This is a genomic window from Nocardia thraciensis, assembly GCF_054782435.1.
The window spans coordinates 341733-395831 of the sequence record NZ_BAAGSM010000010.1 but is presented as its reverse complement, the minus strand read 5'-3'; the positions used below and the strand labels follow the sequence as shown (position 1 = coordinate 395831).

Annotated in this window: 61 protein-coding genes (2 of these 61 running past the window's edge); 31 read left to right on the top strand and 30 right to left on the bottom strand. The window is 68.7% G+C overall.

Going from position 1 to position 54099, the window contains the following annotated elements:
* Positions 1-1102: the 3' portion of a catalase gene (locus ACYVLQ_RS05015; RefSeq protein ID WP_460696169.1), read on the top strand. 431 nt of this gene lie to the left of the window's left edge; 1102 of the gene's 1533 nt are visible here — the last part of the coding sequence; the start codon falls outside the window, past its left edge; its stop codon occupies positions 1100-1102.
* Between the two features lie 69 nt (positions 1103-1171).
* On the top strand, positions 1172-1333 hold the full coding sequence (locus ACYVLQ_RS05010; RefSeq protein ID WP_460696168.1) for a hypothetical protein: 162 nt from the start codon (positions 1172-1174) through the stop codon (positions 1331-1333).
* 18 nt (positions 1334-1351) lie between these two features.
* On the opposite strand, the gene ACYVLQ_RS05005 is transcribed toward ACYVLQ_RS05010, so the two are convergent.
* Both ACYVLQ_RS05005 and mca read right to left on the bottom strand, forming a co-directional pair.
* Positions 1352-1654 carry a hypothetical protein gene (locus ACYVLQ_RS05005; protein WP_460696167.1) on the bottom strand — a complete coding sequence of 101 codons (303 nt, stop codon included), beginning with the start codon at positions 1652-1654 and terminating at the stop codon, positions 1352-1354.
* Complete coding sequence (mca, locus tag ACYVLQ_RS05000) at positions 1651-2565, bottom strand: mycothiol conjugate amidase Mca (protein WP_460696166.1); 915 nt, start codon at positions 2563-2565, stop codon at positions 1651-1653. Before mca ends, ACYVLQ_RS05005 begins: the two co-directional genes overlap by 4 nt.
* Before the next feature lie 338 nt (positions 2566-2903).
* Between mca and ACYVLQ_RS04995 the strand changes: the two genes are divergently transcribed.
* Positions 2904-3338: a DUF4307 domain-containing protein gene (locus ACYVLQ_RS04995; protein ID WP_460696165.1), complete on the top strand. Its 435-nt coding sequence runs from the start codon at positions 2904-2906 to the stop codon at positions 3336-3338.
* 320 nt (positions 3339-3658) lie between these two features.
* Positions 3659-4153 carry a transcription elongation factor GreA gene (gene greA, locus ACYVLQ_RS04990; RefSeq protein ID WP_280268247.1) on the top strand — a complete coding sequence of 165 codons (495 nt, stop codon included), beginning with the start codon at positions 3659-3661 and terminating at the stop codon, positions 4151-4153.
* A 132-nt stretch (positions 4154-4285) separates the two neighbouring features.
* On the opposite strand, the gene ACYVLQ_RS04985 is transcribed toward greA, so the two are convergent.
* A complete protein-coding gene (locus ACYVLQ_RS04985) occupies positions 4286-5434 on the bottom strand; it encodes a cystathionine gamma-synthase (RefSeq protein ID WP_460696164.1) in 1149 nt (382 codons plus the stop codon).
* A gap of 70 nt (positions 5435-5504) precedes the next feature.
* Here ACYVLQ_RS04985 and ACYVLQ_RS04980 point away from each other — a divergent pair, with 70 nt between their 5' ends.
* Positions 5505-6668 carry an acyl-CoA dehydrogenase family protein gene (locus ACYVLQ_RS04980; RefSeq protein WP_460696163.1) on the top strand — a complete coding sequence of 388 codons (1164 nt, stop codon included), beginning with the start codon at positions 5505-5507 and terminating at the stop codon, positions 6666-6668.
* Positions 6669-6775: 107 nt separating this feature from the next.
* On the top strand, positions 6776-7123 hold the full coding sequence (locus ACYVLQ_RS04975; protein ID WP_460696162.1) for a DUF6401 family natural product biosynthesis protein: 348 nt from the start codon (positions 6776-6778) through the stop codon (positions 7121-7123).
* Between the two features lie 61 nt (positions 7124-7184).
* On the opposite strand, the gene ACYVLQ_RS04970 is transcribed toward ACYVLQ_RS04975, so the two are convergent.
* From ACYVLQ_RS04970 to ACYVLQ_RS04955, 4 genes are all read right to left on the bottom strand, one after another.
* Positions 7185-8081 (bottom strand): mechanosensitive ion channel family protein, encoded by an 897-nt coding sequence (locus tag ACYVLQ_RS04970; protein ID WP_460696161.1) that lies wholly within the window; start codon positions 8079-8081, stop codon positions 7185-7187.
* Between the two features lie 149 nt (positions 8082-8230).
* On the bottom strand, positions 8231-8836 hold the full coding sequence (locus ACYVLQ_RS04965) for a transglycosylase SLT domain-containing protein (protein ID WP_460696160.1): 606 nt from the start codon (positions 8834-8836) through the stop codon (positions 8231-8233).
* A gap of 494 nt (positions 8837-9330) precedes the next feature.
* Complete coding sequence (locus tag ACYVLQ_RS04960) at positions 9331-9927, bottom strand: AbrB family transcriptional regulator (protein WP_460696194.1); 597 nt, start codon at positions 9925-9927, stop codon at positions 9331-9333.
* Between the two features lie 497 nt (positions 9928-10424).
* Positions 10425-11819, bottom strand: coding sequence for a cystathionine beta-synthase (locus ACYVLQ_RS04955; RefSeq protein ID WP_460696159.1), 1395 nt, complete (start codon positions 11817-11819; stop codon positions 10425-10427).
* A gap of 235 nt (positions 11820-12054) precedes the next feature.
* On the opposite strand from ACYVLQ_RS04955, the gene ACYVLQ_RS04950 reads away from it, so the two are divergent.
* From ACYVLQ_RS04950 to ACYVLQ_RS04935, 4 genes are all read left to right on the top strand, one after another.
* Complete coding sequence (locus ACYVLQ_RS04950; RefSeq protein WP_460696193.1) at positions 12055-12534, top strand: hypothetical protein; 480 nt, start codon at positions 12055-12057, stop codon at positions 12532-12534.
* Positions 12535-12721: 187 nt separating this feature from the next.
* Positions 12722-13591 carry an SGNH/GDSL hydrolase family protein gene (locus ACYVLQ_RS04945; RefSeq protein ID WP_460696158.1) on the top strand — a complete coding sequence of 290 codons (870 nt, stop codon included), beginning with the start codon at positions 12722-12724 and terminating at the stop codon, positions 13589-13591.
* 73 nt (positions 13592-13664) lie between these two features.
* Complete coding sequence (locus ACYVLQ_RS04940; RefSeq protein WP_460696157.1) at positions 13665-14885, top strand: acetyl-CoA C-acetyltransferase; 1221 nt, start codon at positions 13665-13667, stop codon at positions 14883-14885.
* Positions 14886-14967: 82 nt separating this feature from the next.
* Positions 14968-15306 carry a DUF1330 domain-containing protein gene (locus ACYVLQ_RS04935; RefSeq protein ID WP_460696156.1) on the top strand — a complete coding sequence of 113 codons (339 nt, stop codon included), beginning with the start codon at positions 14968-14970 and terminating at the stop codon, positions 15304-15306.
* Between the two features lie 13 nt (positions 15307-15319).
* Here ACYVLQ_RS04935 and ACYVLQ_RS04930 read toward each other — a convergent pair whose 3' ends face one another.
* The gene (locus ACYVLQ_RS04930; protein WP_460696155.1) at positions 15320-15445 is read right to left on the bottom strand and encodes a hypothetical protein; all 126 of its coding nucleotides are present in this window, start codon (positions 15443-15445) and stop codon (positions 15320-15322) included.
* A gap of 39 nt (positions 15446-15484) precedes the next feature.
* Complete coding sequence (locus ACYVLQ_RS04925) at positions 15485-16345, bottom strand: Bax inhibitor-1/YccA family protein (protein WP_460696154.1); 861 nt, start codon at positions 16343-16345, stop codon at positions 15485-15487.
* Between the two features lie 283 nt (positions 16346-16628).
* Here ACYVLQ_RS04925 and ACYVLQ_RS04920 point away from each other — a divergent pair, with 283 nt between their 5' ends.
* The 3 genes from ACYVLQ_RS04920 (at position 16629) to ACYVLQ_RS04910 (ending at position 18892) form a co-directional block, all read left to right on the top strand.
* Positions 16629-17558 (top strand): hypothetical protein, encoded by a 930-nt coding sequence (locus ACYVLQ_RS04920; RefSeq protein WP_460696153.1) that lies wholly within the window; start codon positions 16629-16631, stop codon positions 17556-17558.
* 100 nt (positions 17559-17658) lie between these two features.
* A complete protein-coding gene (locus ACYVLQ_RS04915) occupies positions 17659-18135 on the top strand; it encodes a hypothetical protein (protein ID WP_460696152.1) in 477 nt (158 codons plus the stop codon).
* A gap of 52 nt (positions 18136-18187) precedes the next feature.
* Positions 18188-18892 (top strand): hypothetical protein, encoded by a 705-nt coding sequence (locus ACYVLQ_RS04910; protein WP_460696151.1) that lies wholly within the window; start codon positions 18188-18190, stop codon positions 18890-18892.
* A gap of 296 nt (positions 18893-19188) precedes the next feature.
* On the opposite strand, the gene ACYVLQ_RS04905 is transcribed toward ACYVLQ_RS04910, so the two are convergent.
* Entirely contained in the window at positions 19189-19554 is a 366-nt protein-coding gene (locus ACYVLQ_RS04905; RefSeq protein WP_460696150.1) for a DUF7882 family protein, read from the bottom strand.
* A 123-nt stretch (positions 19555-19677) separates the two neighbouring features.
* On the opposite strand from ACYVLQ_RS04905, the gene ACYVLQ_RS04900 reads away from it, so the two are divergent.
* Positions 19678-20214 carry an NUDIX domain-containing protein gene (locus ACYVLQ_RS04900; RefSeq protein WP_460696149.1) on the top strand — a complete coding sequence of 179 codons (537 nt, stop codon included), beginning with the start codon at positions 19678-19680 and terminating at the stop codon, positions 20212-20214.
* Here the strand turns inward: ACYVLQ_RS04900 and ACYVLQ_RS04895 are convergent.
* The gene (locus ACYVLQ_RS04895) at positions 20198-21562 is read right to left on the bottom strand and encodes a hypothetical protein (RefSeq protein WP_460696148.1); all 1365 of its coding nucleotides are present in this window, start codon (positions 21560-21562) and stop codon (positions 20198-20200) included. The two genes, ACYVLQ_RS04900 and ACYVLQ_RS04895, sit on opposite strands and share 17 nt — an antisense overlap.
* Positions 21563-21725: 163 nt before the next feature.
* Here ACYVLQ_RS04895 and ACYVLQ_RS04890 point away from each other — a divergent pair, with 163 nt between their 5' ends.
* The 6 genes from ACYVLQ_RS04890 (at position 21726) to ACYVLQ_RS04865 (ending at position 25169) form a co-directional block, all read left to right on the top strand.
* Positions 21726-22196: a hypothetical protein gene (locus ACYVLQ_RS04890; protein WP_460696147.1), complete on the top strand. Its 471-nt coding sequence runs from the start codon at positions 21726-21728 to the stop codon at positions 22194-22196.
* The gene (locus ACYVLQ_RS04885) at positions 22193-22486 is read left to right on the top strand and encodes a hypothetical protein (RefSeq protein ID WP_460696146.1); all 294 of its coding nucleotides are present in this window, start codon (positions 22193-22195) and stop codon (positions 22484-22486) included. Before ACYVLQ_RS04890 ends, ACYVLQ_RS04885 begins: the two co-directional genes overlap by 4 nt.
* Before the next feature lie 15 nt (positions 22487-22501).
* Positions 22502-22759 (top strand): hypothetical protein, encoded by a 258-nt coding sequence (locus tag ACYVLQ_RS04880; RefSeq protein ID WP_460696145.1) that lies wholly within the window; start codon positions 22502-22504, stop codon positions 22757-22759.
* Positions 22760-22771: 12 nt separating this feature from the next.
* Complete coding sequence (locus tag ACYVLQ_RS04875) at positions 22772-24151, top strand: hypothetical protein (protein WP_460696144.1); 1380 nt, start codon at positions 22772-22774, stop codon at positions 24149-24151.
* 7 nt (positions 24152-24158) lie between these two features.
* Entirely contained in the window at positions 24159-24728 is a 570-nt protein-coding gene (cyaB, locus tag ACYVLQ_RS04870; protein WP_460696143.1) for a class IV adenylate cyclase, read from the top strand.
* 117 nt (positions 24729-24845) lie between these two features.
* The gene (locus tag ACYVLQ_RS04865; protein WP_460696142.1) at positions 24846-25169 is read left to right on the top strand and encodes a hypothetical protein; all 324 of its coding nucleotides are present in this window, start codon (positions 24846-24848) and stop codon (positions 25167-25169) included.
* 83 nt (positions 25170-25252) lie between these two features.
* On the opposite strand, the gene ACYVLQ_RS04860 is transcribed toward ACYVLQ_RS04865, so the two are convergent.
* The 4 genes from ACYVLQ_RS04860 to ACYVLQ_RS04845 all read right to left on the bottom strand — a co-directional run bounded on the left by ACYVLQ_RS04860 (position 25253) and on the right by ACYVLQ_RS04845 (position 28253).
* Positions 25253-26536, bottom strand: coding sequence for a hypothetical protein (locus tag ACYVLQ_RS04860; RefSeq protein WP_460696141.1), 1284 nt, complete (start codon positions 26534-26536; stop codon positions 25253-25255).
* A gap of 10 nt (positions 26537-26546) precedes the next feature.
* Positions 26547-26702 (bottom strand): hypothetical protein, encoded by a 156-nt coding sequence (locus tag ACYVLQ_RS04855; RefSeq protein WP_460696140.1) that lies wholly within the window; start codon positions 26700-26702, stop codon positions 26547-26549.
* Positions 26680-26853, bottom strand: a complete 174-nt coding sequence (locus ACYVLQ_RS04850; RefSeq protein WP_460696139.1) for a hypothetical protein — start codon at positions 26851-26853, stop codon at positions 26680-26682. Before ACYVLQ_RS04850 ends, ACYVLQ_RS04855 begins: the two co-directional genes overlap by 23 nt.
* A gap of 248 nt (positions 26854-27101) precedes the next feature.
* On the bottom strand, positions 27102-28253 hold the full coding sequence (locus ACYVLQ_RS04845; protein WP_460696138.1) for a class I SAM-dependent methyltransferase: 1152 nt from the start codon (positions 28251-28253) through the stop codon (positions 27102-27104).
* A 72-nt stretch (positions 28254-28325) separates the two neighbouring features.
* On the opposite strand from ACYVLQ_RS04845, the gene ACYVLQ_RS04840 reads away from it, so the two are divergent.
* Positions 28326-28901 carry an AMIN-like domain-containing (lipo)protein gene (locus ACYVLQ_RS04840; RefSeq protein ID WP_460696137.1) on the top strand — a complete coding sequence of 192 codons (576 nt, stop codon included), beginning with the start codon at positions 28326-28328 and terminating at the stop codon, positions 28899-28901.
* A 72-nt stretch (positions 28902-28973) separates the two neighbouring features.
* Here ACYVLQ_RS04840 and ACYVLQ_RS04835 read toward each other — a convergent pair whose 3' ends face one another.
* From ACYVLQ_RS04835 to ACYVLQ_RS04825, 3 genes are all read right to left on the bottom strand, one after another.
* On the bottom strand, positions 28974-29291 hold the full coding sequence (locus ACYVLQ_RS04835) for a nuclear transport factor 2-like protein (RefSeq protein ID WP_460696136.1): 318 nt from the start codon (positions 29289-29291) through the stop codon (positions 28974-28976).
* Positions 29292-29384: 93 nt separating this feature from the next.
* A complete protein-coding gene (locus tag ACYVLQ_RS04830) occupies positions 29385-29552 on the bottom strand; it encodes a hypothetical protein (RefSeq protein WP_157124082.1) in 168 nt (55 codons plus the stop codon).
* Positions 29553-29615: 63 nt separating this feature from the next.
* A complete protein-coding gene (locus tag ACYVLQ_RS04825; RefSeq protein ID WP_460696192.1) occupies positions 29616-31067 on the bottom strand; it encodes an MDR family MFS transporter in 1452 nt (483 codons plus the stop codon).
* A 109-nt stretch (positions 31068-31176) separates the two neighbouring features.
* Between ACYVLQ_RS04825 and ACYVLQ_RS04820 the strand changes: the two genes are divergently transcribed.
* Together ACYVLQ_RS04820 and ACYVLQ_RS04815 are read left to right on the top strand one after the other, a co-directional pair.
* Positions 31177-32037 carry a hypothetical protein gene (locus ACYVLQ_RS04820; RefSeq protein ID WP_460696135.1) on the top strand — a complete coding sequence of 287 codons (861 nt, stop codon included), beginning with the start codon at positions 31177-31179 and terminating at the stop codon, positions 32035-32037.
* Positions 32038-32125: 88 nt separating this feature from the next.
* On the top strand, positions 32126-32758 hold the full coding sequence (locus tag ACYVLQ_RS04815) for a DUF305 domain-containing protein (protein ID WP_460696134.1): 633 nt from the start codon (positions 32126-32128) through the stop codon (positions 32756-32758).
* A 48-nt stretch (positions 32759-32806) separates the two neighbouring features.
* Here ACYVLQ_RS04815 and ACYVLQ_RS04810 read toward each other — a convergent pair whose 3' ends face one another.
* Positions 32807-33097 carry a hypothetical protein gene (locus ACYVLQ_RS04810; RefSeq protein ID WP_460696191.1) on the bottom strand — a complete coding sequence of 97 codons (291 nt, stop codon included), beginning with the start codon at positions 33095-33097 and terminating at the stop codon, positions 32807-32809.
* 293 nt (positions 33098-33390) lie between these two features.
* Positions 33391-35067: a DUF885 domain-containing protein gene (locus ACYVLQ_RS04805; protein ID WP_460696133.1), complete on the bottom strand. Its 1677-nt coding sequence runs from the start codon at positions 35065-35067 to the stop codon at positions 33391-33393.
* Between ACYVLQ_RS04805 and ACYVLQ_RS04800 the strand changes: the two genes are divergently transcribed.
* Together ACYVLQ_RS04800 and ACYVLQ_RS04795 are read left to right on the top strand one after the other, a co-directional pair.
* On the top strand, positions 35056-35355 hold the full coding sequence (locus ACYVLQ_RS04800) for a hypothetical protein (RefSeq protein ID WP_460696132.1): 300 nt from the start codon (positions 35056-35058) through the stop codon (positions 35353-35355). The genes ACYVLQ_RS04805 and ACYVLQ_RS04800 overlap by 12 nt on opposite strands.
* Before the next feature lie 149 nt (positions 35356-35504).
* Positions 35505-36707 (top strand): PucR family transcriptional regulator, encoded by a 1203-nt coding sequence (locus ACYVLQ_RS04795; protein ID WP_460696131.1) that lies wholly within the window; start codon positions 35505-35507, stop codon positions 36705-36707.
* 15 nt (positions 36708-36722) lie between these two features.
* On the opposite strand, the gene ACYVLQ_RS04790 is transcribed toward ACYVLQ_RS04795, so the two are convergent.
* From ACYVLQ_RS04790 to ACYVLQ_RS04770, 5 genes are all read right to left on the bottom strand, one after another.
* Positions 36723-37376 carry a TetR/AcrR family transcriptional regulator gene (locus tag ACYVLQ_RS04790; RefSeq protein WP_460696130.1) on the bottom strand — a complete coding sequence of 218 codons (654 nt, stop codon included), beginning with the start codon at positions 37374-37376 and terminating at the stop codon, positions 36723-36725.
* A 74-nt stretch (positions 37377-37450) separates the two neighbouring features.
* The gene (locus ACYVLQ_RS04785) at positions 37451-38167 is read right to left on the bottom strand and encodes a class I SAM-dependent methyltransferase (RefSeq protein ID WP_460696129.1); all 717 of its coding nucleotides are present in this window, start codon (positions 38165-38167) and stop codon (positions 37451-37453) included.
* Between the two features lie 153 nt (positions 38168-38320).
* Positions 38321-39820 (bottom strand): amino acid permease, encoded by a 1500-nt coding sequence (locus ACYVLQ_RS04780; RefSeq protein ID WP_460696190.1) that lies wholly within the window; start codon positions 39818-39820, stop codon positions 38321-38323.
* 151 nt (positions 39821-39971) lie between these two features.
* On the bottom strand, positions 39972-41069 hold the full coding sequence (locus ACYVLQ_RS04775) for a phosphotransferase enzyme family protein (protein ID WP_460696128.1): 1098 nt from the start codon (positions 41067-41069) through the stop codon (positions 39972-39974).
* Complete coding sequence (locus ACYVLQ_RS04770; RefSeq protein ID WP_460696127.1) at positions 41066-42412, bottom strand: purine-cytosine permease family protein; 1347 nt, start codon at positions 42410-42412, stop codon at positions 41066-41068. The genes ACYVLQ_RS04775 and ACYVLQ_RS04770 overlap by 4 nt, the downstream gene beginning before the upstream one ends.
* A 132-nt stretch (positions 42413-42544) precedes the next feature.
* Between ACYVLQ_RS04770 and ACYVLQ_RS04765 the strand changes: the two genes are divergently transcribed.
* Together ACYVLQ_RS04765 and ACYVLQ_RS04760 are read left to right on the top strand one after the other, a co-directional pair.
* A complete protein-coding gene (locus ACYVLQ_RS04765; protein ID WP_460696126.1) occupies positions 42545-43789 on the top strand; it encodes a glycosyltransferase 87 family protein in 1245 nt (414 codons plus the stop codon).
* A gap of 193 nt (positions 43790-43982) precedes the next feature.
* Complete coding sequence (locus ACYVLQ_RS04760; RefSeq protein WP_460696125.1) at positions 43983-44333, top strand: hypothetical protein; 351 nt, start codon at positions 43983-43985, stop codon at positions 44331-44333.
* Between the two features lie 368 nt (positions 44334-44701).
* On the opposite strand, the gene ACYVLQ_RS04755 is transcribed toward ACYVLQ_RS04760, so the two are convergent.
* Entirely contained in the window at positions 44702-45595 is an 894-nt protein-coding gene (locus ACYVLQ_RS04755; protein ID WP_460696124.1) for a helix-turn-helix domain-containing protein, read from the bottom strand.
* A 262-nt stretch (positions 45596-45857) separates the two neighbouring features.
* Between ACYVLQ_RS04755 and ACYVLQ_RS04750 the strand changes: the two genes are divergently transcribed.
* Together ACYVLQ_RS04750 and ACYVLQ_RS04745 are read left to right on the top strand one after the other, a co-directional pair.
* Positions 45858-46655: an SAM-dependent methyltransferase gene (locus tag ACYVLQ_RS04750; protein ID WP_460696123.1), complete on the top strand. Its 798-nt coding sequence runs from the start codon at positions 45858-45860 to the stop codon at positions 46653-46655.
* Positions 46656-47011: 356 nt separating this feature from the next.
* Positions 47012-48487, top strand: coding sequence for an MDR family MFS transporter (locus tag ACYVLQ_RS04745; RefSeq protein ID WP_460696122.1), 1476 nt, complete (start codon positions 47012-47014; stop codon positions 48485-48487).
* A gap of 69 nt (positions 48488-48556) precedes the next feature.
* Here the strand turns inward: ACYVLQ_RS04745 and ACYVLQ_RS04740 are convergent, their stop codons facing one another.
* On the bottom strand, positions 48557-49102 hold the full coding sequence (locus ACYVLQ_RS04740) for a DUF2165 domain-containing protein (RefSeq protein WP_460696121.1): 546 nt from the start codon (positions 49100-49102) through the stop codon (positions 48557-48559).
* Positions 49103-49300: 198 nt separating this feature from the next.
* Here ACYVLQ_RS04740 and ACYVLQ_RS04735 point away from each other — a divergent pair, with 198 nt between their 5' ends.
* Entirely contained in the window at positions 49301-50059 is a 759-nt protein-coding gene (locus ACYVLQ_RS04735; RefSeq protein WP_460696120.1) for a bestrophin-like domain, read from the top strand.
* 37 nt (positions 50060-50096) lie between these two features.
* On the opposite strand, the gene ACYVLQ_RS04730 is transcribed toward ACYVLQ_RS04735, so the two are convergent.
* A complete protein-coding gene (locus ACYVLQ_RS04730; protein ID WP_460696119.1) occupies positions 50097-50618 on the bottom strand; it encodes a hypothetical protein in 522 nt (173 codons plus the stop codon).
* Between the two features lie 234 nt (positions 50619-50852).
* Here ACYVLQ_RS04730 and ACYVLQ_RS04725 point away from each other — a divergent pair, with 234 nt between their 5' ends.
* A complete protein-coding gene (locus tag ACYVLQ_RS04725) occupies positions 50853-51524 on the top strand; it encodes a TetR/AcrR family transcriptional regulator (RefSeq protein ID WP_460696118.1) in 672 nt (223 codons plus the stop codon).
* Between the two features lie 8 nt (positions 51525-51532).
* Here ACYVLQ_RS04725 and ACYVLQ_RS04720 read toward each other — a convergent pair whose 3' ends face one another.
* Both ACYVLQ_RS04720 and ACYVLQ_RS04715 read right to left on the bottom strand, forming a co-directional pair.
* Complete coding sequence (locus tag ACYVLQ_RS04720) at positions 51533-53239, bottom strand: ABC transporter ATP-binding protein (protein ID WP_460696117.1); 1707 nt, start codon at positions 53237-53239, stop codon at positions 51533-51535.
* A protein-coding gene (locus ACYVLQ_RS04715) for an ABC transporter ATP-binding protein (RefSeq protein ID WP_460696116.1) crosses the window boundary here: on the bottom strand, positions 53236-54099 show its end. It continues 975 nt past the right edge of the window; only the last 864 of its 1839 coding nucleotides appear in the window; the start codon falls outside the window, past its right edge; it ends in the stop codon at positions 53236-53238. The genes ACYVLQ_RS04720 and ACYVLQ_RS04715 overlap by 4 nt, the downstream gene beginning before the upstream one ends.

Here is a 54099-nt window from a genome sequence, read left to right as displayed (position 1 = left end):
CCAGGATTTCATCCGCTCGCAGAAGCGCCGGGCGGACAACAACCTGCGCGACCACGATATGCAGTGGGACTTCTGGACCCTGTCGCCGGAATCCGCCCACCAGGTCACCTGGCTGATGGGCGATCGCGGAATCCCTCGGACCTGGCGGCACATGAACGGCTATTCCAGCCACACCTACATGTGGGTCAATCGGGACGGGGCGAAGTTCTGGGTGAAATACCACTTCAAGACCGACCAGGGCATCGAGTTCTTCACCCAGGACGAGGGCGACCAGATGGCCGCGATGGACACCGACTACCACACCCGCGACCTGTTCGAGGCCATCGAGGGCGGCAACTACCCCAGCTGGACGCTGAAGATGCAGATCATGCCGTTCGACGACGCCAAGACCTACCGGTACAACCCGTTCGACCTCACCAAGGTCTGGCCGCACGGGGACTATCCGCTGATCGAGGTGGGCCGCCTGACGCTGAACCGGAATCCGGCCGACTACCACACCGAGATCGAGCAGGCGGCGTTCGAGCCGAGCAACGCCGTGCCCGGCACCGGGCCCAGCCCGGACAAGATGCTGCTCGGCCGGTGGTTCTCCTACCCCGACGCGCACCGCTACCGCATCGGCGCCAATTACAAAGAGCTGCCGGTGAATTCACCGCACGCGGCGTCGCTGCACTCCTACACCAAGGACGGGCACATGCGGCACCACAATCCGGGCGACCCGGTGTACGTGCCGAATTCGAAGGGCGGCCCGCACGCCGATCCGGTGGAGGCCGGTCCGCAGGCCGGTTGGTACAGCGACGGCGAGATGGTGCACGCCGCCTACACCCGGCGGCGCGACGACGACGATTGGGGCCAGGCCGGGACCATGGTGCGCGAGGTGCTCGACGACGCCGCGCGGGAGCGGCTGGTGCACAACATCGTCGGCCACCTGCTCAACGGCGTGACCGAGCCGGTGCTGGCGCGCGCCTTCGAGTACTGGCGCAACGTCGACAAGGATCTGGGCGACCGCGTCGAGTCCGGCGTCCGGGCGAAGGCGGGCGAGAAGGACCCCAAGGCCGCCGAACAGGCCAATCCCGCCCGCTCCTCGGCCCAGTCCAAGGCCTAGCGGACGGGACGGCACAGCTGTGCCGAAACCGCAACGCACTGGTGTCCGTCCACGGGGTACTTCGCAAACATGAAGAACTCGACCTCGCTGGGATCCAGACCCGCGCGCCGCCCGTGGTATGCCGACCTGGAAGACGCCGAACGCCGCGGCGCCCACGGCAGTGCCGGTATCGGCTATTTCGACTGCGACTGCGACCTGTGCCGCCGCCGACATCACGACCCGCCGTTCTGAATCACCCGGTGTGGCGGGTCAGGACGTGCCCGGACTGTCCGGTTTCGTGACGCTCCGTGGCGTCGTGGCATCCTGGTCGGCGGTCTCCGGATCCGGCTGGACGGCGCCGTGTTCGGTCCCGTCGTCGGCCTCCTGATCGGGCTCGGGATGCTCCGGGGAGAATTCCGCGGGCAGCCGCTTGATGTGCTTGTTCATCGAGCGGACCAGCAGCACCGTGCCCGCCAGCAGCACGAGGATGATGACCAGCCCCATCGGGGACGCCTTGCCGAATTCGGGTCCGGTCGGGTTGGTGGCGGGCTGCGCGAGCAGGGTGAGGATCATCGCGCGGTGTCCCCGAGCGCGGTGCGCGCGTCCTCGGCCTCCCGGATGCCCGCGAACAGGTCGGTCTCCGGGATCTCGGTGCGCACCCGGGTCTGGACCAGCTCGAATTCCTCGGTCGGCCACAGCCGCTGCTGCATCTCCATCGGAATGGCGAAGAACGCGCCGTTCGGGTCGATCTGGGTGGCGTGCGCGCGCAGCGCGTCGTCGCGCTGCGGGAAGTACTTGGCGCACTCGATCTGCGAGGTCACCCGGCCCATGATGTCGCCGCGCTCGGCCGCCATCGAACGGAAGCGGTCCAGCCACTCCTGCATCGGGAACGGCTCGCCGATCCGCTCGTACTCGTCGGCGAACACCTCCATCCGCTGGATGCTGAAACCGTGGTCGTAGTACAGCTTCAGCGGCGTCCAGGGCTCACCGGCGTCGGGGAACCGCTCCGGATCCCCGGCCGCCTCGAAGGCGGCCACCGACACCTTGTGGCACATGATGTGGTCCGGGTGCGGATAGCCGCCGTTCTCGTCGTAGGTGGTCATGACGTGCGGCTTGAACTCACGCACCACCCGCACCAGCGCCTCGGTGGCCTCCTCGAGCGGCACCAGCGCGAAGCAGCCCTCGGGGAGCGGTGGCAGCGGATCGCCCTCGGGCAGACCGGAGTCCACGAAGCCCAGCCAGTGCTGCTGCACACCCAGCGCGCGGGCGGCCTCGGCCATCTCCTCGCGGCGCACCTCGTTGATGCGGTCGAGGATGCCGGGCACGTCCATCGCCGGATTGAGGATCGACCCGCGTTCGCCGCCGGTCAGGGTGACGACCAGCACGTCGTTGCCCTCGGCCGCGTACTTCGCGGTCGTCGCGGCGCCCTTGCTGGACTCGTCGTCGGGGTGGGCATGGACCGCCATGAGGCGAAGGCCACTCACGTCTCGTTCACCTCGTTGCTCACCGTCTTCACCTCATCGCTCTGTGCCGCGGGGGTCGAAGTCTCCACAGCGCGAGCGGGACCCCCCGTGGCCACGGAGGAGGTCGCACGACCACGACCCGCCCAGCACTCGCGCCGATCTACACCCCATATAGTTCCATCCGACCGTCATTTGTTCCGACCTACCCCCCTGCGGCACGAGGCCGGGCCGCCGTGTCAGCACGCGAGCCCGCCCGGCGCCGCCGATCGAACCCAGGAGCGACCACCGGTGAGCGAGCGGACATCGAAAACAGTCGGGCTCGCGCGCGCGTCGCGGCCGGGCACCGGCGAGGTGCGGCCGTGAACGGGTCACCGCCGGCAACCGACCGCGTGGCCGACCGCTATGGGACCCGCCCGCGCCGCAACCGGCCCTGGCTGCCCTACGCACTGGTCACGGCGGCGGTCCTGCTCGGCGTGGCCGTCGCCGTCGTGGCCTACCTGAAGTTCGGGCCGAAGGACATCGAACCCGAGCAGCTCGGCTACTCGGTCGTGAACGACTCCACCCTCGACATCCACTTCAAGGTGACCCGCGAACATCCCGACCGCCCGGTCGTCTGCTTCGTGCGCGCCATGGACTCCGACCAGGCCGAGGTCGGCCGCCGCGAGGTGTTGATTCCGGCCTCGACCAGCGGAACCGTCGAACTGAACGCGATCGTCCGCACGACCGGCCGCCCCGCCGCTGGCGACATTTACGGGTGCAGCGACAAGATTCCCGCATATTTACGGGCCGGGTGACCCTGACGCCGGATCCTCAATAATCCCGATCCGGGCGAAACGCCTCGCAATCATCGCTCCGACCTGCGTATTTGTAGTTCGTGCTAAAATGGCTCAACACACGGTTCCGAGGCTCGGAGCCGTGTTTGCTGCATTGGCGGCCAGCGCTGTCGGTTCTGGGCACCAGGGGTGCGCGCGGAACAGGGCCTGTCGGGGTTCGAGTACATCCCCCAGGGATCGCTCTAGCCGTCCACTGCTGCTGTGCGGGTCTCCGGGCGCGTGCAGTAGCGGATATCAGGGAATCCCGGCTCGCCGGGAACAACTACTAGGGAGTGATCGAGATGACTGAGACGAACGTGACCTGGCTGACACCGGAGTCGCACGAAAGGCTCAAGGGCGAACTCGACGCGCTCATTGCCAACCGTCCGGTCATCGCGGCCGAGATCAACGAACGGCGCGAAGAAGGCGACCTGAAGGAGAACGGCGGCTACCACGCGGCGCGCGAGGAGCAGGGCCAGCAGGAGGCGCGCATCCGCCAGCTGCAGGAACTGCTGAACAACGCCAAGGTGGGCGTGGCGCCGACCAAGTCCGGGGTCGCGCTGCCGGGATCGGTCGTCAAGGTCTATTACGACGGCGACGAGACCGACACCGAGACGTTCCTGATCGCGACCCGCGAGGAGGGCCTGGGCGGTACGGATCTCGAGACCTACTCGCCCAACTCGCCGCTGGGCGGCGCCCTCATCAACGCGAAGGTCGGCGAGACCCGCGAGTACACCCTGCCCAACGGCAACACCATGAAGGTGACGCTGGTCAGCGCGGAGCCGTACCACAGCTGATGTGACGTCGAGCCACTCGGCGGCAGCTTGCAGCACTGTCGTCGAAGGCTCCACGAGATCGACGCGCAGCGGCCGCGCCGGAGGTTTCCGGCGCGGCCGCTGTCGTGTATTCGGGGCTTGCGGAGTGGTGACTCAGCCCAGCGCCTGCTCGATATCGGCGAGCAGGTCGGCGATGTCCTCGATGCCTACCGACAGCCGCACCAGATCGGCCGGGACCTCGAGTTCGGAGCCCTCGGTGGAGGCGTGCGTCATCGCGCCCGGATGTTCGATCAGCGATTCCACCCCGCCCAGCGATTCGGCGAGGGTGAAGATCTTGGCCTTCGCGCAGAAGTCGTGCGCCGCCTGCCGTCCGCCGCGCAACCGAACCGAGATCATGCCGCCGAAGCGGCGCATCTGCTTCTGCGCCACCGCGTATCCGGGATGGTCGCCCAACCCCGGATAGATGACGCGTTCGATCGCCGGATGGGAGGCGAGGAATTCGGTGATGGTCTCGGCATTGTCGCAGTGCCGATCCATCCGCACCGCAAGGGTTTTCACGCCGCGCATGGTGAGGAAGGCGTCGGTCGGCCCCGGCACCGCGCCCGCCCCGTTCTGCAGGAAGCCCCAGGCCGCGTCCAACTCGGCGTCGTCGGTGACCAGCGCGCCGCCGACCACATCGGAGTGGCCGCCGAGATATTTGGTGGTCGAGTGCAGCACGATATCGGCGCCGAGCAGCAGCGGCTGCTGCAGGTACGGCGAGGCGAAGGTGTTGTCCACCACCAGCTTCGCGCCGCCGCCGTGCGCGACATCGGCCAGCGCGGCGATATCGCCGATATTCAGCAGCGGGTTGGTGGGCGTCTCGATCCAGACCAGTTTCGTGTTGGGCCGCATGGCATTTCGCACCGCGTCGGGATCCGACACCGGGGCCACCGAGTATTCGATGCCCCACTGCGTGAACACCTTGTCGATCAGCCGGAAGGTGCCGCCGTAGGCGTCGTTCGGGATGACCAGGTGGTCGCCGGGCCGCAGCGACGCCCGCAGCGCACAGTCGGTGGCCGCCATCCCGGAGGCGAAGGCGCGCCCGTACCGGCCCGACTCCAGCGCGGCCAGGTTGGCCTCCAGCGCGGTGCGGGTCGGATTGCCGGTCCGGGCGTACTCGTAGCCGCCGCGCAGCCCGCCCACCCCGTCCTGGGCGAAGGTCGAACTCGCGTAGATCGGCACATTCACCGCGCCGGTCTGCGGATCGGGATCGAATCCGGCGTGCACGGCCCGTGTGGAGAACCCCAGCTGATCGTCGGTCATGGGGCAAGCCTAGAAGGACGGCTTTCTCGCTCCCGACGCGGGAACCCCGTGGGCCGATACTGTGATTCCCATGGTCACCGTCGACGAGCTGTTCGCGATCGATTCCCTGTTGAGCGACACCGAGCGCCAGATACGACAGACAGTGCGGTCCTTCGGCGAGCAGCGGCTGCGGCCGCGGGTGGCCGACTGGTTCGAGCGCGGCGCCTTCCCGGCGCGCGAGCTGGCGCCCGAGCTGGGCAAGCTCGGCCTGCTGGGCATGCACCTCGACGGTTACGGCTGCGCGGGCACCTCGGCGACCGAATACGGCCTGGCGTGCCTGGAGCTGGAGGCGGTCGATTCCGGGGTCCGCAGCATGGTGTCGGTGCAGGGCTCGCTGGCGATGACCGCGATCCACAAATACGGCTCCGAGGAGTACAAGCAGCGCTGGCTGCCCGAGATGGCGAGCGGCCGGGTGCTCGGCTGCTTCGGGCTGACCGAGCCCGATTTCGGGTCCAATCCGGGCGGTATGCGCACCCGCGCCCGGCGCGACGGGACCGATTGGGTCCTCGACGGTTCGAAGATGTGGATCACCAACGGCTCGGTGGCCGATGTGGCGGTGGTCTGGGCGCGCGCGGAGGACGGCATCCGCGGCTTTCTGGTTCCGACGGACACCCCGGGGTTCACCGCCCGGGAAATGCACCGCAAGCTGTCGCTGCGGGCTTCGATCACCGCGGAACTGGATCTGGACGGCGTCCGGCTGCCCGACGATGCCGCGCTGCCGCGGGCGCGTGGGCTCGCCGCCCCGCTGGGCTGCCTGTCCGAGGCGCGCTTCGGCATCGTCTTCGGGGCGATGGGCGCCGCCCGCGACTGCCTGAGCGCGACCATCGACTACGCGCGCACCCGCGAGGTGTTCGACAAACCGCTGGCCGCCTACCAGCTGACCCAGGCCAAGCTGGCGGATATGGCCGTGGAGCTCGGCAAGGGCGAGCTGCTGGCGATCCATCTGGGCCGCCTGAAGGACCGCGGCGAGCTGCGGCCGGAGCAGGTGAGCGCGGGCAAACTGAACAGCACCCGGCAGGCGCTGGCCATCGCGCGCGAATGCCGCACCATTCTGGGCGCCAACGGAATCACCCTCGACTATCCGGTGCTGCGCCATGCCAACAATCTCGAGTCGGTGCTCACCTACGAGGGCACCGCGGAGGTGCATCAGCTCGTGCTCGGCGAGGCGCTCACCGGGGCCAAAGCCTTTCGCTGACAGCGGTTTCGCCGGGCGTCGAGTGCTGGACAATAACCGGTACCCGCCTGAACGCCGAGTGCTACATCACAGTGTTTCAAATGCTGCATGATTGCTAGCATGAGCGGGTGTTTTTGCTCGGCTCCGCGTTGCTCGAAGTGTCGGCGCGCAAGACCTTGAAACGCCTGCACTCCACGCACGGAGCCCCGGCGCTCGCCGCGGCGCGCGAGGCGCCCGCGATATCGGCGGCATTGGATCAGCACGCCGCGGCCGTCCGCGACATCCTGGATCTCGGTGTGGAGAATTCGGCGGCCGTCCCGTCCGGCGTGCTGCTCGCCGGATACGCCCGCGGCCTGGTGGAAAGCTCCGGCCGCGGTGCGGTGCGTGCGCCGCACGACCTCCCCGGCTGGATCGCCGCCGAGTGGTTGCCGCTGCGACTGGCGGCGGTCTGCGTGCTGGCCGGTTCGAAGGCATGAAAAGCCCGGGCGGCCACGGATTGCTCCGTGACCGCCCGGGATCGTGTTGTCGCCGCCGACCTCAGCGGGGCTGCTGCGGATCGCCGTACCCAGGCGCCTCGCCGTAGCCGGATCCGCCGTAGCTCGATCCGCCATAGCCGTGCTCGGAACCCGACTCCGGGCGATAGCTCGCACCGCTGGTCTGCGGTGTCCACCGATCACCGGGCTGCGGAGCACCCGCCCACTGCTGCCGATCGGCATCCTCGCGGCCGCGCTGGTACGCCTCGGCGTGACCGCGCAGCTGCGGCATCTCGCCCTCGACGGTGTCCAGCCAACCCTCCCAGCGCTGCTGCATGGGCCGGATCAGGCCGCCGCCGATGCCGACGACCAGGATGCCGCCGATGGTGGCCAGCACCGTGATCAGGATCGGCGTGGTCACCGAGGTGGCGACACCGATCTGATTGAGCGCGGCGATGATGCCGACGCCCCAGATGAACACCGCGGCCAGCCGCCCCAGCATGCGGCCGTAGGACAGCCCGCTGAGCATGTTGCCGATCAGATCGGTGACCACGCGGGCGATCGCACCCGCGACGCACACGATGACGATCGCGACCGCGGCCCGCGGCAGCCAGGACACGATGCCGTTGAGCATGGTGCTGACCGGATTCGGACCGAAGACGCCGAAGCCGATCTGCAGCGCGATCAGCAGGATCGCGTAGTAGACCAGCTTCGCCAGCAGAGCGGTGGCGTCGTATTTGCTGTTGGCCAGCATGTCCTTGATGCCACCGCGTTCGACCAGTCGGTCGAACCCGACCCGGCGCAACACCCGATCGGCGACCTTGGCGACCACCTTCGCGATGATCCAGCCGACGAGCATGATCGCCAGGAATCCGACGAATTTGGGCACGAACGTCGCGATCGAACTCCACGCGTTCGATATGCCCTGCTGAAAATCGATAGCCAGATTGGAGGTGTACACGACCGATCCCTTCGCTATCTCGCGTGTTCGAGCAGTTTGCCAGAACATTACAAGGGGGGACGTACCCTGCTGTGATCATTCGAATCAGCGGTTTGCAAACATTTTGCTGACGTCTCGATAACGAACGGGTCCGATACCGAGGCGGCGGATCAGTAGGCCGAGTTGACGTTGTCCATCGAGCCGTAGCGGTGAGCGGCGTAATTGCACGCGGCGGCGATGTTGGCGACCGGGTCCCAGACGTCGTACGGGGTGCCCTCCACGTGGTACGCCCGGAAGGTCGGGTCGATCACCTGCAACAGACCCTTGGACGGGATGCCCGCCGCGGCGTTGGAGTCGTAGAGGTTGATGGCCTGGGGATTACCCGTGGACTCGCGCATGATGTTGCGGAGAATGCCGTCGTAGCTGCCCGGAATGCCGCGAGCGGACATGATGTCGAGAGCCTCGCGAATCCAGCCGTCCAGGTTGTCGGGGTAGCTCGGGGCCGGGGGCGGCGGCGGGGCGACCGGCAGCGGCGCGGGCATGGGAGCCGGTGCGGCCTCGGGGGCCGGCGCCTGGGCGGCGGCCGGGGCCGCGGGAGCAGTGGTGCTATCGGCGGTCGCGGCGATCGTGGAGGCCAAAGCGGCGGGCCGCACATCGTCGCTCCCGTGCCCCACCGCGGAGGTGACGGCGGCGAAGGCGGCCAGCGCCAGGGTGGCGGATCCGGCGGTGCGTGCGACCGCCTTGGCTCTACTGCTCTCGATGGACTTCTTCGACATGCGCGGTTTTTCCTACTCTGGTGTCGGCCGTTGTGGGCCTGCACAGGCAGCACGGGGTCAGGGTGAGACCGTGACGGGTTCACCTGGGCGCTGCGGTGCTGTTGTGGAACTTGTTATGAGAGAAGGGGATTCGCAGTCCCCACTGACACGACTGAGCTCAGCGACGGCCGGGCGGACCGACGACGGCGCTGGATGCGCTCGCGGCCGCGGCGGCTACCGCTGCGATGCCCGCCGTACCTGGCGGCGCATCCGTCGCGGTCGTAATCCGCATGGGCGTTGACAACTCCTCGTGCTATCCGGGGTCGGGACAACCGACGAGGTCACAGGATGGTTGCGGTAGGTTAACGTAAACTGAACTCAAGATGAACAAACGGTGCGAACTTCTGGCAAACACTTAAAGTTCAATCTTCTACAACCCGCTGACCAGGACATTCACGCCTAAACGCAAGGTGCCGCGGGTCACAGAAAAAGTTGCCGTGTCGTGCTGGACAGCGTCAATTTGCCCGTATTTTGGGGGCTTCAGCGCGTCTGGGTAACGGTTCGTGATCATCGGCCGCCGTGGTCACCGATAGCCCCGGCCTGCGCCCGGAATCACTGGGTGGGGCCGTCGACCGCCTGGCCGCCGCGGCACGAAACGACGTCGTCCGCTGCGGGCTTCGACGGTGCAGCACTCGCATGATCAGCGGGAGCAGCAGGATCATCAGCAGCAGGCGCACGCTCTGCACCGTGGTGATCAGCGGCATGTTGGCGTTCATATCCTCGGCGGCGGCCAGGACCGCGTTGAGCCCGCCGGGAGTGGTGGCCAGGTAGAGATCGGACAGTTCCAGATCGACGAACAGCGCCAGACCGAGCGCGAGCGCCGCGACCACCGCGGACAGCGCGACCACCGCGGCCGTCATACCGGGCAGCAGCCGCGCCATCTCCACCACGACGGTGCGGGTGAAGCGGGTGCCGACCTCGAATCCGATCAGCACGAACAACAATTCCTTGAACAGATTGGTCGGCGCGTAGCCGTGGCTGACGCCCACCGCCGTCAGAGCCGCGGTGATCAGCAGCGGGCCCAGCAGCGCGCCCATCAGGACGCCCAGCATGGCCTGCACGCCGACCGCCACCTCTTTCGGCAGCGGCGGGCAGTCGCCCGGTGAGCGCGAGCGCCGCCCCGACCACGATCGCGACGATCATCTGCGGCGCCGGGAATCGGGTGCGATCGAGCACCTCCGCCACACCCAGCACGGCCGCCAGCAGAACCATCCATCCGAGCGCTTGCCACCGGGTCATGCCAGGCCATATTCGTCCCCACTGATGAACATGGGGTAACAGGTCAGTTATCCCTCACGACCAACGCGGTGATCCCGGCCTCATAGCGAATTCCCCTGCACTATAGGGAAATTCAAAGAAGGGTTACTACCCTCTGCGGGCTGACGCCCTCAATTTGCCAACAGGGCAACCTTGCAGCGTCAACCCTCGGCGATCCCGAGCGCGGACAACGCCCCGGCGCCCCAACTCACGCACCGCGCGCCTGCTCACGCACCCCCTGCAGCGCTTGCACGGGGTGCGTGAGCACGCGGGGGGTGCGTGGAGGGTGGGGTCAGCGCGCGGGGAGGCCCGAGCGGCTCAGGAAGCCGAGCAGGTCGTGGCGGGTGATGACGCCGATCGGCTTGCCGTCCTCGACCACCATCAGGGCGTCGGTGGATTCGAGGGATTTGGTCGCGGCCGAGACCGGCTCGCCGGAGCCGATCAGCGGGAACGACTCGCTCATATGCTTGGACACCGGGTCGGTGAGGTGGGCGCGGCCCTCGAAGACCGCCGAGAGCAGATCGCGCTCGGTGACGCTGCCGGCCACCTCGCCCGCCATCACCGGCGGCTCGGCGCCGACCACCGGCATCTGCGAGACGTCGTATTCGTGCAGGATCTCGATGGCGTCGCGCAGAGTCTCCTGCGGGTGGGTGTGCACCAGATCGGGCAGCGCGCCGGACTTGCCGCGCAGCACGTCGCCGACGGTGGGCTCGGTGGTGCTGCCGTCGAGGCGGGACCGCAGGAAGCCGTAGGAGCTCATCCACTGGTCGTTGAAGATCTTCGACAGATAGCCACGGCCGCCGTCGGGCAGCAGCACGACCACCACCGCGTTCGGATCCCGCTCGGCCACCCGCAGCGCCGCGACCACCGCCATGCCACAGGAGCCGCCGACCAGCAGGCCCTCCTCGCGGGCCAGGCGACGGGTCATGTCGAAGGAGTCGGCGTCGGAGACCGCGATGATCTCGTCGGGCACGGCCGGGTCGTAGGCGCTGGGCCAGAAGTCCTCGCCGACGCCCTCGACCAGATAGGGACGGCCGGAGCCGCCGGAGTACACCGAACCCTCCGGATCAGCGCCGACCACCTGCACCTTCCCGCCGGAGACCTCCTTGAGATAGCGCCCGGCGCCGGTGATGGTGCCGCCGGTGCCGACACCGGCGACGAAATGGGTGACGGTGCCGTCGGTATCGCTCCAGATCTCGGGACCGGTGGTCTCGTAATGGCTGTCGGGGCCGCCGGGGTTGGAGTACTGGTCGGGCTTCCACGCGCCGGGAATCTCGCGCACCAGGCGATCGGAGACGCTGTAGTAGCTGCCCGGATCCTCCGGCGGGACGGCGGTCGGGCACACCACGACCTCGGCGCCGTAGGCGCGCAACACGTTCCGCTTGTCCTCGCTCACCTTGTCCGGGCAGACGAAGACGCACTTGTACCCGCGCTGCTGGGCGACGAGCGCCAGGCCGACGCCGGTGTTGCCGGAGGTGGGTTCGACGATGGTGCCGCCGGGCTGCAGCAGGCCCTGCTCCTCGGCGGCATCGATCATCTTGACCGCGATGCGGTCCTTCGAGCTGCCGCCCGGATTCAGGTATTCGATCTTCGCCGCCACCAGGCCGGAGTTCGGGCCCACCACGGAGTTCAACCGCACGAGCGGGGTGTTGCCGATCAGATCGACGACGTGGTTCGCGATGCGCATAGGCCCATCGTTGCAGAATGTCGCGCCTCACCCGGCAACCGCCCCGGGTCAACGATCCCGGCCAAGAGCATGCCGGGAAATACGAGCGGGCATGCCTGGAGATACGAACGGGCATGCCTGGAGATACGAACGGGCATGCCGGGAAATATCAGCGGGCACACCGGAAATCTGAGCGGGCACACCGGTCAACACCGCGACGCCGCTGCGCTTTGCGCCTATGATCTGCCGGGTGAGGATGCCGAAGATCGCCCGCACCGCCGCCGCCGTGCTCGGAACCCTCGGGGTCGCGACGGCGATCGCGTCCGCCTCGGCGGACGCGCAGACCGTCGAATTCCCCCAGACGCCGAGCGTGTTCTACGGCGGCCTGTGCTGGGGCAACATTCGCACCTGGGCCGACACCAGCCCCGACTATCCCGGCCGGGCCATCATCAATGTCCAGTCGCTGGCCATCGCGGGCGTCGGATCCGGGCAGTATCCGTTCGCCCCGCTGTGCAATGTCGACACCACCGTCGCCTGGCGCAACACCACCACCGGCGCCGCGGGCGAGTACCGGCTGAACGTGGTGGCCGGTATCTACGGCAGCATCCTCTATGCCCAGTTCCAGGACACCGGCCCGGGCCACATCGAGGTCACGGTCTCCACCAGCAACTTCAACGTCCCGGCCAAGGGCGGCTTCGAGGTCCCCGGCCCGCCACCCCCGCCGCCGGGCGAATAAGCGCCGACTCCCCACGCACCCCGTGCGTGCTCCCGCACCCCCTGCACGCGTTGTGCGGGGTGCGTGAGCCGACGCGGGGTGCGTGAGTTCGTTCGGCCCCGATGACGGGTGCTCACATTCGCCGGATCCGGCACGATATAAGCAGACGAGATCGTGGTCGGAGGGTGGAGCGGAAAGGGGTCGACAGGTGGCGAGAACGTGGCGCACGTTCGCGGTGACCGGCGCCGCCACGGTGGCGGCTGGGTCGGGTGCGGGTACCGCGTGGTGGGCGGGCTATCGGCTGCTGATGCAGCAGGCGCAGGCGGCGCGGGCGGTGATCGGCCGCGACACCTCCAAGCCGCCGGAGGCCGACGGCGTCTATACCTCGGGCTGTCCGGCGCCCGAATCATGGCGCACCGGAACCCCTTTCGACCTACACCTGATGATCTTCGGTGACTCCACCGCGGCGGGCGTCGGCTGCGACAGCGCCGAGCAGGTGCCGGGTGTGCGGCTCGCCCGCGGCCTCGCCGAGGCGACCGGGCAGCGAATCCGGCTGAGCACCAAGGCCATCTCGGGCGCCACGTCCAAGGGGCTGGCCGGTCAGGTCGACGCGATGTTCGTCGCCGGGCCGCCGCCGGATGCCGCGGTGATCCTAGTCGGCGCCAACGACGTCACCAAGAAGCACTCCGTACTCCGCTCGGCGCAGCGGCTGCGGCGGGCGGCGCAGCGGCTGCATGAGGCGGGCAGCGTGGTGGTGGTCGGCACCTGCCCCGATCTGGGTTCGGTGGCCGCCATCCCGCAGCCGCTGCGGACCGTGGTGCACAGCTGGAGCGTGCGACTGGCGCGGGCCCAGGCCGCCGCGACCCGCGCGGTCGGCGGGTGTCCGGTGCCGATGGGCGATCTGCTCGGCCACGATTTCCGCAGCACACCCGAGGTGCTGTTCTCCGCCGACGGCTTCCATCCCTCCGCCGCCGGGTACGAGTTGGCCGCCGCCCACTTGCTCCCGGCGCTGCTGCGCGAGCTCGATGAGCGAGATACGGGCATACCGGATGTACCGAGCCCGATCGGGGCGACGTAGATTCGGAGGAGAATTCCGTATCTGTGTACCGAACGGCCGCTTGGTTGTTCGGCCGCCCAACGAAGGAGTCCTCATGCCAGAGGCCGTCATCGTTTCCGTTGCCCGCTCCCCGATCGGCCGTGCGGGCAAGGGCTCGCTCGTGGGCATGCGCCCGGACGACCTCGCCGCCCAGATGGTCCGCGCCGCGCTCGACAAGGTCCCGGCGCTGGCCGCCTCCGACATCGACGACCTGATGCTCGGCTGTGGGCAGCCCGGCGGCGAGGCCGGGTTCAACATGGCCAAAGTGGTGGCGACGCAGCTCGGCTACGACTTCCTGCCCGGCGTGACGCTCAACCGCTACTGCTCCTCATCGCTGCAGACCAGCCGAATGGCTTTCCACGCCATCAAGGTGGGCGAGGGCGATGTCTTCATCTCCGCCGGTGTCGAGACCGTCTCGCGTTTCCCGAAGGGCACGTCCGACGGCTGGCCGGACACCCACAACATCAAGTTCGCCGATGCCGAGGCACGCACGGCGAAACGCGCCGAGGGCGGCTCGGACGGCTGGGTCGACCCGCGCGAGAACGACCAACTACCCGACGTCTACATCGCGATGGGCCAGACCGCCGAGAACGTCGCCCAGTTCACCGGCATCTCCCGCGAGGACCAGGACCACTGGGGCGTGCGCTCGCAGAACCGCGCCGAGGAGGCCATCAAGTCCGGCTTCTTCGAGCGGGAGATCACCCCGGTGACGCTGCCCGATGGCAGCGTCGTCTCCACCGACGACGGCCCGCGGCCGGGCACCACCTACGAGAAGGTGTCGCAGCTCAAGCCGGTGTTCCGCCCCGACGGCACCATCACCGCCGGTAATGCCTGCCCGCTCAACGACGGCGCGGCGGCGCTGGTGATCATGAGCGACACCAAGGCGAAGGAGCTGGGTCTGACCCCGCTGGCGCGCATCGTGTCCACGGGCGTGTCCGGGCTGTCGCCGGAGATCATGGGCCTGGGTCCGATCGAGGCCGTGCGGCGGGCGCTGAAGCTGGCCGGTAAGACCATCGACGACCTCGACCTGTACGAGATCAACGAGGCGTTCGCGGTACAGGTGCTCGGCTCGGCGCGCGAGCTGAACATGGACCTGGACAAGCTGAACGTCTCCGGCGGCGCGATCGCCCTGGGCCACCCCTTCGGCATGACCGGCGCCCGCATCACCGCCACCCTGATCAACAACCTGCAGACCCACGACAAGCAATGGGGCCTGGAGACCATGTGCGTCGGCGGCGGCCAAGGCATGGCGATGATCATCGAGCGCCTCAGCTGACGCTGAGCCACAGAAGGTTCCGGGGGCCGTGCCCCCGGTCCCCGTAAGGTTCGCAAAGCCACCCGGATGCGAGGAGTCCGAGATGCCTGCCTATGCCATTGCTCATCTGCACAATGTCGACGTCAATGCCGAGATCGTCGAATACCTGCGGCGGATCGACGACACCCTGGCCCGGTTCGGTGGGAAATTCATCGTGCACGGCGGGCGCCAGATGGTCGCCGAGGGGCCTGCCGACGGCTCCGTGATCGTGATCGAATTCCCGGATTACGATGCGGCGCAAGCGTGGTACGCCTCGCCGGAGTACCAGGCCATCCTGCCGCTGCGCACGAACAACTCGGTCGGCGTGGCGGTCCTGGCCGACCACTGCGGTGACGATCACGTCGCCACGGATATCCTGCCGCCGAAGGTGCCGCGCGGCTGATCGCACACCAGGCTCACCGACCGGCCGATGCCAGGAAGTCCCGGACCAACGGACTCGCGACGGAACGGAACTCCTCGAAATAGGCGTGGCGGGCGCCGGGAATCATCCGCAGCCGGGCGTCCGGAAAACGGGTGGCCACCGAGGAATTCGGTGGCCACCCGCTCGATTACGCGGACCGCTAGTCGTTCTGCAGGTAACTCAGCAGCCGCAGGATCTCGAGGTACAGCCAGACCAGGGTGACGGTGAGGCCGAGGGCGACGCCCCAGGCGGCCTTCTCCGGCGCCTGGGCGCGGATCAGCTGGTCGGCGGCGTCGAAGTCGAGCAGGAAGCTGAACGCGGCGATGGCGATCACGACCAGGCTGAAGATGATCGAGATGGGGCCGCCGTCGCGCAGGCCGAAACCGCCCTCGGTGAAGAACGCGGCGATCATGTTGCCCACCATCAGCACCAGCACGCCGATCATGGCGCCGACGATCATGCGGGTGAAGCGCGGCGTCACCCGGATGGCGCCGGTCTTGTACACCACGAGCATGCCGAAGAACACGCCGAAGGTGCCGAGTACCGCCTGCGCGATCAGCCCGGAGCCGCCCACGCCGCCGAAGGCGACGTTGGTGAACATGAACGACAGCGCGCCCAGGAACATGCCCTCGAAGGCGGCGTAGCTCAGGACGATGGCCGGATTGTCCTGCTTGCGGCCGAAGGTGGCGACCAGCACCAGCACCAGGCCGACCAGGCCGCCGACGATCACGAACAGCGGCGCCAGCGCATGGTTGGCGGCGGTCAATCCGTAGGAGAGGATCGCCGCGAGCGTGACCACGCCGAGGGTGATGCCGGTCTTGGTGACGACGTCGTCGATGGTCATCGGACGGGCGGCGGCCTGGGTCGGCGGCTGATACTGCTGCTCGTAACCCTGCGGCTGCTGCCCGTACTGAGCGAATTGCCCGGCGCCCGCAGCCGCCGAACCGAACCCCGCGTATCCACCCTGCTGTTGCGGCAGGTTCTTGAAGATCGGGTTGCTGGAGGTGCGTGAAGCACTCATATCGCTAGCTCTCCTGTCATAGCTGCTCGTCACGGATGCTACCCGCACACCGTGCACCGGGCGGCTCTCCAATGAGGTCCGTTATGCCGTATTCAACGACCGGCCACCCTGCACGGGTTCCCGGCGCACAGCGATCACATACAGAATTTACGCTGCCGACAGGTGTTAGGGCCCTTCACGCCGCCGTTCGGCTCGGGCGAGGTGGCGAACGATGACGCTCAGCCTCGTACCCCAGCAGTCGCCCGGCGCCACGACATGCCGCTTTCGACTCTCTCGTGACCGGGTGTGCACAGCACCCGCCGAGCGCGGCGAGTTCTGCACCAACCCGAAGCACACGGCCCGCGCCCTGTATGAGCGTGAGCTGAAGTGGGCCCGCGACGATCGCGCGAAGGCCGACGAGGCCGCGGCGCCGCATCGTCCGGTCACGGATGGCACGAGCGAGCTCGCCGCGCTGCTCGTCCAGCTGCAGGAGACGGCCGGCCGAGTCGCTGCGCTCATGCAAGACGCGCAGACGCTCGCCGCGTCCATCACCGATCCCGACACGATCGCCCGCGAAATCGACGCGGTCACCCGCGCCGCCGAGATGCGAGTCGCCGAGGCCGATCTCGCGCGACGGACCGCCGAGCAGGCCGCCGAGACCGCTGCAGCGCAACGAGATCAGGCGATGAACCTCGCCGACGCGGCATCCGCCGCAGCCGAGGAAATGATCGCCGAGCGCGACGCCGCGGTGCGACGCGTCGATGAGATCGCTGCCGCCGCAGAGCAGCGCATCGCAGATCTCACCGCGAACGCCGAGCAGCGCATCGCCGACATCACCGCCGACGCCGAGCAGCGAGTCGCCAGAGCGAACAGGGAACGCGACGAATTGCGCGAGCAGGCCGAGCAGGCGATAGAGCGCATTCGCGAGAAGACCTCCGACGAGGTGGGGAAGATGCGCGAGAAGCACGACGCTGCCATAAGCGCGTGCGACCGGGCCGAGTCCGAACGTGCCGCCGCGCTCGCTCTCGCCGAGCAGACCAAGACGGACGCCGCCCGCCGAACCGACGAGCTGCAAGCCGCTCAGATGACCGCGCTCGAAAACCTGCACCAGCACTACGCCGCCGCCATGGCCGCCCAACGCGAAGACGCCGAGAAGATTCGAGCCGAACTGCGCGGCGACCTCGAATCCGCGCGGCGCGAAATCGCCGACCTACGAAAACGGGCGGGCCGATAGCCCGGGCGCGATCGCGCTCCCCCTATTCGCCGGTCCTGTCGATCGGATCCCAACGCACCGGCAATCCGCCTGTGCCCCTTCAGAGATGAGGTGCCCCGATATGTCCATGCCCAGCTACCCGCAGCAGATGCGACCGAGGAAGCGGCGCGTGTGGCCGTGGCTGCTGCTCGGTCTGCTCGTGCTGATGCTCGGTGGATGTCTCGCCGCAGTCGCGGTGGGCGTCGACACCGCGAACCGAGCTGCCAGCACCACCGCGGCGCGAACACCGTTCGCCCTGCCGGTCGTCCCCGCCCACTCCCCGACCACCACACCCGCCCCGCCACCGACACCGGCGGGCCCGGCCGCCGTGATCCGCAAGGACGGCACCTACGTGATCGGCGTCGACATCCAGCCCGGCACCTGGCGCACCGAGGGCGCGTCGTTCTGCTACTGGGAGCGCGTCAAGAACCTGTCCGGCGGCGTCGGCTCGATCCTCGACAACAGCGCCGCATCCGGGCAGCAGGTAGTCACAATTCTGCCCACCGACAAGGCATTCAAGAGCCGCGGCTGCGGCACCTGGACTCTCGTGCCGGATTAGCCGCCCGCCCGTCAAGTCCAATTTCTCACCAACACCCATCAGGAGTATTCCCATGTCCCGAATCCTTTGGGCCGCAGTCGCTCTGCTCACCTTCGCGGCCACCGCCGCAGGCTGGGCCGGGCAGGCACACGCCGCGCCGATCCCCGGCCTGACCGAGGGCCAGACGATCCAGATGCGCCTGGCGCTGGCGGGCGACGTCGGACGCAGCGAGACGGAGCTGCTGGCCACCGCGGCGGAAGCGTGCGCCACCCTGCGCGCTCAACCCGATACCACTGGCCGCGACGCCGCGCTCGAGCAGCTGGCGGCCCGCAGGTACTCCGAGGGCTTCTCCCGCGGCTACGCGCTCGGCGTCATGCTGGCCGTCACCTGCCCCGACACGGTTCCCGCTGCCACCGGCCACACCGTTACCGTCGCCCCCGGCACGCTGCCACTGCAGCCCGTCGCGTCGCCGATGGAGGACACGGCCGCCCTGCAAAGCTTCGGCGCGCAGTTCTCCGCCGCCAGCGCGGTCGGTGGGTTCGGCGGCACGGTGGTCGGCGCGATCATCGGCTGCGTCATCGGCGGTGTCGTGACGGCGCCGACCGTGGTGTTCGTCCCGGCGGGTTGCATCACAGGTGCGGTGCCCGGCGCCGGCATCGGCGGCATCCTCGGCACCATCGCCGTCGGCGGGCCCGCGCTGCTGGTCGCCGGTTCGGACCTGATCGCCACGCTCACCGCTGCACCCGGCACCACGAAGTGGGCTCGCCCCGCCAGCTGACTCTGCCGCCTCGTAGCCGCCCGGTCTTCCCCGCCGGGCGGCTTTCTGGTGCCGGGGAACCATCACCGATCGCCGCACGTCCGAGCAGGTATGACGCACTCGCGATCTCGGCGCGATGCTTCACCCCTCGCGCCCGCCCCCGACCGGATCCGCACCTACCACCGTTGCCACGGGGACCGCTACCGGCAGACGTACCTCGACGAGGCCGCAGCCTGGCGCGAATGGATCGGCAGCCGGGACGCTGGCGACGGGCCGGGATCCGGCGCTAGTGCCCGTATCAACCGGCCGTCAGGTGCTTAGGGTGTACTGTCGGCATCCTCCTCGTCGCCTTCCTCGAGCGGCTGCCAGTCCGGGTCGATCACCTCAAGGCGCTTGGTGGTCGAGTTCGTCCCCCGCGACAAGCCGAGCGGGATTGCCGATTCCTTAACCCAGTTGGCCACTGCCTCGCGGGAGTAGCGAATCGGCTGATCTTCGTCGTAGTTCAGCAGGATCGGAATCGACGGATGTAGCCACACCGCGTTGCCGTCCCATTCCAACCAGAAGCCTTCGCCCCGGCTGAACCTCTCCTCCATAACCCGCTGGAGAACGACAAGAGCGTCGTTCTCGATGCCGTCGAACTTCACGCTGTTCGAGCCGTTCGGGTTGTACTGCAACTGTGCCACGGAGCCTCACTCGCCTTTGAAGGAACGTTACGAGGAGACAGCGCCCGTGGACGCCGAAGCGTTACGTGCCCCCCGCAAGGCCCGACAGTCACCGCGTTCATCCGGCCGCGATACCGTCGAACGGTGAAGCGCACCCAGTGGAAGATCCACGGCGAGAAGCTGGTCGACGAGAACCGTCACATCCGGTTGTCGACGGTCGACGTCGAGCTGCCCGACGGCGTGAAGTTCACCCAGTATGTGGCCCGCATGCCGCACTGCGCGATGACGTTGGTACTCAACGAGAACCGGGAGGCGCTGCTCATGTATCGCCATCGGTTCATCATCGACAAATGGGTGTGGGAACTGCCCGGCGGCTACGTCGACGGCGCCGAGGACGTTGCTGCAGCGGCGGCGCGTGAGGTGGAGGAAGAGACCGGATGGCGACCTCGGACGATGGAGCACCTCGTCACCTATCAGCCCGCAATCGGCACGCTTGACCAGCCGCAAGAGATCTACCTCGCGCGCGGCGCCGACCTCACCGATAGCGCGCTAGATATCAACGAGGCCGAGGAACTCGGTTGGTTCCCGCTGCCTGAAGCCGTGAAGATGATCGACCGCGGCGAAATCGTCGGCGCCGCAACGGTCGTCGCGCTGTACCGGGCGCTCAGTCTCGACGTGTAGTCAGCTCGCGTACCTGCTGCCGGAAGTCGGCAACCTCGGGCGTCGACACGTACGGGTCGAGCCGCTTGCGGAGGTCACGCAGATAGGCGTAGCTGCGGCGCGACGATAGCCCGGCGGCGATGTCGAGGGCCTGGCGGCCGATGCTCACCGCTTCGAGCGGATCGTCTGCCGCCCGCGCGGCGGCGAGCAACGACAGGTTGAACGCGCGCCCCCGCAAGTATCCGTCCGACATGTCGAGGGACTGCTCAGCGAATCGTGCGGTGCGCACGTCGTCGCCGAGGTCTCGGAAGCAATGCGCCACCTTTGCGGACATGTAGGCGCCGTCGAAGTACGTCAGCCACTCCGGACGATCGGAGGATTCAGCCTTGGAGAACGCGCGCTCGGCGGCGTTGAGCGCCAGCGCGCACGACGAATCGTCTTGGCGCGCCGCATGCCCGTGCGCCTCGACCATGTGGCATTCGGACTCAAGGGCGGCCAATCCCGCGCTGCGTGCGGAAATCTGAGCGGCCCGGGCGAGGTCGACCGCGTCGCCGGGGCGGCCGACGTAGGTTGCCTGGTGGCTCATAGCGGCGAGGATCTCGGCGCCGAGGCCTGGGTCGCCGGCCGCACGGGCGAGCCTCAACGCCTGAATCAGGTACCGCTGCGCGAGCCCGTGCTCCTCCTGGTCGTATGCGGCCCATCCGGCGAGCTTCGTCAATTCCGCACTGGCAGCGAACAGTTGTCGCCCGACGGCCTCGGCGTAGTTGCCGCGCAGCAACGGGCCGACCGAGCTGTGCAGGTATTGCACGATCGTCGGCCGCACTCGACCACCGCCGACCTTGTTGTCGAGGTCCCGGAATGCGGCGGTCATGGTGCGCAGGGAATCGACATCGCCCTGCCCGACTCGGCGGCTTCCCGCCGAGACCGGGTGTTCCGGTCCGGGCAGGGTCAGCCAGCGCATCGACGCGGCGGGGTAGACCGCCACAGCATACGAAGCACCTAGCAGGAATCTCCTGCGTTCCACGTCACTCCTCCACAGCGCGGTTACGGACGCCGTCGCCTCGGTCAAGCTCAGCGAGAACTCGAGGCCGAGCTCGACCGGTTCCGGCCCGCCGGTCATCCCGCAATCCTCTGGGGTGATCTTGCGTCCGAGCGTCTCGGTGAACACTGCCGCGATCAGTTCCGGTGCAGGCGAATTCGGCTGCTCTCCGGCCAGCCAGCGCCCTACCGACCGGTGGTCGTAGCCCAGCTCCAAGCCGATCGCGTATCCGCGATCGACCACTCGCCGGGCGAGCCCCCCTCGGCTGATGCCGGACTCCTCGAGCAAGTCGTCCAGGTCCCGATTTGGTTGTTTGGGCTGGCGTCCCATAGCCGGAGTGTGGCACGCGCAACATTGCTGCGCCACATCACGGCCGTTTCTCACACCCCCTGTGCACACCCCCACCCCACCTGCACACCCCCACCCCACCTGCACACATTCGCCTGACTGCACACGTTACGGGCGCGCCCGCTCCCGGGTTCTCCTGAAAGTCATGGACGTGGCGCAGGTTCTTCGCGAAGCGGTCACGGAGATGACGCGCCGCATTTGCCAGCGCGCCGACAACATCGAACAGGACACGGAGCACAGGGAAATGGAGCCAGACACAGCGGAGCGGGGACGTCTTGCGATTCGTTGCATCCGCCCGGATTTGACCAACGATCGCGACGGCGACGAGCTGCGAGCGACACAGGTTGGTGTACGGCTGGGGTACGCCGTCGACGAGGCGGTCGTCGTACTCGACCCATCGTGCGAGGGGCCGCTCGTCACGGTCGTGAATGCGCTGGCCCGCACTGGGGCTGACGCGGTGATCGTCCCCGATCTACTGCACGTCATCGGCATCGACAGCGCGATCCGGCTGCGGGTGGACCTCATCACGGCTGACGACGGGGCAGTGCTCGAACGCCAGATCTCGAGCGTCGAGTGCCGCGGCCTTGGAATCGTGGCGAGTCCAGAACCGGCATGAGCACCTTGGCGGGCTGGTGGATGCTCGTCGGGCTCGTCCTCGTGTTCGGCGGCGTGGTCCTGGTGTTCGTGCGCCAGGAGCTCGACGACACCGAAGCCAGCGAGGAACCGACTCAGATTCTGGTGTGGACGCACACCGCACCGGCGCGGCCGTTCACTATCACGCAAGCACATCGGGTGATGCAGCTCCACAAGGCCTGCCGCCGCGAAGACTGCCCGCGCAAGCGAGCGGCATATCAGACGCTCCTCGACGCCCGGCGACTGAAACCGGATTCGGGACGCACGTATTGAAAGGACTGCACCACAGTGGATTCAGACGACGAGGAAGTCGACTACGGCGACGAGACACCGCAGCAGCACTACTACGCACAGATGCGTTATTGCGAGCGACATCCGGACGAGTACCCGGGGCTGCTGGAAAGACTCATCGCCGCCGGGCCACCGCCGCCGATGGAGCGAGACGGGTACTGGGGACAGATCGCGTACTACCGGCATCACGCCGTCACCGATCCGGATGCGGCGCAGCGGCTCGCCGAACTCGAGGCCGAGGGCCCGCCGAACTGAATAGGGGAAGCCGTGATCGGCACAGCCAATCGCTTTGCGCACGAACAGAAAACGGCCGCCGGATATCTCGATGTCGCGGCCAACGACCACGGCGACGAGAAGGGGTTGCTCGTACACCGGGCCCTGCGCCGAGTCCGGTCGGACGAGGCGCACGTCGTCGAGATCGGCCCAGGCGGCGGCTCGGCGGTCGACTTCCTGGCGTCCCGGCTCACCGCGGAACCGCAGCCGATTCGGTTGACGTTACTCGAGGCTCCGGGCGTGACCTCGCAGTCGCTCACGGCAGCGATCGACCGGTTCAACACGGTCGGATCGTGTGTGCTCGTGCACGGGTGGGCGCAGGATATCGCCGACGTTCTGCGCGAGCCGGTCGACATCATCAGCGCGTCGGCGCTGATGCACGAGATCTATTCGTACGGAGGCGCATACGGTGGCCTGCATACGATGATGCGGATCCTGCCGACGGTGATCCAGCGGTACGGGTATTTCGTCTACCGCGACGTGTACGCCGTCGACGCGGCGAGCTTGCACGAGCGGGTGGTGCAGTCCTACAGCGGGCAGGCGTGGCTGCAGTTCCTGCGCATGTTCCTGCCGCACTATCTGCGCGAGGGCACGCACCCGTACCACCACCACGACGACGAGGTCCTCGCGCGGCAGAATTCCCGCATCGTCCCGGTCACCGAGCTGGACACCCGGGTGTGCGCGGTCATCGAGGCACCCGTCGGGGTGTTCCGGGAGGTGCAGCGCCACTACCTCACCTTCCGCGATCACGTCTGGCGCTCCGGGGTTCTCGGCTTCCGGCCCGTCCTCGACGGACCACTGTCCGACGATTGGATCGACTTCCGCTCCGGACACAAGCGCGTGCACTACACGCTCACCGAACCGGACTGGATGCCGGCCGCGCAGAAGGCGAACCTTCTCGCCGTGAGCGAGCCACTGGGCGACCACCACGTGATCGACGGCGATATCTTCGACGCCGTGTCCGACGTCGCGCTGATGGCGTTCATGGCCGCAGCCGACAGCGGCGACGAGGACTGCGCGCGAACCTGGCAGGCGTGGCTCACCCGGGAGGGCCGCGAGACCTATGCGTATCTGACCGTCGACGAGCTGCTCGCCGCCTTCGCGGTGAACTCGATCGAGGCGGCAGCCGATCAGGACACGGTGCTGATGCCGGTGCACGACGCGGACGTATTCACCCGAGACCGCCGCTACTACAACCGATTCCTGAGCAAGCGCCTGTCCAACGCGCTCACCGATGCGAAGCAGCTGGTGCTGTTCCAGAACATCCCCGTATCCGACACCAACGCCGTGCAGAGGGCGCTCGGAACTCTGCAGAGCATCTGCTCGAAACCCAACCTCGCCCGCCTGCATACCGCGATCCACTGGAGAGGATAATTTCCGCATGCAACTGATCGAGGTCGAACGCAAACGCGAACTCCCCGACAGCAACACCCTCCGCGACCGGCTCGTTGAGCTCGGCTACCGCGAGAGCAGACAGGTCACCGAGACCGATATCTACTACAGCCGACCCGACGTCGATTTCATGGAAACCGTTGAATGCCTACGCATCCGACGGCGAGACGATTTCGCCGAGGTCACCTACAAACCCGCGTCGACCACCGCCACCCACAGCGACCGCGACGTGATCGCCAAGCACGAAACCAACGTCCACCTGTCCGGCGCCGACCAGGCCGACCACGCGATCGCGCTGCTCGACGCCATCGGCATGATCGAACTCGTGCGTGTCGAGAAGGCACGCACCCTCTATCGGCACCCCGACCATGATGAGGCACTGGTCGTCATCGACACCGTCACCGGCGCAGGGGAATTCGTCGAGACCGAGGTCACCGCTTTCGACAGCGACGACGCTACCGCCCGCCTCGAGACGATCGAGCACGAACTCGGGATCGACGATTACCCGATCGTGCGACTGCCGTACCGGGATCTGGTGATGGCGGCCGCTACATCCTGAAATGACGAAACGCGCCCCGGTCCGCAACGGCCGGGGCGCTGTCTGTTTCGGGACCTTGGTCCCTGGTGGAATCTGTTCGCGGCGTGGATGATGCCGGGCGTCAGCTCCTGTCGGGGGGTGCTGCAATCGTTCCGTCAACACACCAGGAGCATCATGCGTGCATTCCTTGCGGCCGTCCTCGGGGCCGCCGCTCTCCTCGTTTCGCCTGCCGTCGCCACCGCCGATCAGGATCCGGGCGCAGCGTTCCTCGAAGGCTTCGCCAAGGCATTCGGCAGCTCGGGCGGAGGCGGCCAGTCGCGGCCCGGGCACGAGTCGCGGATATACCCCGACGGCCCGTCGTGCTACGCCGACGCCGCGCGGATCCGCCGGCCGGGCGTCACTGCCGAATGCAACCCGCTTGGCGGCAATTCCGGCCGGTATCAGCTGATCGTGGTGGGCTGACCGCGAACGCAGAAACCCGCCCCGCCGAGCTCTGTTCGGCGGGGCGGGTTCTGGTTTGCGCCGTCGTGCACGGCGTCGTGAGCTTACGGGTTGGTCGCACGCACGTAGCTTGAGGTATTGGTGTTGGCGGCCGGGTTGCCGGTCCCGAAGTCCTTGAGGGCTTCCAGCCGGATGACATCGTTCGCCGCGACGGTTTGGTTCGCAGCCGTCACGGTGGCCGTGGCCGTGCCGCTTGCGGGAACGCTGACGGCGCTACCGACTGCGATCTCGGTTCCGTTCTTCAGCAGCCGCATCGTGACCGAGCGCGCGAAGCTGCTGCCGGTCCACACCACGCTGGCGGCGATGGTCTTCCCGGTGCCGGCGGACTGGATCACCAGCTCGTCGTTGCTGACGGTGCTGCCCGGATAGTTCGTGGTGTCGGCTGCCCAGCCGGTGACCTTGGTGTAGCTGGTCGCGCTGAGGGTGAATGCGCCGTTCTTGGTCATGCCGCTGGGCGCGAACGTCGTAACCGCCGGTGCCGGAGCGGATGCCGACGCTGCGGCGGCGACAGCGGCAACGGTCGCGTCCGCTTGCACCGCGGGCGCGGGCGCCGTCGCCGACGCGGCCGCCGCGACTCCGGTGACGGTGGAGCCCGCGGACACGGCGGGCGTGCACGCGGTGGCGGATCCGATTGCCGGGACAGCGACGACAGCGACGCCGACCGCTGGCACGCCTGCGGCGGCCGCGGCGGTAGCCGGTGGCGGCGTGACGGTCGCGGTCGCCGAGACTGCTGGAGGTGCGGCGAAGCCCGTAGCGGTCATGGCCGGAGCGAGCATCGCGATCTCGTAGGCGGGGGTGGGTGCTGCGGCCGATGCCGCAGCTGCGGCGGCCGCGACGGTTGACGAGGCCGATACATGCGGAGCGGGAAGAGCGGCGATCGCCGTCATGGCGGGCGGGTTGGCGGCTACTCCGACCACGGGTGGCGGCATCATCGCCGCGGCAGCTGCGGCGGGTGGGCTGACCACCTCGGCGTCGATGAACAGGGGTGGGAGAGCTGCGGCGGTCGCGGTGGCGGGTACGGCCGACACGACGACGGGCCGGTCCGGGGTGCGCATCTGCGCGGTGGCGATGGCACGTGGCACCGACACCGTGACGTCGACGCGCACGGTCGGCGGGTGCATCTGCGCGGTGGCTACCGCGGTCGCCGCGCCGAATCCCGGCGTGACCGCCGGGGCCGGCATGGCGGCCGATGCCACCGCGGCGACAGTCCCGACCACGCCCGCCGCGATATCGGACCAGACGAGCCGCTCGCCGAGATACATGCGGGTGATGCGCTCCTCGCCGAGATAGAGGCGCTGGATCGGCTGTCCGCGCGAGAAGATTCCCATGCCTCGGGATTCAGGCCGCGCTGATGGTGAGGATCCCGGCCGCGTCCCACACGATCGAGAAGGTGCCCGCGGTAGTGCTGACGTCCTGGCCGAAGTCGACATACCCGAGCAGGGGCTTCGTGGCCGCGGTGGCGGGGGAATCGTCATAGACCTCGCTTGGGGCCAACGGCGGTCAAGTCGTTGTCACAGTAGCGCACCGGAGTCCAGCCGCGCGGCTCGATGATCTTCGCAATGATCTCGTCCCACTGCCGGGAGATCGCCAGTTCGTCGTCCTCGTCGTCCTCGGACTGGCGTAGGTAGACACCGCAGCGGATCACGGTCGCACCCCTTATCGCAGCGAATGCGGCCGTTCTCTAGACACCGGCCACGGGTGCGGCTAGTCTACCGAAACGAGTGCTCCACTCAACACCAGATTGCTTGAGGTGCGCACCGTTCTCGTGCCTTTCCGAAGGTCGCGGTCCACGACTCTCGTGGCCGTTTCGAGTATCCAACGTGCCGCGGCAGGATCAAGTTCCCGAACCGGGCGAAAATCCGGACAAACGGGACTCTACCGTTCGAGGAGAACCTACTCCTGCCGTACGTCGCGCAGACCACGCATCGACCGCGTCACCGTGAACTTGCGGTTTCGGGCCACCACGTCGGTCTTGCCGACCAGCCGTTCCATGACCCCACGATAGTTCAGATGTGAGTTGTATACCGTCCACAGCTCGCCGCCGGGCCGCAACACCCGCCCCGTCTCGGCGAACATCTTGATCGCCGAGCCGGTGTGCACCGCCGCACCCACGTGGAAAGGGGGGTTGCACACCACCAGGTCCGCGCTGTGCTCGGCCACCCCCGCCATCGCGTCGTCGCGCAGCACCGTCACCCGATCGGCCACGCCGTTCGCCGCCACCGTGGCCCGCGCCGAGGCGACCGCGGCCGCCGACTGGTCGGTGCCGACCACGCTGACCTGTGGGCGCGCCTTGGCCAGCGCGACCGCCAGAATGCCGGTGCCGCAGCCCAGATCGATGGCATCGCGCGCATCGGGCTTCATCCGTCGGACGTGCTCGAGCAGGAAGCGGGTGCCGATGTCCAGGCGCGGGCCCGAAAACGCCGCGCCGTGGGCGACGACCTCGAGCCCCAACTCGTCGAGCCGGCTGTGGACGGGATAGCGCGGGTCGCCGAGCGGTTTCGGCCGCTGCGCCAGCAGGATTCGCGACTTCTGCCGCCCCCGGCTGGCGCGCACCGCGGCGAACGACTCGCTCAGCACGTCGTTCATGGCCGGTGTCAGGTATTTGTCGCGGCCACCGGCGAACACCTCGACCTCGGGGTCGGCGTAACGGGCGACGGCGTCGGCGATCTCGGCCAGCCCGGACAGCGCGCGGGGCAGCCGGAGCAGCACCACGCGCACGTCCTCGAGCAGCCGCCGCCCCAGGGCGTGTGCGCTGTAGCGGTCGGCCAGTCCGAGGGCGCGCGCGTTGTTGGCCAGCGCGAGTTCCCCGGTGAGCAGGTCCTGGTGCACGCGGACCCCGGTCAGCTCGTGGGTCGCGATGGCGCCCAGCGTGAGCGCGCCGTACCCGTCGTCGATCACCGCCACGCGCTCGCCCTCGACGGCGGCGAGGGAATCGGCGGCAACATCGAGGATCAGCCGGTCGGCGGCGTCTACCGCGTAGAGGTTCACCGCTTCCACGTCGGGGTATCGCCGCAACCGGCTCAATACGTCGTCGACCTCCTGCACGCCTATAGTGTGCTAGATCGTTGCCGTGTCGTCGCGCCGACCCCGGTGGTATTACCGAATACCATCGGCCCCATGCGTAACAGGCTGGCGTTGACAGTGGTGGCGGGACTCGCGCTGCTGGCGGGTTGCTCCGACGGTTCGTCCGATACGCCGGGGCCACCGCCCGCGGCCACATCGGTCACGCCGACGAGCGGGACCGAGTCCCCGCCGACGGCCGCGGCGCCGCAGGAGGGCAAGGCCTCCGCCGACGCCCGCCTCACCGTCACCGGCGTGCGCATCGGCCACCACGAGGGTTTCGATCGGGTGGTCTACGAACTCGGCGGCACCGGTACGCCGGGATGGCGGGTGCGGTACACCGATCGAGCGGTGCAGGACGGCAGCGGACGGCCGGTCGATGTGGCCGGGCGATCCATCCTCGAGGTGCAGATCCTGGGCTCGGCGTATCCGTGGGACAGCGGCGTCACCGCGTACGAGGGTCCGGACCCGGCGACCGACCCCGAGGCCCCCGGCATCGCGGGCGTCTACCGCACCCAGGTCTACGAGGGCACCACCCAGTCGTTCATCGGCGTGAATGCCGACAGTCCCGCCTTCTCGGTCAACGCCCTACAGAATCCGGCCCGTCTGGTAATCGACGTCGCCACGAACTGACGCCCACACCATCCCCGGCACGAACCGCACGCGAAGACGCCCACACCATCCCCGGCACGCTTTTGGCCGGGGTCAGGCCTGGCCGGTCTCGAAGCGGGAGACCTTGTCGCCCGCGATGGTGAAGCGCCAGGCGGTGCGCATGGAGCCCCAGCGGTCGTTGGCGTAGTCGGCGACGAAGGAACGACCGCCGTCGGCGATGGTGGCCGGGTCGACGGTCATCCGGCCGTTGGTGTCGAAAGCCTCGCCCCGCACCCACTGCCGCAGGTCGCGGTCGCTGCCGTCGTCGGACATGGTCGCGTCGTCGGTGAGCAGGTCGTAGAAGGAGGCGCTGTCGCCAGCGTTGAGCGTGTCCACGAACTTCGCCACCACGGGATCGAGTTGGTCGGCCATACTGACGCCCCTTTCGGGTCGGGTACCGCACGATCGAGTCATAGCTAATCTACAGCAACACGCTTCGCGCGTCCGTTGGTCGGGCCGGGGCGGTCACTCGCCGGATTCGTCGCGCGGCGCTGGCTCGGATCGCGGATTCAGCCGGATCACGCCGCGGTCGAGGTCGAGGTCGCCGACCTCGAACGACTGGCCGCTGCCCGCCTCGTCGTCGCTCTCCTTGCGCAGCCTCCCGCCGTGCAGGAGTTCACCGAACTGTCCCATGCGGCCCACCCTACGCCCCGTCTCCGACATCCGCGGGTCCACGAACACCCCGCCCTCGAATCGTCAATCCCGCCTGACCGCCACGCTTTCCGGCGCGACCGGCACCGAGCGCGCGGGTCGGCCGCGGGGCAGCGCCGCGGCGGCCACCACCATGACCACCGCCATCGCGGAGACTCCGAGGAACACCAGGTGGATCGCCGACGACAGCACCTCCGGCGCGGGATGCTCGGCCTCGCCCACCCGCATGTTGACCAGCGCGCCGAACACCGCGACGCCCACGGCGCTGCCGATCGAGCGCGCGAACATATTGGTGCCGGTCACCACACCGCGCTCGCTCCATTCCGCGCTGGTCTGAGCGGCGATCAGGGTCGGGGCCGCGACCCAGCCCAATCCGGCGCCGACGACGAAACAGCTCAGCGCGATCTGCCACAGCCCGGAGCCGCTGCCGAGCAGCAGGGTCGACAGCGCCCCGAGCGCGGCCAGCGAGCTGCCGATCAGCGCGGTGCGGCGAAAACCGATGCGCAGGTACAGCTTTCCGGCCAGTGACGCGGTCAGCGGCCAGCCCAGCGTGAGCGCGCCGACGGTGAGACCGGCGACGAGCGCGCCGACGCCGAGCACCCCTTGCGCGAAAGTCGGTACGTACGAGGTCAATCCGAGCATCACCGCGCCGATCAGCAGCGACGCCAGGCTGCTGGTCACCACGATGCGGCGGGTGAACACCCACAGCGGCAGAATCGGATTCGAGGCCCGGTGCTCGACGAATCCGAAAAGCGCCAGCAGGACCGCGCCGCCCGCGAATACCGCGATGCTGATCGGCGAGTTCCACTCCCACGAGTGCCCGCCCTCCAGCAGTCCCAGGATGACCGCGCCCGCGCCCACGGCCAGCAGCGCGGCGCCGAGATAGTCGACGCGGTGCCGCTGCCGGGGCGCGGTCTCCCGGAACGACCGCAGCAGCACCCAGGCCGCCAGCGCCGCGAGCGGCAGGTTGATCAGGAAGATCCACCGCCAGCTGACGTAGTCGGAGAACAGCCCGCCCAGCAGCGGCCCGAGCACCGACGAGGCGGCCCACACGCTGGCCAGGTAGCCCTGTACGGTGGCACGCTCCTCGAGGGTGTAGATATCGCCCGCGATGGTCATCGACATCGGCTGCACCGCGCCCGCCCCGATGCCCTGGACGGCGCGAAAGACGATGAGCGCGAGCATGTTCGAGGCGAGCCCGCACAGCAGCGAACCGAGCGCGAAGACAGCGATTCCGAACAGCATCACGGGCTTGCGGCCGAAGGTGTCGGCGATCTTGCCGTAGATCGGGACGGTGACGGCCTGTGCCAGCAGATAGATCGAGAACAGCCAGGGAAACTGTGCGAAGCCGCCGAGGTTGTCGGTGATGGTGAGCACGGCGGTGGCGATGATCGTCGAGTCCAGCGCCACCAGCGAGGTGGACAGCATCAGGGCCGCCAGGATGGCGCCGCGCTCGGAGCGGAGGCCGATGGAGGGTTTTCTGGCGGCGGCTGTCACGGGCACCCTCTCTCATTAGCTCGGCTCAACAACTGAGTCGAACACCCTGACAGCGTGGGTATTCCATACCGCAAGGGGGTATCGCGAGACGAGGCCCTAGAATGGCAGCGTGGTCGACCAGCCCAGTTCCGGCCGGGCCGACGGTGATGCGGCGACGGGCCGCGCCTCGGCCCCACGGCGCGTGCCCGGATACATCCGTGCGCTCGGCGTGCTGGTGCTACTGGCGGCCGTCGCCGTGATGCACGCGGTCGTATTCGCCGGTGGGCATGCCCGGGCATCCGGACATGCGCACGCCGCCGAGCCGACGACGGCCGCGAGTAGTCCCACGGCCTCCGACCATGCGGCCGCCACGCCGAGCGCCATCGGCAGTGGGCACTCGGAGACGGCACACCCGTCGGACGACCAGATGCCCGACGCGTTGATTCGGACCGCCGCCTCCCACTCCCCCGAGACCGCTCGAGCCCAGGGAGCACCGACGACGGTGGCCGGTGGCGCCATGCTCGCCGGTCCGGAGTCCGGTCGGACCGCGCCGCTCGCGACCGACTCCCCGGCGGCCAGGTTCCACTCGGTAGCCGCGCCCGCACACCACTCGGCGACCTTCGAACGCTCGACGGCAGCCGTCGCGGGTTCGCCGGGTGGCTCGATCACCGCCGTGGACGGGGCGACAGCGGCTCCGAGGGACAGCGGGCCGGGGGATTCCGCGGCGGCGCCTCCAGCCGAGCATGCTGCCGCGCCGTCCGGCGCCGGGGCGGACTGCGAGGGCTGCGGTGGGGTGCACGGCGGGATGCACGCCTGCGTTTTCGTGCTGGCGGCGCTCGTGCTGGCGCTTGGGCTGGCGGTGTTGGCGTGGATCGGGTTCGGCGGTCGCGATGCCGGGCAGCGGGCGGCGCGGCCGCGGGCGTTCCGGCGGGCCAGACCGCCGCCCTGGACGGTGCTCTCCCTCTCGGAATTGGCGATTCTGCGGATCTGATGGGCCACCGCGGCGTGGAAACCCCACGCGGACGCGGGATTTCACATGCCCAGGACAGAGTCCGATCGCACAACCGAGGAGCACAGCCATGTTCACTACACGCACCCGAATCGCCCTGACCGGCACCGCAATCGCCGCCGCCCTGCTCGTCGCTGGCTGTGGCAGCGACGAGCCCGAAACCCCCGCGCCGACGTCGGGCACACCGGCGGCCGGCATGTCCGATATGCACCACGACGGAGCGTCCAGCGCCGCGGACCAGCCCACCCGCACCGACTTCAACGACGCCGACGTGTCGTTCCTACAGATGATGTATCCGCATCACGCGCAGGCGGTCGATATGGCGAAACTGGTACCGAGCCGCTCCCGGAATCCGCAGCTGATCACGCTGGCGGCGAAAGTGGAGCAGGCGCAGGCGCCGGAGATGCAGCAGTTCACCGACCTGTTGCGCAGCTTCGGCAAGCCCGCGCCCGCCGCGACGGGCCACGCCATGCCGGGCATGATGTCGCAGGATCAGATGACCGGCCTACAGCACGCCACCGGCGCCGAGTTCGACCGGATGTGGATGCAGATGATGATCGCCCACCACGAGGGCGCGATCGATATGGCGAATACGGAACTGGCGCAGGGCGCCAATCCCGACGCGAAACGCCTGGCCCAGAGCATCGTCACCGCTCAGCAGGCGGAGATCCAGCAGATGCGGGGCATGCTGGCCCAGGGCTGAGTATGGGCGGGTGTGCCGGACTCCGGCACACCCGCACGGGGGGCGGGCTCAGGCGCCGATGACGGCGTTCATGATGGTGCCGGCGCTGGTGGCAACGCCGCCGCCGATCATGGCGCCCGCGATCATCTTCGGCGATTCCAGGCCGCCGCCGCTCCACTTCTCCCAGGCGAACCTGCCACCGCCGTAGGTGACGGCCATGACGCCGGACAGTAGAACGAACCAGGTGAAATACCGGACCAGCTTCATCAGCTTGTCGGCCACCGGTGGAGTCTCCGGGGTGGGGTTGCCGACCTGAGCCAGCACCGTGCTGTACATATCGTGTGCCGCGGCGAGAACCATGCTCACGTTCGTTGTCCTCTCGGATGCTGAGGTTTTGCCGTTGTGAAGCAGTCCGCCCGGTTGACGCGGTGGGCGGCGAGAGCATGCAGGTGTAACTCGTCGAACAACATCAATTGAACCGCATCGGCGCCCCCTGCCGGAAGCGGACACACCACTTGCGGCAGAGCTGATCACGCGACCGAAAACCTTGCGCCCGTTTATGGACGATTCTTCGGATGCGTGTTTACCGGAGGCGCCGGTATGCGACCGCACACCGCGCGCCCTCGGAAACGAGACGGCTATCCAAAAGGTTGCTACAGCGTGGCCGCCAGCTCCCGCAGCACCGGCAGGCTCACCGATCCGGCGCCCAGCACGACATCGTGAAAGGCCTTGATATCGAAGCTATCCCCGAGCCGATCGGCGGCCAGTTCGCGCTGGCGGCGGATCTCCAGCTGACCGACCTTGTAGGCGACGGCCTGCCCCGGGATGGCGATGTAGCGGTCGACCTCGACGATGATCTCCGAGACCGCGACGGGGGCGTTGGCGACCATGAAGTCGACCGCCTGCTGACGGCTCCAGCCCTTGGCGTGCAGCCCGGTGTCGACCACCAGTCGGCACGAGCGCCAGGAATCGGCGGCCAGCATCCCGATGCGGGCCAGATCGTCGTCGTACAAACCCATCTCGTCGGCGAGACGCTCGGTGTAGAGCGCCCAGCCCTCCACGAATGCGGTGTTGGAGAACGACTGTCGCTGGAATCGCGGCAGGTGATCGAGTTCGTTGGCGATGGTCAGCTGCAGGTGATGGCCCGGGATGGCCTCGTGGTAGGCCACCGCCGCGGTCTCGAATCGGCTGCGGCCCTTCGGGTCGTGCTGATTGACGAAGTAGGTCCCGGGGCGTGAGCCGTCGGAGGCCGGTGGGAAGTAGTACGCCGCAGGCGCATCCGCGGCCAGGAACTCGGGAACCGGGACGATATCGCAGGATTCGCGCGGCAGCCGCCCGAACCAGTGGGGCATCTCGGCGATCGCGGCACCCAGGCAGCGCTGGGCATCGGCCATGATCTCGTCCCCGGTGGCGTAGCGCAGGGCGGTGTCCTCGCGCAGCCGGGCGAAAATGTCGGCCGGATCGGTGGTGCCGAACAGGCGGCCGCCCACCTCGGCATATTCCTCGCCCAGGCGCTCGATCTCGGTCAGGCCCAGCTCGTGGATCTCGCCGGCCCCCAGGTCGGGCAGCGTGGTGTGATGCTGGAGCAGGCGCCGGTAGATGTCCTCGCCGTCCGTGCCCAGCCAGCACAGGCCGGGCCGGTCGTCGAGGCGGGCGGCCGGGAGCAGCTCGTCGGCCAGGACGTCGCGGTAGCTCCGGAACGCCGGGCGGATCACGTCCCGCGCCACCTCGGAAAGCGTGGCGCGCCAGTCCTTTTCGCCGTCCCAGTCCGAGGGTCCCGCGAACGTGACGAACGGGTCGCTCGCGAGATCCGAGGCCAGGTAGCCGTCGAGCTGGTTGAGCGAGCGTTCGATCGCGATCCGCGCCGGGGTGCGCCCGGCCTCCAGCCCGTTCCGAAACCGCTGCACCGCCTGGTCGAGCAGTGTGCCGAACTGCCGGTAGCGCTGCACGAGCGCCACCGCGTTCTCCGGCTGTGGGGCGTTGACCTGCGGCGCCAGCGTGAGCATCCCGGCATGCACGCCGTCCATCTGATCGGACGCCAGCTCCGTCGGCCGCCACGCCACATGGTCGATCCCGGATTCCAGCTCGTGGCGCAGCAGGCTGCGGGTGACCCGGTCCTCGGAGGTCAGCCGCTCGGGGTCGAGCGCCGCGACCCGCCAGAGCAGCCGCTCCCACACCGTCCGCAGCCGCCGCTCGGCCTCCTCCGACAGGTCCTCGATGCGATCGTCGAAACGCCTGTCCCCCAGCAGCGTCGCCGAGCTCGGAGACGACTCCAGGACGCTGTCCCAGTACTGTTCGGCCAGCTCGATCAGTTCGTCGTGGGCATCCATGTCGACCATCATGCCGCGCCCGGCGGCTCCCGCCACGCCATTCGCGGCGGTCAGGCGATCTCATTCCAGGGCAGCAGGGTGCTGCGCGCCAGCGGCGGCCCCGTGCGGTTCGACGATCTGCGCCGCCGCCTCGACGGCATCACGCGGAACGAGACCATCACCGCGCGAACGGAATTCGATGAGCGTCAGGAGGCGGCCCCACACCCGTATGAACCCCGCCCTGCCGGAACAGCGGGGATGGGGCGGGCCGTGAGCATGCGGACGGTGAGGGCGGCGAAGCGGTGGTAGGAGCCCAGCGGGGCGAAGGTCAGCGCCGAAAGTGCGCGGGCCACGGGAACTTTCGAGGTCGGCAGTTGCGCCGACGGGGGTGCCGTCGCTAGGGTTGGCCGCCAAAAGGAACGGTGTAGTTCCTTGAATCCCCCAGCGCGGAGCCCTGTATGAGCGGACGCACACCTCACGATCTGCGAAATCTGTCCCGGCAACTCGTCGGCCACTTCGCAACCCACGTGGCGCCGTGCGCCACGCTGCCCGGCGACGCCCTGCACGGCGACATCACCACGGTCACCCGGGTCTGCTTGGAACTGACCATCGACCTGCTAGAGGGCCGCGAGCCCGACGACAAGGTCGCGCGACTACAGCGAGCCGCCGCCGACTGGGCCCGCGAGGGCATCCCGATCGACACCGTGCACCACGCCGTGCACGAGGGCTTCCGGCTGGCGTTCGACCTGCTGCTGACCCGCACCGACCCCAGCGAACGGCCCGACGATCCCGCGCAGCTGCTGCTGCGCATCCTCGACACCATCACCCCGGCCGTGGCCCTCGCCTACGTCCGCGAGCACCAGGCCGCGGTCACCGAGCACCACACCGCGGTGCACACGCTGGTCTCGGCGCTGCTGGCGGGTCATCCCACCTCCACCATGGCTCGCGAGAGCGGCATCGAGATCGCGCCCGCCTACGCCGTTGTGGCCCTGCACATTCCGCGCCACCGGGACGAGACGCATCCGAACGTCGACCCGAAAGTCGTTGCCCGGCGCAAGCTCCGGCGCCTGCAGGCCGAGCTGGCCACCCGGTGCTCCGGCCGGGCGCTGTCGCTGCTCAGCGTCGACGGGGGGACCGTCCTGATCCCCGAGGACCTGATACCCGAGGACACCGTCACCGACGGCCGACTCGACGAACTGGTGCTGGGCCTGTCCGCCGCCGGTCAGGTTCCCGTCACCGCCACGGTGATACCCGCTGCGACGGAACAGGTTCCCGATGCCGCGGACCGGGCGCACGAACTGCTGGACATGGTGCTGCGGCTGGGGAGCATACCGGGCCTGTACCGCTTCGCCGACCTGGCGATGGAGTATCAGCTCACCCGCCCGGGGCCCGGACTCGATCGGCTCGGCGCGCTGCTCGACCCGCTCGACACCTATCCGGATCTACTGGACACGCTGCGTCGGCACCTGTCGACGGGGCTGTCCCGGCAGCGCACCGCCCGGCAGTTGCAGGTGCACACCAATACCGTCGACTACCGGCTCAAGCGCATCGGCCAGCTCACCGGCCTGGACCCGGCGCAGCCCAGCGGGCTGTGGTACCTGCGGGCCGCCCTGATCGCGCGCACCTACCGAGATGCCGGGCCCGGCTTGGCCGTTCGCTGATCGGACAGCGGCCGATCAGCGGCGCGCGCCGCACAGCGCCACCGCGGTGCGCGTGAACAGCGGCGCAAGCTCGGGCAGGGCCGCGGCGCCGCGCTCGTGCAGGCAGTCGCGGATCCGGTCGTCGATGCCGCCGAGCAGCATGTCGACCAGCTGCGCGTCGGGCTCGGCGACCAATTCCCCACGCCCGACCCCCAATCGGGCCACCTCCAGGATGTACTCGACGAACAGCCGGTGCACCCGCGCGCGATGCGGGACCAGCGGCCCGCCCGCCACCAGCGTCTCGATGTACAGGGCCCGGGTGGCCTCCGGCTGCGCGGCCAACACGGCCAGATAGATCTCGAACAGGGTGCGCACCCGCTCGTGAAAAGTCACCGAGGCGGATGTCCCCACCGCGTCGCGCAATCGGCGCAAACCCATGTCGACGCCGAAATCGTAAGCGGCGGCGAAGCATTCGTCCTTTCCGGCGAACATCGCGTAGAAGGTGCGCCGCGCCACCTGCGCCCGGGTCACGATATCGGCGACCGTGGTGGCGGTGTATCCGAGTTCGCCCACCGCCACCAGGGCCGCCCCGCACAGCCGCCGGTACTGCGAGGACTGCACCTCGGCCCGAGTCAACCGATGGCGGCCCCGCGGTAACGGGCCGGTCAGGCCCTCGGTCTGCGCACTCATGCACCCAGAATATTGAGCCCGCGCCAGGTTCTCTCCATGGCCGCCGAACCGAACGGACCGTTCGTTCGCCGCGCTCAGGTGCGCGTGGCCTCCAGCACCCACGTCGGCAGCCGCAGCGCACCCGTCTCGTCTCGCTCGGGCTCCATGCCCTGCTCCCGGACCATGCGCAAGACCGGCTCCGGCATCTCGGCGACGGTGATCCGGTCCGGCCGCAGCGTGGTCAGGGTCCAGTCCGGAGCCGAGAACGACTCGCGCAGTTCGTCTTCGGCGATCGGGTAGGGGGCGCACGTGCCGAGCCCGCCGTCGGCCGGGAAGCAGAACTGGATCAGCCGCCCGCCGGACCGCGTCACCCGCGCGAGGGCGGACACATGCGCACGGCGCCGCGCGGGATCGAGGCAGTGCAGCAGCGAGCCGCTGACCACGGTGTCGAAACGGTCGTCGTAGCCGGTCAATTCGGTGGCGTCGGCCACCGCGAACTCGACCTGCACGCCGCGCGCCGCCGCCCGGGAGCGAGCCAGCTCGATGGCGGTCGGCGCGGCATCAAGCCCGGTGACCCGGTAGCCATGCGCGGCGAGGTACACCGCCGTATCGCCGGGGCCGCACCCGATATCGAGCACATCGCCGGAGATGCGCCCGGCCGCCTCGAGTTCCACCAGCAGCGGTTGAGGTTCGCCCGTATCCCAGGGCGCCTTCTCGAGCACGACGCCCTCCCCGAGGGTGCCGTCGCGGTAGAGCTGTTCGAAATCGATTGTCGTGGGGTCGATGTGCGGTGCTGCGTCACTGTCGGTCATCAGATCCGTCCCTGCTCTCGACGATTCGGGGGGTCAACGCATCCAGCTTCCACAGTCTAACGCCAATCGGAGGAAGTATCTCCGTTTCACTCCGCGGGGTACGGCTCGAGACTCGCCGGTCGATGCCCGGGCGGGCACCGACCGGCGGCTCCGTTATTTCGCGCCGGTGCGGAGCACCGATTTCCTCGCGCCGTAGGTGAAGTAGAGGACCAGGCCGATGGCCATCCAGACCAGGAAGCGGAGCCAGGTCTCCACCGACAGGTTCAGCATCAGCCACAGGCACGACAGCACCGCGAGGATCGGGATCAGCGGAACCAGCGGAACCCGGAAACCGCGGGGCAATTCCGGGCGGGTGCGGCGGAGGATGAGCACGCCGACCGACACCAGCACGAACGCGAACAGCGTGCCGATGTTGACCATCTCCTCCAGCGTGCCGAACTCCACGAATCCCGCCAGCAGCGCGCACACGATGCCGACGATGACCGTGATCCGCACCGGCGTGCCGTGCCGCCCGGTATGGGCCAGCTTGCGCGGCAGCAGTCCGTCGCGCGACATCGCGAACAGCACCCGGGTCTGGCCCAGGAACATCACCATCACCACGGTGGTCAGCCCGGCCAGGGCGCCGATGGAGATGATGTTCTTGGCCCAGTCCACTCCGTGCAGCGCGAACGCGGTGGCGAGTGTGGCGTCCTTCCCGGCCAGGTCGGTGTAGGGCACCATGCCCGTCAGCACCAGCGACACCACCACGTACAGCACGGTGACGATGATCAGCGAGCCGAAGATCCCGCGCGGCACATTGCGCTGCGGATTCTTGGTTTCCTCCGCGGTTGTCGCGACCACGTCGAACCCGATGAACGCGAAGAACACCAGGCTGGCCGCGGCCAGCAGCCCGTACCAGCCGAAGGTGCTGTTGCCCGCGCCGGTCAGGAACGAGAACAGCGACTGGTGCACACCGCTGCCCGCGTCACTCGGCTCCGACGGCGGAATGAACGGCCTCAGGTTGGATGCCTTGAAGTACGTCAGGCCGACGATCACCACCAGCGCGATCACCGCCAGCTTGATCGCGACCGCGACCGCCGACACCCGCGACGACACCTTGGTGCCGATCACCAGCAGCACGGTCAGCACCGCGATCAGCAGCACCGCGCCCCAGTCGAAGCTCACCGAGCCGAAGTGCGCGATCGGCGTGATCCCGCCCGGTATCTGGCCCAGGTACTGCGACCAGCCCTTGGCGACCACCGACGCGGCCAGCGCGAACTCCAGGATGAGATCCCAGCCGATGATCCAGGCGGCGAATTCCCCGAAGGTGGCGTACGAAAAGGTGTACGCGCTGCCCGCCACCGGCACCGTCGATGCGAATTCCGCATAACACAGAGCGGTGAGCCCGCAGGCGATAGCGGCGAAGACGAACGCCAGCGACACCGACGGCCCGGCCACGTTTCCGGCCGTTCTCGCCGTCAGGGTGAAGATGCCCGCGCCGACCACCACGGCGACGCCAAAAATTGTCAGATCCCAAGCCGTGAGCTCCCGGCGCAGTCGTGCGCCCGGTTCATCCGTATCGCGGATGGACTGCTCGACACTTTTGGTGCGAAACAACCCACTCCACCGGCTCGCCGACGCAGAGTTTGTTACCTGCTGTTCTGGCTCCGGTATAGCCAAGTCCTTCTCCTCTGTCCGCAGCGCCGCACGGGACACCGCGCTTTCAGACGTGCTGGCAAAATCTAACAGCACGCGGTGTGATCTGCGTCTCGGGTACCCGACTCGAGACCAATATGATGCCGCCCGCATGCCGGCACGACGAGGTTCACTCCGCGCACAGGTACGACAGCAGGTCCAGGAAGTCCCGGCCCGCGGCGGAACCCGCCCACCGGACGTGGCCGAGAAGGTACTCGCGGTAGGCGATTTCGGCGTTCTCGTGGTTGGGCCGCGGGAGGACGGTCAGGAAGTAGTCGATCTCGGACAGCTCGTAGTCGACGTGCACCAGCGGGAACAGCGCGGGCAGGGCGCGGCGCTCGGCCGCCGTGAGCGGCCGCGACTCGCGGTAGGCGCGCAGGAACGCGGCCAGCTGATCGGCGTGGATGTGCGCGGGCCCGCCGCCGCGCAGCGAGAGCCAGTCGACGGCGAACCGCTCGATCGCGGTGGCCAGGTCGAAGACGGCGGCGGTGCGGTTGGCCAGGCCGAAATCGATGACCGCCGTGACCTCGTCGCCGGTCCAGAGCAGATTCGTGCCGTGCCAGTCGTTGTGGGTCCACAGCGGTGACAGCTCGGCGACGTCGACGTGCAGAGGGCCGGCCCCGCCCCGCACCGAGCCCTCCCGGTCGACCTCTTCCCGCCATTCGTGGGCGGCAAGGAAGTCACCGACCGCAGGCCATTCGACGCAGCGCCGTTCGATCGTCGCCACGAGGTCGGTGCACATCCCGGCTTGCAATGGCCGTGGCGGCCGGACCGGGGCATCGTAACCTTCGGCGGCGCGATGCAGGCGCGCCAGCATCCTGCCCGCGGCGGCCGCCTGCGTCACCGAGAGGTACGGCGACCAGGAAAAGGCGTCTCGATACAGATCGACCCCGGCGCCGAGCGCGTGGATCTCATAGCTGAATTCGCCACGCGTGCAGGACGATACCGCGGGAATCGGAATGCCGCGGGACCGCAGGTGCGCCATGAACGCGTGTTCCTCGGCCAGCGCCGCCGCGTCGCGCAGCGCGATCGGCATCCGCTTCACCACGACCCGACTACCGACGGCCAGCCGCACCCCGGCGGTCGACGACAGCGGTCGCGGGCTCCGCCATTCGAGGGCCACCGCGGCATCGGAGATCACCTCGCCGATCTCGGCGAGGGTCAGCGGCGGCCAGTCGGGTTCGGCCGTCGGGTCCGATCCCATGCCGAACACGCGGCCGCCGGTCACGCCGCGCGTTCGGTGGTACGCCGTTCGAGCAACACCAGCACGCCGGTGGCCGCGCCCGCGGCCGCGAACGAGAACAGCGAGGCCGACGACCACCAGCCGGGATGGAACCCGAGCGCGTCCTGCGCACCGGTCCACAGCCGCGCCCACCACGACACCGAGCCAGGATTGCACAGCTGATACACCGCGAAACCCAGCAGCCACGGCAGCAGCAGTAGCGGCCGCGCCGGGATGCGCCGCGTCAGGTCGCCGCCGTATCGTCCACGCCCCCAGCAGAAGTCGACCACCAGCACCGCGCACAGCGGCACGAATACCGAACCGATCAGCAACAGGAAGTTGGCGAAGCCGGTGAAGTCGTGCACGCCCAGCGCCAGCACGGTCGCCAGCGCGCCGACCCCGGCGGCCAGGATCCGGCGGTCCACGCGCGGCAGCAGATTCTGGATCGACATCGCCGTGGAGTACACGTTGGCGAAGGACTGATCGGATTCCCGCAGCACCAGCACCGCGAAGAACAGCCAACCCGCCGCGACCCCGAGGAAGGTGTCGAAGATCCGGTTCGGGTCGCCGCCGACCTGCAGCAGCGCCACCACGCCCAGCAGATAGCACCAGATCTGCGCGGCCGAGTAGCCGAGCATCGTGGCGCCGGCGGCGGCCCGGACGGAGCGGGCGTGGCGGGTGTAGTCGGCGGCCAGCGGGACGAAGGAGACCGCGACCGCCAGCGCGGTGTCCACACCGGGAAAGAACCCGCTCCACGACGTATCGGGCGTCGCGGGCATCGGATGGCGCAGCAGCTGGACCGTGAAGTACACCATCGAGATCGCCACCGCGACCGTCACGTACTTGCGCAGGATGTGCAGCACGTTCAGCGGCCAGATCGCCATCGCCGTGCACAGGATCCCAGCGGCGACGATCACCACGGCGTGACTCACGCGATCGTGAGTCAGCACCCGGACGCCGCCGGAGATCACCGTCAGCTCGTACACCGCCCAGCCGACGCACTGCACGATATTGGCGACCGTCGGCAGGTAGGACAGCCTGGTGCCGAACAACCCCCGGAAGTTCGCCATCGCGGGCGCCCCCGTTCGCGCGCCGACCGCACCGGCCGCCGCCACCATCGCCGTGCCGATGACCGTGCCGAGAACCGTGGCCAGCAACGCGCCCGCGACCGGCAGCTGCGGATGACCCCCGGGCTGCAGCACGTAGACCGCACCGGTGAAACCGATGAGGCTGACCCCGAGGTTGGCCCAGAATGCGGACTGGTCCCAGAAGGACAGGCTGCGGGGCGAGTCCGCGGTGAGAACGAGGGGCGCCTCGGCGGACCGCCGGGACTCACGAAGAGACGTCATAGCGGACCTCATGCTACGGACCGCACCGCAAATCTCCGGCAGAGCGCCGGGAACGGCGCTGGGCGCGGCCCGATCGGCGAAGTCGGACCCATCCGCGATACGGAAGCGGGCGGGCCGGTAACCTGGGGCCGGATGGTTAGTGTCTCCACCCCTCCCCTGCCGCAGTCCACGCGCCGCCGCCGTTTGGGCCGCGCCGCGTGGCTGATTCCGGCACTGCTGATCGCGGCCGCCACCCTGTGGCTGCTGCGGACCACCTGGCCGCTGAAGCCGATCGGCGGGGAGTTCATCGACCTACAGGTGTACCGGCTGGGCGTGCAGGCGTGGTGGCACGGGGCCGACATGTACGGGACGCTGCCCAAGACGACCCTCGGGGTCGGGCTGCCGTTCATCTACCCGCCGTTCGCGGCGCTGGCGCTGAGCCCGTTCGCGATGCTGCCCATGCACGCCTCGGCGATCACGTTCTTCCTTGTCTCCACCGCGGCGCTGGCTGTGACGATCTACCTGGTGGCGCGGCGGATCTGGGACGGCAGCACCGAACTGGTGCTGTGGGCCACCGCTTGTGCCCTGCCGGTGGGGATGCTGCTGGAGCCGGTGCACCAGACGCTGGGTTTCGGGCAGGTGAATCTGATCCTGATGGTGCTGGTGGCGGCCGACTGCCTGACCGCGCGGCCGAAGTGGAAGCGCGGCATGCTGATCGGCCTGGCCGCGGCCATCAAGCTCACACCGGCGGCGTTCGTCCTCTACTTCCTGGTGCGCAAGGACTACAAGGCCGCCGCCACCGCGGCGATCACGGGGGCGGTGGCGTCCGCCGTGGCCTTCGCGATCATGCCGGGCGAATCGACGCGGTACTGGTTCGGGGGCATGGGCAACGTGTCCGGGCTGAGCGGGTCGGCGTTCCACACCAACCAGTCGATCCAGGGCGTGCTCTCGCGCCTGCAGGTGCACAAGCCGGAGTTCACCGTGCTCTGGCTGCTGCTCTCGCTGGCACTGCTGGCGCTCGTCGTCACGGCCATGCGGCAGGCCGCCGACCATCCGGGGCTGGCGCTGGCATTCAATGCCGTGTTCACCCTGCTGGTCTCGCCGATCTCCTGGTCGCACCACTGGGTGTGGATCGCACCGGCGCTGCTGGCCGCGGTCGGCGCCGCGACCCGGCTCCCGCGGCGCCAGGCGCGGATCTGGTACGCGGTCGTCGCGGCCGCCGCGGTCGTGTTCGTCATCGGCCCGCAGAACTGGATGCCCGGTGAGGACAACCGCGAATTCACTTGGACCCCTTGGCAACACATCATCGGCAATACCTATGTGTGGTTGAGCGTGCTGCTGGTGGCGGTGTACGTGGCGACGGCGAAGCGCCGACGCACCACCGCGGCGCGGGCCTGATCCCGCGGCGTGGTGGGCGAATCCGAGATCCCCACCGGCGGCTGCTGTGCGGGGCCGCGGTCGCCGGGATCGGACCGCCGTCATCGCCCGCGAGATCGGCGCGGCGGTCGAGGCCGGCCTGTCCGGCGATTCCGCCCTCGAGAGTGGGAATCGGACGCCCCGGAGCACCGTATTTCCGCTTACACTGGGCCGCGTGCGTGTTCGACGGCTACTTGCCTTGACCCTGTTCACCCTGGTCGCCTCGTTCGGGGTGGCCGCCTGCAGCACGGAGGGGCAGGGCACCACGTCCGACTGCGACATCAGCGGCTGCACGATCACGTTCGACCGTGGCGTGAACGCCAAGGCCAGCTTCCTCGAGGTGGAGGCGGAACTCGTTGCGGTGAACGGCAACACCGTCACCCTGAAGGTGGCCGGTCAACAGGTGGACGTGCCGGTCGGCGAGACCCAGCCCGCCAGCGGGATCAACCTCACCGTGCAAGAGGTCACCCAGGACAAGGTCGTGGTCAAGGCCGCCACCGGCATTGGCGGCCCCCAACCGTCCTGAAGCGCGCGTCGAACACCGGCAGCTCGGAAGGACCACCGGCGCTCGAACGCTTTCGGTATGGAACGGCTTCCGGCGCGGACGCGCCGGAGATCACCAGCCGCCGAGAACTCCGGAATGCTGGATCGCGAGCGACTGCGCGCTGTCCGGCCCCATGAACGGCAGCAGCGCGAGGAAGACAACCATCGACATCGAAAAAGCTCCTACGTGTCTAGTCGGTTCCGATGGCTCTACCGTCTCAGATCGATCCGCCTTCGCGCACGCCGAATCACCGAATCGGACAGTGTCGAAATCTGGACCGCACCGGAACTATCGCTGCTCCGCCACGCTGACCACCACATTCGGCGCCGCCCGATAGATACCGGGCGCCCTCACAGCGATTCGGCCGCGGCCACCAGCATCTTGCGGGAGCGATCCGGCGGCTCCGCCTGCACGCTGAGGCGGTCCATCACCCGGCGGTAGAGCTCCAGATCCTGTAGGCGATCCAGATAGAGCGCACTGGTCAGTTGCTCGATATAAACGATATCGGGCAATTCCGGCTCGGCGAAGCGCAGCATCGTGAACGAACTTCCGGCCGCCGCATGTCCGCCCGCCGCGTAGGGCAGGACCTGAATCGTCACGTTCAGCCGGTCGGACATCTCGACCAGATGCTCGAGTTGCCCACGCAGCACGTCGTTTCCGCCGATCGGCCGGTGTAGCACGGTCTCGTCCAGCACCCCCCACAGGGTAGGGCCGCCCTCGCGGTCCAGGATCTCCTGCCGGTGCCGGCGTAACTCCACCCGCCGGGCCGCCTCGGCCTCCTCGTGACCCAGCGCCACGATGGCCCGGGTGTACTCCTCGGTCTGCAGCAGACCCGGAACCAGTTGCGCCTCAAAGGTTCTGATCGAGTGCGCGGCGTGCTCCAGGCCGATGAACGTCTCGAACCACTGCGGCAGCAGATCGCTGTAGCGGTGCCACCAGCCGGGCTGGTTGGCCTTGCGCACGAGATCCAGGAACGCCTCGCGGTCCCCGGGATCGGTGACCTTGTAAAGCGTCAGCAGATCCCGGATATCGCGTTCCTTGAATCCGGTCCGGCCCAGTTCCAGACGGCTGATCTTCGCGTGCGAACCGCGAATGTGTTCACCGGCGGCCTCGCGAGTGATCCCGCACTGCTCCCGCAGTTTGCGCAGCTGACCACCGACGGCAATGCGCAGCGCAGTCGGACCGCGTTCGGCGACAAGCGAATCCACGCTGCCGATCCGGAACGGGACGGAATCTGCGATCATGAGTTCTGCTCCGATGCTCGACGATCACCTGCGGGGTGCCCGCAAACCCACTGACTACACTGCGTCGAAGGACTATCATACTCGCGCGTCGCCTGCTGACCAGTATGTTCTCTCGTGCAGGAAATCTCGGACCGGAGTCGCGATCCGCCTGTCGGCTACTCCCCAATCTTGTACTGTCACTGGACAGATCAGACAATCACCCGTTCGTGCCTCCGCGGGCCGGAGGCACCGCCTCGAGACCTCGACGAGGAGCCGACCCACAATGCCGACAGGGCACAACACGGAGATCCGCACCGACATCCCGCACTCCGCCCGAATCTGGAACTACTGGATGGGCGGTAAGGACAATTACGATATCGACCGCGAGGTCGGCGACGCCAGCATGCAGATCGATCCCGATATCGGGACGATGGCCACCGAGAGCCGCCGGTTCCTGATCCGCGCGGTCAACCATCTGGCCGGTGAGGCCGGCATTCGACAGTTCCTCGACATCGGCACCGGCCTGCCGACCATGCAGAACACCCACCAGGTGGCCCAGAGCGTCCACCCCGACGCCCGGATCGTCTACGTCGACAACGATCCGCTGGTGCTCACCCATGCGCGGGCCCTGCTGACCAGCACCACCCACGAGGGTGTCACCACCTACATCGAGGCCGACTTCCACGAGCCCGAGCAGATCATCGCCGACGCCGCCAACATCCTGAACTTCACCCAGCCGATCGGCGTGATGTTCATGGGGGTACTCGGCCACGCCCGCACCTACGAGGATCTGCTCCGAATCGTCCGGACCGTGATGGACGCGGTCCCGTCCGACAGCTACCTGGTGTACTGGGACGGCACCGTGGACAGCCCCACCTACACGAAGATGTGCGAGGAATACGCCAAGTCCGGCGGCGTGCCGTACTACACCCGCACGCAGGATCAGCTGCGCGCGGTCTTCGACGGCTTCGAGATGCTCGAACCGGGCTTCGGGAAGATCACCCACTGGCGCCGATCGGAGCTGGAGGTGGCCGGGCTGCGCGATATCGCCGCTTACGGCGGGGTGGCCCGCAAACCCTGAGCATGGAGTCGGCGGCAGCGTGACCATCTCCTCGTTCCCGACCACCCAGCGGTGACCTCTTGACCTGAACCATAGTTGATGTTCGATGCTGGTCGACAGCAGACGGAAACACGACTACGGGAGCACTGCGATGATCCTCGCCAGCGAGATCGGCCACCGGACGGGCGGCCGGTCCGTCGGCGGGCGGGCGCGAAAATGGAATGCCCCGACCCGCCGTCACCGGGAATACTGGCGGGCGACCGATGAGTTGAGCGAATCGGCTCCGTCTGATCACGTGTGGCCCGGTCATCATCGTCGATGAACCGCCCCGAGCCCATACGTCGTCCCCAGTTTCGAGAACTACCCGGAGGTACCCCATGCCCGCCGAAATATCCGATCGCTCGACCGGGCGGCGGACACCGACAGTCATCCGGCTGTTGGTTCTCGCGACCTTCGTGGTGATTCTCAACGAGACCATCATGATCAACGCGATCCCGCGCCTGATGTCCGATCTCGAAGTCACCGAGCGCGCGGCGCAGTGGGTGTCCACCGCGTTCATGCTCACCATGGCGGCCGTCATCCCGGTCACCGGATGGTTCCTGCAGCGGGTCACGACCCGTCGCGCCTACGCCATCGCGATGGGGGTCTTCCTCGCCGGCACCGCGCTGTCGGCGGTGGCCCCGTCGTTCGCCGTGCTGCTGATCGGCCGGGTCATCCAGGCCGGTGGCACCGCGGTGATGATGCCGCTGTTGATGACCACCCTGATGACCGTGGTCCCCGAGCAGGATCGCGGCCGCGTCATGGGCAACGTCACCCTCGCCATCTCGGTGGCCCCGGCCATGGGGCCCGTCATCTCCGGCCTGGTGCTCCAGATCGGTTCGTGGCGTTGGCTGTTCGTGCTGGTGCTGCCGATCGCCGCCGCCGTGACCTGGTTCGGTCTGCGGCACCTGGAGAACGTGGGTGAGCCGGAGACCGGCACGATCGACTGGTCCAGCGTGGCGTTCGCGGCCCTCGGGTTCGGCGGCCTGGTCTACGGGCTCAGCCGGTTCGAGACCGGCAACGTCGCCACCCCCGCGCTGATCGTCGCCGCCGGACTGGCCCTGATCGGCATCTTCGCCGTCCGTCAGATTCGGCTGCAGCGCAACGGGACTCCGCTGCTGGACCTGCGCACCCTGCTGTCCGGCACCTACACCAAGGCGCTGGTCCTGATGGCGGTCGCCTTCCTGGCGATGCTCGGTTCGATGCTGCTGCTGCCGCTATACCTGCAGAACCTGCGCGGCCTGAGTCCGCTGCAGACCGGCCTGCTGGTGATGCCCGGCGGTCTGGCCATGGGCCTGCTGGGCCCGACCATCGGGCGGCTGTTCGACCGGTTCGGCGGACGGGTGCTGGTGATTCCGGGTTCGATCGGCATCGCGGCCGCGCTGGCCGGATTCACCCAGATCTCGCTGACCATGCCGTACTGGCAGCTGCTCGGCCTGCACATCCTGCTGATGGTGTCGCTGGCCGCGGCCTTCACCCCGGTCTTCACCCTGGGTCTGGGCGCGCTGCCGACGCACCTGTACTCGCACGGCAGCTCGATGCTGGGCACGCTGCAGCAGGTCGCGGCGGCCTTGGGCAGCGCCCTGGTGGTGACCGTGATGGCGGCCCGCGGCGAGGCGCTGATCGAGGACGGCGTCGAACCGATCGCCGCGCACCTGGACGGCATGAAGCTGGCCTTCGCCGTCTCGGCGGCCCTGGCGCTGATCGTGATCGTGATGGCGGTACTGCTGCCGAACCGGTCCAGCGCCCCGGACGAGTCGGACCAGTCCGGCGACGAGATCGGGAGCACCGAACCCGAGTTGGTCACCAGCTGACCGTTCCCGCCGATCGGCGATACCGGGCACCCGCTCGGTATCGCCGATCGGCCGTTCGGGGGCCGCTCGCTAGGACCGCGCCCGGACCTCCGAGCGTCCGGGCAGATGGACCAGGATGAGGCCGACGGCGGCGATCAGGACGTTCTGCAGCGCCGCCGACGAGGCGTTCACCTCCTTGTTCGCCCACATCCGGAACCACTCCCCGCCGATGGTCAGGAAGCCTCCGGCGAACAGCAACACCGCCAACACCCAGCCGAGGCTGGACAGCTTCGCGGCCGTATCGGCCGTCGCGCCCCGGCGGCCCAGCAGTGCCCGCCAGCCCGCCACGGCCCCCGCCAGCAACACGAATGCGGTCAGGAATTCCCAGATCACGACGCCGATGTAGGCGATCCACACCACCGTGGGATTGGTGACGGCGTGCCAGTCGACGGCGGGATGGTGGGTCGTGCTGCGCATCGACAGCACCGCGGTGACGCCGCGGCGGTTGGTGTCGGTGTCGAGGCAGTTGGTGACCGCGACGATCAGGTAGTACAGCCCGGTGATCGTTGCCAGCACGGCGACCGCCGTGTCCCGGCTTCCGGCCGCATCCAGAAATCGCTTACCGCTGAGACTCATTCACGCCACCTAGGTCGACCGGCACAGCCCTGCAGGACGACCGAATGGTACGGCGCAGCACCCCGGTGCGCATCCGAGGCAGTCTCTTGGGGATACTCGCCTCCGGCCGGGCGTGTTCACCACGCGTCGCGCGGTCGCGCAGGTACGCTCCTCGACCGCAGCAACACACGAGTTCCTTCGATGCAGGGGAGATCGTCGATGGCGTGGGCGTGGTTCGCACTGCTCGTACCGGCAATCACCGTCGTCCTGGGCGTGGTGGTGATGTGGCGAGCACGGCGTCGCGGCCGCAATCCCGGCGGTTACAACGAGGCCGCGGGGACGGTGTTCCAGGCGGTCGGCGCGCTGTACGCGGTGCTGCTGGCGTTCATCGTGGTCAACGAGTGGAATTCGCTGCAGGAGGCGAGCACCAATACCTTCGAGGAGGCCAACCACCTGGGCGCGTTGTACTGGGACGCCCGCGCCCTGCCGCCGGAGGTGGGCCGCGACCTGGAGGCGACCACGCAGCAGTACGCGCGCGTGGTCGTCGCGAAGGAATGGCCACTGCTCGGCGACGGCGGCTACAGCCCCGAGGCCACCGCGCTGGTGTACCGCATGCGCGACGAGATCAACGCGCTGCCCACCGACAGCCCGCGCACGCAACTGGTCTTCGAGCATTCGCTGGCGACCGTCAACGATCTCGCCGCCGCGCGCCGCGAGCGGCTCAGCCAGAGCGGCCACAACGTGCCGACGGTGCTGTGGATCGCGATGGCGGTGGGCGCGGTGGTGACCGTCGGATTCACCTTCTTCTTCGGCCTGCCCAAATTCTGGACCCAGCTGCTGCTCGTGGGCGCGCTGGCCGTGCTGGTCGTGCTGTCGCTCGGGCTGATCATGATGCTCGACCAGCCGTTCGTGGGCTCCATCGCGGTGCAACCGGAGGCGTTCGAGATCTTCCTGCGCGGACTGCCCGCCCAGCGCTGACAACCGATCGGCGTGCGGCGCCGCGGTCAGCGCGAACTCAGCGCGGCGGCATGAGCATGGGGACGGGGTCGTGCACCGTCACGAGCACGATGACATCGCCGTAGGGGGCGGCGCCGCGCGCGAAGTGATGGGCGAAGCGCGCCAAGGACGTTCGCCACTTGTACTTGGCGTCGATCTCCGACTGCACATACGGCAGCAGCGTGCCGCCGGTCACCAGTTGGGCCCGGCCCGGACGCTGTTGAGATCCGAGCGCGGGGCTGCCGCGCCAGTCGCCGGGCTGCACGAGGACCCGGTCGTCGTGCGCCAGCTGGGTGGCCTCGGGGGCATGGGAGGAGACGCGGAAGGCCAGCTGGTTGTCGCCGACCGGAACCACCAACCGCGGAACCGTCACCAGCTGCTGGGGGCCGGTAACACGCGTCACCAGCACCGTTTTCGCCTGCTGCCACAGGTCGGCCATGCCCGGGCGGGCCGGGTTGCCCCGTCGCGGTCGCGGAGCGGGGCCCGGCTGGGCGACCTGCATGGGGGTGGTGGGCAAGTCGATCAGAGTTCGTGGTGGCATCACATTCGGTCCTTTCCGCTGACGAGATCGGGGGCCGAAGTTGCGTGTTACGAACTGTGTTGCGCATTACGGGGCCGCCCGCCGACACTGCTCGAACGTCTTCGGCCGACCACCTTCGATACTCCAGAGATCTCGATGGCCCGGCAACAACGCTGGTCGCAATGGCGCATATGCGCAGCGGTGCGGAATGGGACCGGCAACGGCCGCTGCGGGCGGTCGGGGGAGGATGGGCAGATGCCCGCAGAAGGACCTCGTGCGAAGAGCGTCGGCCGCCCGTCGCGGTTGTCCCTGGAGGCGATCGTCGCCGCGGCCGATCGCATCCTGCGGGCGGAGGGGCCGGACAAGCTGTCGATGCGGCGGCTGGCCACCGAGCTCGGCAGCGCGCCGATGACGCTGTACTACCACGTGCGAGACAAGGACGAGCTGCTGTTGCTGGTGCTGGAGGCGCATGCCCGGGACATACCGCGCCCGGACCTGCCCGACAACCCCCGGGACCGGCTCGTCGCGACGGCCGTCCTGCTCTACGAACTGCTCTCCGAACGCGCCTGGATCATCGAGGTCCTGACCGCGGACGACCTCTTCGCCCCCGCCGCACTCTGGTTCGTGGAGATGATGATCGGCGCCGCCGTCGACTGCGGCTGCACCCCCGAGGAGGCCGTCGACGTCTACCGCACGATCTGGTACTACATCGTCGGCAATCTGATGATCCGGGTGAACAGCGGACGCCGCCGGGCCCGGTCCGAGCCGGTCTACCGGGACCGAGCCTTCGCCGACGCCGCCACCGGCACCTACCCGCACCTCGCGGGGGTCGCCGACCGCTGGGACGAACTCACCACTCGCCCCTCGCACCGGCTGGGCCTGACCGCGATCGTCGACGGGCTACTGCCGTCCCGGCCCAGCCGATAGCACGGGCGTCAGGACCGGGCCGGAGCGAGATTCCAGAACTCGGCGTAGCGGCCGTTCCGGCGCAGCAGTTCGTCGTGGGCACCGTCCTCGACGATCCGCCCGCCGTCGAGGAAGACGATGCGGTCGGCGCGCCGCACAGTGCGCAGCCGGTGCGCGACCATCACTACGGTGCGGCCCGCCATCAGGCGCTCGATACCCTCGTGGACGGCGGCCTCGTTCACCGGGTCCAGCGCCGAGGTCACCTCGTCCAGCAGCACGACGGGGGCGTTCTTCAGCAGCGCGCGGGCGATCGAAACACGTTGGCGCTCACCGCCGGACAGCAGCGCGCCGCCCTCGCCGACACACGCCGACCAGCCGCCGGGCAGCCGCTCGATCACCTCGTCCAGCCGCGCCGCAGTCGCCGCGGCGCGCACCTGCGCAGCGTCGGCGTCGGGGCGACCGAGCCGCACGTTCTCCTCGATGGTGCCATCGAAGAGATAGACGTTCTGGAACACGATGGCGATCTGCTCCCTCAGCGTTTCGGTGCCGATCTCGCGCACATCCACGCCGCCGACGCGCACCGCGCCCGCGTCCACGTCGTAGAACCGCGCGAGCAGCTGCAACACCGTGCTCTTCCCCGCGCCGGACGGCCCGACTACGGCCAGCCGCTGCCCCGCCGGGACCGACAGCGACACGGCATCGATCACCGCGCGGTCGCCGCGCCGGAAGATCACGGACTCGAACTCCAGGTCGTGGCGGACCGGCCGGACCGGTTCGCGTGCCTCCGGCAGCGGTTCGGTGCGCAGCACCGTATCGAGCCGGACCAGCTCGGCCCGGGCGGCGCGCAGCTTGCCGCCGATATCCGTCAGCGACAGCAGCGGGTCGGCGCAGCGGGCGGCCAGCACCAGGATCGCCAAAACCTCTGCCGCGCCGACACTTCCACGAAGCGTCAGATAGGAACCCAGGGCCAGCAGCGCGGTGAACACCGCCTGCACCGTGAGCGTCAGGCCCACGATTCCGGGCAGCGCCGACAGCGTCGAACGACGTCCCGCGCGCTCGAGTTCGGACAGCGCGTCGTCGAGGAATCGGAAGCGTTCCGCGGTCCGGCCACCGGCCCGCAGCACCGGCTGGGCCTGGAGGTATTCGATGACCCGCCCGGTCGCCTCGTCGCCGCGTTCGTGGCGCTCGGCATCGGTGGCGGCCGCCGAACGACCCGTCCACACCTGGACCGCCGCCACCACCGGGACGGCGATCAGCGCGGCCAGTCCGAGCCGCCAGTCGAACACGAACATCACGGCGACGATCGTCAGCGGCGTCACGGACGCGGAGACGAGCGGCGCCAGCAGATGCGCGATCACGCTCATCGCCTGCAGGACACCCTGACTCGCCAGCACCGACACCTCGCCGACGCGCCCGGCCGAGTACCAGCCGAGCGGCAGCCGGGCCAGATGCTCGCCGAGCCGCCGGTAGACCCCGCGCAAAAGCGTTGTGCCGACCCGGAATCCGGACAGATCGCTGCTGTAGCGCAGCGCCGCGTAGATCACGACCGCGCCTCCGAACGCGACCAGCCAGGGCCACGCGTCGCCCGGGTCGCTCCCGAACAGCGCCCGCAGCACCGGCGCCAGCAGTGCGTAGGACAGCCCCTCGACCACCGCGGTCACCGTCATCAGGGCCACGGTGCGGCGCACCGGACGGGCGTACTCGCGCCCCAGCACCCGCAGTAGCGTTCGAATCATCGGGGCTCGTCTCCTGTTGCGCCGGTGTGGATTTCGATCTCCTCGGTGATCGCCGGCCGATGCGATCGCCAGAACTCCGCGAACCGGCCGCCGCGTGCCAGCAGCTCGGCGGGACCGCCGCGTTCGACGATCTCCCCGTCCTCCAGCACCACCACGGTGTCGGCGTCGGCGACCGTCTCCGGTCGGTGGGCGATGACCAGCCTCGTGCGATCGCCCGCCAGCGTCGAGAGCGCCTGGCGCACCGCCTGTTCGGTCTGCGGATCCGCGAACGAGGTGGCCTCGTCGAGCACCAGCACCGGGGTATCGGCGAGCAGCGCCCGGGCGAGCGAGATCCGTTGTGCCTCACCGCCCGACAGCTGGGCGTCCACACCGATCACCGAATCGTAGCCGTGCGGCAGCCGCACGATTCGGTCGTGGATATTCGCCAGCCGGGCGACGCGGACCACGTCGTCGAGGTCGGAGTGCGGCACGGCCAGCGCGATATTGTCCGCGACCGACGCGCGCAGCAGGCGAACGTCCTGGAACACGAAGGAGATCCGGCGGTAGAGTTCCCGGCTGCCCAGCTCGCGCAGATCGACCCCGCCCAAGAGGACGGCGCCGTGGGTCGGGTCGAAGAACCGCGGTAACAACTGGACCAGCGTGGACTTCCCGCTGCCGGACGGTCCCACGATCGCGGTCACCGTCCCGGGCTCCAGCACCAGATCGATACCGCGCAGCACCTCGCGACCGTCGTCGTAGCCGAAGCGCACCTCGCGCAGCTCCACCCGGTGCCCGCGCGGCGCCACCGGGCGCTTCGGCTCCGGAAGTGGCTGCACCGCAAGCACATCCCGGATCCGGCCCACCGCGCGCCGGGCGGCCTG

What these genes read in the sequence shown, in the direction of transcription:
- ACYVLQ_RS05010 (WP_460696168.1), top strand. Translation starts at nt 1,172, where the DNA reads ATGAAGAACTCGACCTCGCTGGGATCCAGACCCGCGCGCCGCCCGTGG.
- ACYVLQ_RS05005 (WP_460696167.1), bottom strand. Translation starts at nt 1,654, where the DNA reads ATGATCCTCACCCTGCTCGCGCAGCCCGCCACCAACCCGACCGGACCC.
- greA (WP_280268247.1), top strand. Translation starts at nt 3,659, where the DNA reads ATGACTGAGACGAACGTGACCTGGCTGACACCGGAGTCGCACGAAAGG.
- ACYVLQ_RS04985 (WP_460696164.1), bottom strand. Translation starts at nt 5,434, where the DNA reads ATGACCGACGATCAGCTGGGGTTCTCCACACGGGCCGTGCACGCCGGA.
- ACYVLQ_RS04980 (WP_460696163.1), top strand. Translation starts at nt 5,505, where the DNA reads ATGGTCACCGTCGACGAGCTGTTCGCGATCGATTCCCTGTTGAGCGAC.
- ACYVLQ_RS04965 (WP_460696160.1), bottom strand. Translation starts at nt 8,836, where the DNA reads ATGTCGAAGAAGTCCATCGAGAGCAGTAGAGCCAAGGCGGTCGCACGC.
- ACYVLQ_RS04960 (WP_460696194.1), bottom strand. Translation starts at nt 9,927, where the DNA reads ATGCTGGGCGTCCTGATGGGCGCGCTGCTGGGCCCGCTGCTGATCACC.
- ACYVLQ_RS04955 (WP_460696159.1), bottom strand. Translation starts at nt 11,819, where the DNA reads ATGCGCATCGCGAACCACGTCGTCGATCTGATCGGCAACACCCCGCTC.
- ACYVLQ_RS04950 (WP_460696193.1), top strand. Translation starts at nt 12,055, where the DNA reads ATGCCGAAGATCGCCCGCACCGCCGCCGCCGTGCTCGGAACCCTCGGG.
- ACYVLQ_RS04940 (WP_460696157.1), top strand. Translation starts at nt 13,665, where the DNA reads ATGCCAGAGGCCGTCATCGTTTCCGTTGCCCGCTCCCCGATCGGCCGT.
- ACYVLQ_RS04935 (WP_460696156.1), top strand. Translation starts at nt 14,968, where the DNA reads ATGCCTGCCTATGCCATTGCTCATCTGCACAATGTCGACGTCAATGCC.
- ACYVLQ_RS04925 (WP_460696154.1), bottom strand. Translation starts at nt 16,345, where the DNA reads ATGAGTGCTTCACGCACCTCCAGCAACCCGATCTTCAAGAACCTGCCG.
- ACYVLQ_RS04915 (WP_460696152.1), top strand. Translation starts at nt 17,659, where the DNA reads ATGTCCATGCCCAGCTACCCGCAGCAGATGCGACCGAGGAAGCGGCGC.
- ACYVLQ_RS04910 (WP_460696151.1), top strand. Translation starts at nt 18,188, where the DNA reads ATGTCCCGAATCCTTTGGGCCGCAGTCGCTCTGCTCACCTTCGCGGCC.
- ACYVLQ_RS04895 (WP_460696148.1), bottom strand. Translation starts at nt 21,562, where the DNA reads ATGGGACGCCAGCCCAAACAACCAAATCGGGACCTGGACGACTTGCTC.
- ACYVLQ_RS04890 (WP_460696147.1), top strand. Translation starts at nt 21,726, where the DNA reads ATGGACGTGGCGCAGGTTCTTCGCGAAGCGGTCACGGAGATGACGCGC.
- ACYVLQ_RS04885 (WP_460696146.1), top strand. Translation starts at nt 22,193, where the DNA reads ATGAGCACCTTGGCGGGCTGGTGGATGCTCGTCGGGCTCGTCCTCGTG.
- cyaB (WP_460696143.1), top strand. Translation starts at nt 24,159, where the DNA reads ATGCAACTGATCGAGGTCGAACGCAAACGCGAACTCCCCGACAGCAAC.
- ACYVLQ_RS04860 (WP_460696141.1), bottom strand. Translation starts at nt 26,536, where the DNA reads ATGGGAATCTTCTCGCGCGGACAGCCGATCCAGCGCCTCTATCTCGGC.
- ACYVLQ_RS04840 (WP_460696137.1), top strand. Translation starts at nt 28,326, where the DNA reads ATGCGTAACAGGCTGGCGTTGACAGTGGTGGCGGGACTCGCGCTGCTG.
- ACYVLQ_RS04835 (WP_460696136.1), bottom strand. Translation starts at nt 29,291, where the DNA reads ATGGCCGACCAACTCGATCCCGTGGTGGCGAAGTTCGTGGACACGCTC.
- ACYVLQ_RS04830 (WP_157124082.1), bottom strand. Translation starts at nt 29,552, where the DNA reads ATGGGACAGTTCGGTGAACTCCTGCACGGCGGGAGGCTGCGCAAGGAG.
- ACYVLQ_RS04815 (WP_460696134.1), top strand. Translation starts at nt 32,126, where the DNA reads ATGTTCACTACACGCACCCGAATCGCCCTGACCGGCACCGCAATCGCC.
- ACYVLQ_RS04810 (WP_460696191.1), bottom strand. Translation starts at nt 33,097, where the DNA reads ATGGTTCTCGCCGCGGCACACGATATGTACAGCACGGTGCTGGCTCAG.
- ACYVLQ_RS04805 (WP_460696133.1), bottom strand. Translation starts at nt 35,067, where the DNA reads ATGGATGCCCACGACGAACTGATCGAGCTGGCCGAACAGTACTGGGAC.
- ACYVLQ_RS04795 (WP_460696131.1), top strand. Translation starts at nt 35,505, where the DNA reads ATGAGCGGACGCACACCTCACGATCTGCGAAATCTGTCCCGGCAACTC.
- ACYVLQ_RS04790 (WP_460696130.1), bottom strand. Translation starts at nt 37,376, where the DNA reads ATGAGTGCGCAGACCGAGGGCCTGACCGGCCCGTTACCGCGGGGCCGC.
- ACYVLQ_RS04785 (WP_460696129.1), bottom strand. Translation starts at nt 38,167, where the DNA reads ATGACCGACAGTGACGCAGCACCGCACATCGACCCCACGACAATCGAT.
- ACYVLQ_RS04770 (WP_460696127.1), bottom strand. Translation starts at nt 42,412, where the DNA reads ATGACGTCTCTTCGTGAGTCCCGGCGGTCCGCCGAGGCGCCCCTCGTT.
- ACYVLQ_RS04765 (WP_460696126.1), top strand. Translation starts at nt 42,545, where the DNA reads ATGGTTAGTGTCTCCACCCCTCCCCTGCCGCAGTCCACGCGCCGCCGC.
- ACYVLQ_RS04755 (WP_460696124.1), bottom strand. Translation starts at nt 45,595, where the DNA reads ATGATCGCAGATTCCGTCCCGTTCCGGATCGGCAGCGTGGATTCGCTT.
- ACYVLQ_RS04750 (WP_460696123.1), top strand. Translation starts at nt 45,858, where the DNA reads ATGCCGACAGGGCACAACACGGAGATCCGCACCGACATCCCGCACTCC.
- ACYVLQ_RS04745 (WP_460696122.1), top strand. Translation starts at nt 47,012, where the DNA reads ATGCCCGCCGAAATATCCGATCGCTCGACCGGGCGGCGGACACCGACA.
- ACYVLQ_RS04740 (WP_460696121.1), bottom strand. Translation starts at nt 49,102, where the DNA reads ATGAGTCTCAGCGGTAAGCGATTTCTGGATGCGGCCGGAAGCCGGGAC.
- ACYVLQ_RS04735 (WP_460696120.1), top strand. Translation starts at nt 49,301, where the DNA reads ATGGCGTGGGCGTGGTTCGCACTGCTCGTACCGGCAATCACCGTCGTC.
- ACYVLQ_RS04730 (WP_460696119.1), bottom strand. Translation starts at nt 50,618, where the DNA reads ATGCCACCACGAACTCTGATCGACTTGCCCACCACCCCCATGCAGGTC.
- ACYVLQ_RS04725 (WP_460696118.1), top strand. Translation starts at nt 50,853, where the DNA reads ATGCCCGCAGAAGGACCTCGTGCGAAGAGCGTCGGCCGCCCGTCGCGG.
- ACYVLQ_RS04720 (WP_460696117.1), bottom strand. Translation starts at nt 53,239, where the DNA reads ATGATTCGAACGCTACTGCGGGTGCTGGGGCGCGAGTACGCCCGTCCG.